Source organism: Pseudomonas fluorescens NCIMB 11764, assembly GCF_000293885.2.
Lineage (GTDB): Bacteria > Pseudomonadota > Gammaproteobacteria > Pseudomonadales > Pseudomonadaceae > Aquipseudomonas > Aquipseudomonas fluorescens_B.
On the sequence record NZ_CP010945.1, the window covers coordinates 6,933,841 to 6,990,606 of the forward strand.

At 60.2% G+C, this 56,766-nt stretch carries 57 protein-coding genes, 2 tRNA genes and 2 pseudogenes (1 of these 61 only partly in view); 38 read left to right on the forward strand and 23 right to left on the reverse strand.

Annotation, left to right across the window (positions count from 1 at the left end; translation table 11 throughout):
* Positions 1-8 carry the 3' portion of a malate dehydrogenase (quinone) gene (gene mqo, locus B723_RS31440; protein ID WP_017340728.1) on the forward strand. It extends 1,501 nt beyond the left edge of the window, so only the last 8 of its 1,509 coding nucleotides appear in the window; its start codon lies off the left edge, out of view; its stop codon occupies positions 6-8.
* Between the two features lie 207 nt (positions 9-215).
* On the opposite strand, the gene B723_RS31445 is transcribed toward mqo, so the two are convergent.
* Positions 216-503 carry a PA4642 family protein gene (locus B723_RS31445; protein WP_017340729.1) on the reverse strand — a complete coding sequence of 96 codons (288 nt, stop codon included), beginning with the start codon at positions 501-503 and terminating at the stop codon, positions 216-218.
* Positions 504-566: 63 nt separating this feature from the next.
* Entirely contained in the window at positions 567-1,052 is a 486-nt protein-coding gene (locus B723_RS31450) for a hypothetical protein (protein ID WP_017340730.1), read from the reverse strand.
* Between the two features lie 151 nt (positions 1,053-1,203).
* Here B723_RS31450 and dauA point away from each other — a divergent pair, with 151 nt between their 5' ends.
* Positions 1,204-2,925, forward strand: coding sequence for a C4-dicarboxylic acid transporter DauA (dauA, locus tag B723_RS31455; protein ID WP_017340731.1), 1,722 nt, complete (start codon positions 1,204-1,206; stop codon positions 2,923-2,925).
* 7 nt (positions 2,926-2,932) lie between these two features.
* Here dauA and B723_RS31460 read toward each other — a convergent pair whose 3' ends face one another.
* Positions 2,933-3,406: a WbuC family cupin fold metalloprotein gene (locus B723_RS31460; RefSeq protein ID WP_017340732.1), complete on the reverse strand. Its 474-nt coding sequence runs from the start codon at positions 3,404-3,406 to the stop codon at positions 2,933-2,935.
* A gap of 3 nt (positions 3,407-3,409) precedes the next feature.
* On the reverse strand, positions 3,410-3,967 hold the full coding sequence (locus B723_RS31465; protein ID WP_017340733.1) for a hypoxanthine-guanine phosphoribosyltransferase: 558 nt from the start codon (positions 3,965-3,967) through the stop codon (positions 3,410-3,412).
* Between the two features lie 164 nt (positions 3,968-4,131).
* Here B723_RS31465 and upp point away from each other — a divergent pair, with 164 nt between their 5' ends.
* Positions 4,132-4,770: a uracil phosphoribosyltransferase gene (upp, locus tag B723_RS31470; protein ID WP_017340734.1), complete on the forward strand. Its 639-nt coding sequence runs from the start codon at positions 4,132-4,134 to the stop codon at positions 4,768-4,770.
* Positions 4,771-4,772: 2 nt separating this feature from the next.
* Positions 4,773-6,047: a uracil-xanthine permease family protein gene (locus tag B723_RS31475; RefSeq protein WP_017340735.1), complete on the forward strand. Its 1,275-nt coding sequence runs from the start codon at positions 4,773-4,775 to the stop codon at positions 6,045-6,047.
* Positions 6,048-6,188: 141 nt separating this feature from the next.
* Here the strand turns inward: B723_RS31475 and hemH are convergent, their stop codons facing one another.
* Positions 6,189-7,214, reverse strand: a complete 1,026-nt coding sequence (gene hemH / locus B723_RS31480; RefSeq protein ID WP_017340736.1) for a ferrochelatase — start codon at positions 7,212-7,214, stop codon at positions 6,189-6,191.
* Between the two features lie 13 nt (positions 7,215-7,227).
* A complete protein-coding gene (locus B723_RS31485) occupies positions 7,228-8,130 on the reverse strand; it encodes a TIGR01777 family oxidoreductase (RefSeq protein ID WP_017340737.1) in 903 nt (300 codons plus the stop codon).
* Between the two features lie 196 nt (positions 8,131-8,326).
* Here B723_RS31485 and B723_RS31490 point away from each other — a divergent pair, with 196 nt between their 5' ends.
* The 12 genes from B723_RS31490 (at position 8,327) to B723_RS31545 (ending at position 18,475) form a co-directional block, all read left to right on the forward strand.
* Positions 8,327-9,313 (forward strand): NAD(P)/FAD-dependent oxidoreductase, encoded by a 987-nt coding sequence (locus B723_RS31490; protein WP_017340738.1) that lies wholly within the window; start codon positions 8,327-8,329, stop codon positions 9,311-9,313.
* Positions 9,310-9,525, forward strand: coding sequence for a TIGR02450 family Trp-rich protein (locus B723_RS31495; RefSeq protein WP_017340739.1), 216 nt, complete (start codon positions 9,310-9,312; stop codon positions 9,523-9,525). Before B723_RS31490 ends, B723_RS31495 begins: the two co-directional genes overlap by 4 nt.
* 216 nt (positions 9,526-9,741) lie before the next feature.
* Positions 9,742-10,701: a YbgA family protein gene (locus B723_RS31500; protein WP_017340740.1), complete on the forward strand. Its 960-nt coding sequence runs from the start codon at positions 9,742-9,744 to the stop codon at positions 10,699-10,701.
* A complete protein-coding gene (locus B723_RS31505) occupies positions 10,701-11,642 on the forward strand; it encodes a MerR family transcriptional regulator (RefSeq protein WP_017340741.1) in 942 nt (313 codons plus the stop codon). Before B723_RS31500 ends, B723_RS31505 begins: the two co-directional genes overlap by 1 nt.
* Before the next feature lie 21 nt (positions 11,643-11,663).
* Positions 11,664-13,109 (forward strand): deoxyribodipyrimidine photo-lyase, encoded by a 1,446-nt coding sequence (gene phrB, locus B723_RS31510; RefSeq protein ID WP_031319118.1) that lies wholly within the window; start codon positions 11,664-11,666, stop codon positions 13,107-13,109.
* Entirely contained in the window at positions 13,102-13,524 is a 423-nt protein-coding gene (locus B723_RS31515; RefSeq protein WP_017340743.1) for a nuclear transport factor 2 family protein, read from the forward strand. The genes phrB and B723_RS31515 overlap by 8 nt, the downstream gene beginning before the upstream one ends.
* Positions 13,521-14,303, forward strand: coding sequence for an SDR family NAD(P)-dependent oxidoreductase (locus B723_RS31520; RefSeq protein ID WP_017340744.1), 783 nt, complete (start codon positions 13,521-13,523; stop codon positions 14,301-14,303). The genes B723_RS31515 and B723_RS31520 overlap by 4 nt, the downstream gene beginning before the upstream one ends.
* The gene (locus B723_RS31525; protein WP_017340745.1) at positions 14,300-15,547 is read left to right on the forward strand and encodes an NAD(P)/FAD-dependent oxidoreductase; all 1,248 of its coding nucleotides are present in this window, start codon (positions 14,300-14,302) and stop codon (positions 15,545-15,547) included. The genes B723_RS31520 and B723_RS31525 overlap by 4 nt, the downstream gene beginning before the upstream one ends.
* Positions 15,544-16,359: a DUF1365 domain-containing protein gene (locus tag B723_RS31530; protein WP_017340746.1), complete on the forward strand. Its 816-nt coding sequence runs from the start codon at positions 15,544-15,546 to the stop codon at positions 16,357-16,359. The genes B723_RS31525 and B723_RS31530 overlap by 4 nt, the downstream gene beginning before the upstream one ends.
* A complete protein-coding gene (locus B723_RS31535; RefSeq protein WP_017340747.1) occupies positions 16,346-17,617 on the forward strand; it encodes an SAM-dependent methyltransferase in 1,272 nt (423 codons plus the stop codon). Before B723_RS31530 ends, B723_RS31535 begins: the two co-directional genes overlap by 14 nt.
* The gene (locus B723_RS31540) at positions 17,610-18,116 is read left to right on the forward strand and encodes a DUF2878 domain-containing protein (protein ID WP_017340748.1); all 507 of its coding nucleotides are present in this window, start codon (positions 17,610-17,612) and stop codon (positions 18,114-18,116) included. Before B723_RS31535 ends, B723_RS31540 begins: the two co-directional genes overlap by 8 nt.
* Positions 18,117-18,169: 53 nt before the next feature.
* Positions 18,170-18,475, forward strand: coding sequence for a YkgJ family cysteine cluster protein (locus tag B723_RS31545; RefSeq protein WP_017340749.1), 306 nt, complete (start codon positions 18,170-18,172; stop codon positions 18,473-18,475).
* 161 nt (positions 18,476-18,636) lie between these two features.
* Here B723_RS31545 and B723_RS31550 read toward each other — a convergent pair whose 3' ends face one another.
* The 6 genes from B723_RS31550 to hemA form a co-directional block, all read right to left on the reverse strand.
* On the reverse strand, positions 18,637-19,155 hold the full coding sequence (locus B723_RS31550) for an acyloxyacyl hydrolase (RefSeq protein WP_017340750.1): 519 nt from the start codon (positions 19,153-19,155) through the stop codon (positions 18,637-18,639).
* 113 nt (positions 19,156-19,268) lie between these two features.
* Positions 19,269-20,060: a glutamate racemase gene (murI, locus tag B723_RS31555; RefSeq protein ID WP_017340751.1), complete on the reverse strand. Its 792-nt coding sequence runs from the start codon at positions 20,058-20,060 to the stop codon at positions 19,269-19,271.
* The gene (locus tag B723_RS31560; RefSeq protein WP_017340752.1) at positions 20,053-20,808 is read right to left on the reverse strand and encodes a molybdopterin-synthase adenylyltransferase MoeB; all 756 of its coding nucleotides are present in this window, start codon (positions 20,806-20,808) and stop codon (positions 20,053-20,055) included. Before B723_RS31560 ends, murI begins: the two co-directional genes overlap by 8 nt.
* Positions 20,802-21,632, reverse strand: coding sequence for a peptide chain release factor N(5)-glutamine methyltransferase (gene prmC / locus B723_RS31565; protein WP_017340753.1), 831 nt, complete (start codon positions 21,630-21,632; stop codon positions 20,802-20,804). The genes B723_RS31560 and prmC overlap by 7 nt, the downstream gene beginning before the upstream one ends.
* Positions 21,629-22,708: a peptide chain release factor 1 gene (gene prfA, locus B723_RS31570; protein ID WP_017340754.1), complete on the reverse strand. Its 1,080-nt coding sequence runs from the start codon at positions 22,706-22,708 to the stop codon at positions 21,629-21,631. Before prfA ends, prmC begins: the two co-directional genes overlap by 4 nt.
* A complete protein-coding gene (gene hemA, locus B723_RS31575; protein WP_017340755.1) occupies positions 22,705-23,994 on the reverse strand; it encodes a glutamyl-tRNA reductase in 1,290 nt (429 codons plus the stop codon). Before hemA ends, prfA begins: the two co-directional genes overlap by 4 nt.
* A gap of 337 nt (positions 23,995-24,331) precedes the next feature.
* On the opposite strand from hemA, the gene B723_RS31580 reads away from it, so the two are divergent.
* From B723_RS31580 to ychF, 8 genes are all read left to right on the forward strand, one after another.
* Positions 24,332-26,056, forward strand: coding sequence for a tetratricopeptide repeat protein (locus B723_RS31580; RefSeq protein ID WP_017340756.1), 1,725 nt, complete (start codon positions 24,332-24,334; stop codon positions 26,054-26,056).
* A gap of 4 nt (positions 26,057-26,060) precedes the next feature.
* On the forward strand, positions 26,061-26,678 hold the full coding sequence (gene lolB, locus B723_RS31585) for a lipoprotein insertase outer membrane protein LolB (protein ID WP_017340757.1): 618 nt from the start codon (positions 26,061-26,063) through the stop codon (positions 26,676-26,678).
* Positions 26,679-26,680: 2 nt separating this feature from the next.
* Positions 26,681-27,532: a 4-(cytidine 5'-diphospho)-2-C-methyl-D-erythritol kinase gene (ispE, locus tag B723_RS31590; RefSeq protein WP_031319119.1), complete on the forward strand. Its 852-nt coding sequence runs from the start codon at positions 26,681-26,683 to the stop codon at positions 27,530-27,532.
* Positions 27,533-27,568: 36 nt separating this feature from the next.
* A tRNA-Gln gene (locus B723_RS31595) sits at positions 27,569-27,643 on the forward strand.
* A gap of 46 nt (positions 27,644-27,689) precedes the next feature.
* Positions 27,690-28,631 carry a ribose-phosphate pyrophosphokinase gene (locus B723_RS31600; RefSeq protein WP_003208392.1) on the forward strand — a complete coding sequence of 314 codons (942 nt, stop codon included), beginning with the start codon at positions 27,690-27,692 and terminating at the stop codon, positions 28,629-28,631.
* Between the two features lie 141 nt (positions 28,632-28,772).
* Positions 28,773-29,375, forward strand: a complete 603-nt coding sequence (locus B723_RS31605) for a 50S ribosomal protein L25/general stress protein Ctc (protein ID WP_017340759.1) — start codon at positions 28,773-28,775, stop codon at positions 29,373-29,375.
* 170 nt (positions 29,376-29,545) lie between these two features.
* Entirely contained in the window at positions 29,546-30,130 is a 585-nt protein-coding gene (pth, locus tag B723_RS31610; protein ID WP_008037207.1) for an aminoacyl-tRNA hydrolase, read from the forward strand.
* A 22-nt stretch (positions 30,131-30,152) separates the two neighbouring features.
* Entirely contained in the window at positions 30,153-31,253 is a 1,101-nt protein-coding gene (ychF, locus tag B723_RS31615) for a redox-regulated ATPase YchF (protein WP_017340760.1), read from the forward strand.
* 134 nt (positions 31,254-31,387) lie between these two features.
* On the opposite strand, the gene B723_RS31620 is transcribed toward ychF, so the two are convergent.
* The gene (locus B723_RS31620) at positions 31,388-32,605 is read right to left on the reverse strand and encodes an MFS transporter (protein ID WP_017340761.1); all 1,218 of its coding nucleotides are present in this window, start codon (positions 32,603-32,605) and stop codon (positions 31,388-31,390) included.
* An 846-nt stretch (positions 32,606-33,451) separates the two neighbouring features.
* Here B723_RS31620 and B723_RS34275 point away from each other — a divergent pair.
* From B723_RS34275 to B723_RS31630, 3 genes and pseudogenes are all read left to right on the forward strand, one after another.
* Positions 33,452-34,126 (forward strand): annotated as a pseudogene (locus B723_RS34275) (HAMP domain-containing protein); the annotation flags it as partial.
* 60 nt (positions 34,127-34,186) lie between these two features.
* Positions 34,187-34,987: a methyl-accepting chemotaxis protein gene (locus B723_RS34280; RefSeq protein WP_416740798.1), complete on the forward strand. Its 801-nt coding sequence runs from the start codon at positions 34,187-34,189 to the stop codon at positions 34,985-34,987.
* A 116-nt stretch (positions 34,988-35,103) separates the two neighbouring features.
* Positions 35,104-35,180, forward strand: a tRNA-Met gene (locus B723_RS31630).
* Between the two features lie 99 nt (positions 35,181-35,279).
* On the opposite strand, the gene B723_RS31635 is transcribed toward B723_RS31630, so the two are convergent.
* The gene (locus B723_RS31635; protein ID WP_017340763.1) at positions 35,280-36,389 is read right to left on the reverse strand and encodes a DUF2817 domain-containing protein; all 1,110 of its coding nucleotides are present in this window, start codon (positions 36,387-36,389) and stop codon (positions 35,280-35,282) included.
* A gap of 151 nt (positions 36,390-36,540) precedes the next feature.
* Between B723_RS31635 and ggt the strand changes: the two genes are divergently transcribed.
* The gene (gene ggt / locus B723_RS31640; protein ID WP_017340764.1) at positions 36,541-38,373 is read left to right on the forward strand and encodes a gamma-glutamyltransferase; all 1,833 of its coding nucleotides are present in this window, start codon (positions 36,541-36,543) and stop codon (positions 38,371-38,373) included.
* Between the two features lie 58 nt (positions 38,374-38,431).
* Here the strand turns inward: ggt and ddlA are convergent, their stop codons facing one another.
* Positions 38,432-39,526 (reverse strand): D-alanine--D-alanine ligase, encoded by a 1,095-nt coding sequence (gene ddlA / locus B723_RS31645; protein WP_017340765.1) that lies wholly within the window; start codon positions 39,524-39,526, stop codon positions 38,432-38,434.
* 10 nt (positions 39,527-39,536) lie between these two features.
* Positions 39,537-40,178, reverse strand: a complete 642-nt coding sequence (locus B723_RS31650) for a LysE family translocator (protein WP_017340766.1) — start codon at positions 40,176-40,178, stop codon at positions 39,537-39,539.
* Between the two features lie 154 nt (positions 40,179-40,332).
* Between B723_RS31650 and B723_RS31655 the strand changes: the two genes are divergently transcribed.
* Both B723_RS31655 and B723_RS31660 read left to right on the forward strand, forming a co-directional pair.
* The gene (locus B723_RS31655; RefSeq protein ID WP_031319120.1) at positions 40,333-41,142 is read left to right on the forward strand and encodes an AraC family transcriptional regulator; all 810 of its coding nucleotides are present in this window, start codon (positions 40,333-40,335) and stop codon (positions 41,140-41,142) included.
* Positions 41,143-41,218: 76 nt separating this feature from the next.
* Positions 41,219-41,587 carry a cupin domain-containing protein gene (locus tag B723_RS31660; protein WP_017340768.1) on the forward strand — a complete coding sequence of 123 codons (369 nt, stop codon included), beginning with the start codon at positions 41,219-41,221 and terminating at the stop codon, positions 41,585-41,587.
* A gap of 4 nt (positions 41,588-41,591) precedes the next feature.
* Here B723_RS31660 and B723_RS31665 read toward each other — a convergent pair whose 3' ends face one another.
* From B723_RS31665 to B723_RS31675, 4 genes and pseudogenes are all read right to left on the reverse strand, one after another.
* A complete protein-coding gene (locus B723_RS31665; protein ID WP_017340769.1) occupies positions 41,592-42,191 on the reverse strand; it encodes a flavin reductase family protein in 600 nt (199 codons plus the stop codon).
* Positions 42,192-42,346: 155 nt separating this feature from the next.
* Complete coding sequence (locus B723_RS34285) at positions 42,347-42,955, reverse strand: methyl-accepting chemotaxis protein (RefSeq protein WP_416740799.1); 609 nt, start codon at positions 42,953-42,955, stop codon at positions 42,347-42,349.
* Positions 42,941-43,699 (reverse strand): annotated as a pseudogene (locus tag B723_RS34290) (PAS domain-containing protein); the annotation flags it as partial. The gene B723_RS34285 and the pseudogene B723_RS34290, both read right to left, overlap by 15 nt.
* A gap of 93 nt (positions 43,700-43,792) precedes the next feature.
* Positions 43,793-45,106 carry an MFS transporter gene (locus tag B723_RS31675; protein ID WP_017340771.1) on the reverse strand — a complete coding sequence of 438 codons (1,314 nt, stop codon included), beginning with the start codon at positions 45,104-45,106 and terminating at the stop codon, positions 43,793-43,795.
* A 200-nt stretch (positions 45,107-45,306) separates the two neighbouring features.
* Between B723_RS31675 and B723_RS31680 the strand changes: the two genes are divergently transcribed.
* The 4 genes from B723_RS31680 (at position 45,307) to B723_RS31695 (ending at position 49,154) form a co-directional block, all read left to right on the forward strand.
* A complete protein-coding gene (locus B723_RS31680) occupies positions 45,307-46,725 on the forward strand; it encodes a short-chain fatty acid transporter (protein ID WP_008037184.1) in 1,419 nt (472 codons plus the stop codon).
* 154 nt (positions 46,726-46,879) lie between these two features.
* On the forward strand, positions 46,880-47,224 hold the full coding sequence (locus B723_RS34295) for a hypothetical protein (RefSeq protein WP_017340772.1): 345 nt from the start codon (positions 46,880-46,882) through the stop codon (positions 47,222-47,224).
* A 63-nt stretch (positions 47,225-47,287) separates the two neighbouring features.
* Positions 47,288-48,460 (forward strand): hypothetical protein, encoded by a 1,173-nt coding sequence (locus B723_RS31690; protein WP_017340773.1) that lies wholly within the window; start codon positions 47,288-47,290, stop codon positions 48,458-48,460.
* A 181-nt stretch (positions 48,461-48,641) separates the two neighbouring features.
* A complete protein-coding gene (locus B723_RS31695; RefSeq protein ID WP_017340774.1) occupies positions 48,642-49,154 on the forward strand; it encodes an SET domain containing protein in 513 nt (170 codons plus the stop codon).
* Positions 49,155-49,172: 18 nt separating this feature from the next.
* On the opposite strand, the gene can is transcribed toward B723_RS31695, so the two are convergent.
* Positions 49,173-49,817 carry a carbonate dehydratase gene (can, locus tag B723_RS31700; protein ID WP_017340775.1) on the reverse strand — a complete coding sequence of 215 codons (645 nt, stop codon included), beginning with the start codon at positions 49,815-49,817 and terminating at the stop codon, positions 49,173-49,175.
* A gap of 168 nt (positions 49,818-49,985) precedes the next feature.
* On the opposite strand from can, the gene B723_RS31705 reads away from it, so the two are divergent.
* Positions 49,986-50,390, forward strand: coding sequence for a hypothetical protein (locus B723_RS31705; RefSeq protein WP_017340777.1), 405 nt, complete (start codon positions 49,986-49,988; stop codon positions 50,388-50,390).
* Positions 50,391-50,530: 140 nt separating this feature from the next.
* Here B723_RS31705 and rimI read toward each other — a convergent pair whose 3' ends face one another.
* Together rimI and B723_RS31715 are read right to left on the reverse strand one after the other, a co-directional pair.
* Positions 50,531-50,983, reverse strand: coding sequence for a ribosomal protein S18-alanine N-acetyltransferase (rimI, locus tag B723_RS31710; RefSeq protein ID WP_017340778.1), 453 nt, complete (start codon positions 50,981-50,983; stop codon positions 50,531-50,533).
* The gene (locus B723_RS31715; RefSeq protein ID WP_031319121.1) at positions 50,976-51,716 is read right to left on the reverse strand and encodes a hypothetical protein; all 741 of its coding nucleotides are present in this window, start codon (positions 51,714-51,716) and stop codon (positions 50,976-50,978) included. The genes rimI and B723_RS31715 overlap by 8 nt, the downstream gene beginning before the upstream one ends.
* A 206-nt stretch (positions 51,717-51,922) precedes the next feature.
* On the opposite strand from B723_RS31715, the gene mksB reads away from it, so the two are divergent.
* The 3 genes from mksB to mksF are packed head-to-tail and all read left to right on the forward strand — an operon-like array spanning position 51,923 to position 56,728.
* Complete coding sequence (gene mksB / locus B723_RS31720) at positions 51,923-53,200, forward strand: Mks condensin complex protein MksB (RefSeq protein ID WP_017340780.1); 1,278 nt, start codon at positions 51,923-51,925, stop codon at positions 53,198-53,200.
* Entirely contained in the window at positions 53,190-53,891 is a 702-nt protein-coding gene (gene mksE, locus B723_RS31725; RefSeq protein ID WP_017340781.1) for an Mks condensin complex protein MksE, read from the forward strand. Before mksB ends, mksE begins: the two co-directional genes overlap by 11 nt.
* Complete coding sequence (mksF, locus tag B723_RS31730) at positions 53,888-56,728, forward strand: Mks condensin complex protein MksF (RefSeq protein WP_017340782.1); 2,841 nt, start codon at positions 53,888-53,890, stop codon at positions 56,726-56,728. Before mksE ends, mksF begins: the two co-directional genes overlap by 4 nt.
* The last annotated feature ends 38 nt before the right edge of the window (positions 56,729-56,766 follow it).

Sequence of the window (56,766 nt, forward strand, 5' to 3'; positions counted from 1 at the left end):
ACGCTTGATCGTCGCGCATAAAAAACGCCCCGTTCTCATTGAGAGCGGGGCGTTTTTTTATGGGCGGCAAAACAATCTTGTGGCGAGGGAGCTTGCTCCCGCCGGGCTGCGAAGCGGCCCCAAAATTCTGCCAACGGCGAAGATTTTGTGAGTGCTGCGCACTAAAGCGGGAGCAAGCTCCCTCGCCACAGGTATTCGGTTCGCTTCGGATACGATCAGCCGCGAGCCTTGTTGATCAGTTCGATGTACTCGGCCGCGTTGCGCTGATCCTTGATCAGGTCAACGAAGGTCTTGCCGTGTTCATCCTGGCCATCAACGTCGTAGCCGGCTTCGACGAAGAACGTCAGAAAACGCTCGAAGTCGTCAATGCGCAGGCCACGGTAGGCCTTGATCAGTTTGTGCAGGGACGGCGAAGTGGCGTCGACCGGTTCGAAATCGAGAAACAACTTGATCTGCTCGTCGCCGATCTCGTCACCAATCACTTGTTTCTTATCTTTACGCATTGCCGACTCCAGCTCGCAGACATTTCACGGGGCGGGCAGTTTACCCCTCACAGGGCGCCGGGCTCAACGCGGACGAACGGCCCCGGTGTGCAGGTCAGCCCAGACATGGCCATTGGCGTAGCTGAGGAACTGGCAATACACCGTGTCATTGCGCAACAGGTCGATCACCACGCGGTACTGCGCCATCGGATAAAACAGCGTCAGGGTCTTGCTTTTGTCGTCGTAGATCGGCTTTTTCAGGCTTTTGCTCTCGCCATCGAAGTTGACCAGTACCTGATTGATGGTCGCGCCCTTGTTCAAGGGTTTGCCCTTGAGGCGGATCAGCAACGGAGACGTCACCGGGATCGGTTGTTGGGTGGACTGGCGCTGACTGCCGACCACCACCGAATATTCGGTGACCTGCAGCAGTTGTTGCTGCTCGGGTTCGGCGTCACGCAGGGTCAGGTCGTCCGGAGGCAGAAACTGCGCATGCATCGGCGCCGGTGCGGCGGCCAGGGGCAGGCTGAGGGTCAGCAACAGGGCGGCGCAGCTGCGGATCAAAAGGCTCATGACGGGCTCCCAGGGCGAAGCGGAGCACTCTAGCATGAGGATCATCTGCGCGAATTAGCGATATGGGTCAATACTTCGCAGTACCAAGCTGGCCATGCTGGAAGAGCTTTCAGCCGTCGATCAATGGTGCACCGTCTACCGTGGAGTGCTCATGTCGTTCTCCGTTCCCCCGTTATTCGCCGCCTGGCGTCAGACCTGGCACGCCGGCTACACCCTCAAACGCTTACGCGGCGACATCAGTGCCGGAGTGACGGTAGGGATTATCGCCATCCCATTGGCCATGGCCCTGGCGATTGCCGTAGGTGTACCGCCCCAGCAAGGGTTGTATACGGTACTGATCGCCGCGCCCCTGATCGCTCTCACCGGCGGTTCGCGTTTCAATGTCAGTGGGCCGACCGCCGCGTTCGTGGTCATCCTGCTGCCCATCACCCAACAATATGGCCTGGGCGGCTTGCTGCTCTGCACCATGCTTGCCGGCGTCATCCTCATTGCCCTGGGACTGATTCGCGCCGGGCGGTTGATTCAGTACATTCCGTATCCTGTCACGCTGGGCTTTACCGCCGGGATCGGCATTGTCATTGCCACCCTGCAATTGAAGGATTTGCTGGGCCTGAACACCCCCAGCCAGGCAGAACACTACATCGAACAGCTGGGTGTACTGATTCTCGCGTTGCCCACCGCTCGGCTGGGGGACGGGATCATCGGTATCGCCTGCCTGGCCGTTCTGATTGTCTGGCCACGGTGGGTACCGAGGATCCCGGGGCATCTGGTGGCGCTGACCGTCGGCGCCCTCCTGGGGTTGGCGCTGGAACACGGCGGGTTGGCGGTGGCGACCTTGGGTGAGCGTTTCAGCTACATGGTCGAGGGCGTCAGCCATCCCGGCATTCCACCGTTCCTGCCGAGCTTCGATTGGCCGTGGAATCTACCCGGTCCCGACGGCCAGCCGCTGCACCTGTCCTACGACTTGATCCGTCAATTAATGGCGCCGGCGTTCGCCATTGCCATGCTCGGTGCCATCGAGTCCTTGTTGTGTGCGGTGGTGGCGGATGGCATGACCGGCAGCAAACACGACCCCAACGCCGAACTGCTGGGCCAGGGCCTGGGCAACCTGATCGCACCGTTGTTCGGCGGCATTACCGCCACGGCTGCGATCGCCCGAAGCGCCACCAATGTGCGCAGCGGAGCCTTTTCGCCATTGGCCGCCATTATTCACAGCGCGGTGGTACTGATGGCGATACTGGTGCTCGCACCGCTTTTCAGCTACCTGCCGATGGCTGCGCTGGCCGCATTGCTGGTCATGGTGGCGTGGAACATGAGCGAAGCCCGGCACGTGCTGCATACACTGCGCATCGCGCCCCGCAGCGATGTGCTGGTCTTGCTGACCTGCCTGAGCCTGACGGTGTTATTCGACATGGTAATGGCCGTCGGTGTCGGCCTGTTGCTGGCCGCCGGGTTGTTTATCAAGCGCATGAGCGATCTGACGGACACCGCCGAACTGCCACGCGCCTACCATCAAGCCTTGCAGGACATGCCGGCGCACGTTCGTTGCTACGCGATACGCGGGCCGTTGTTTTTCGGTGCGGCCGAAAAGGCCTTGGGAGTCCTGCGCAAATTCAGTCCGGAGGTCAAAGTGGTGATCGTCGAGATGAGCGCCGTGCCCATGCTGGACATGACGGCGCTGGCGGCCTTCGACAATATCCTCAGGGATTACCGCACGGACGGCATTGGCCTGATTCTGGTGGCAACCTCCCCGCGGGTGCGCCTGAAGCTCAGACGCGCGGGTATCCATCGGGAGCAGCGTCAGTTGGCCTACGTGAACAACCTGGAACAGGCTCGTCGCAAAAGCGAACGCTGGCTGGCCGGGGAAAACTGAGCGCGCTTCAGGCGAACTGCGCGCGCATCCACGCCTGATATTCAGCCACACCCGGCTCGCCTTCGCGCGGCGCCCAGTGAGCAAGCTCTCCCTCACCGACGGGACGATAAGGGCCGGCCTTGCACTCGAACATCAGGCTGTCGGCTTCCAGCACCACCAGGCCATGGAACACACCGGTTGGCAGGTCAACACCCACGCAATCGCCACCGGCCTGCAGAATCTGCTTGCGCACCACCACACCAGACTCATCGAAAATCAGCAGACCAAGCCGCCCTTTGAGGACCAACAAGGTTTCAGCCTTGTTCTCACACAGATGCCGATGAGGCGGAATGTACGTGGACGGCTGCAGACCCACCGCCATGCGATGGCAAGCGTCTTCCATCCGATGGAAGTTGTGATGCTGGCGCCCACGTGGATTTGCCGCAGCCTTCCCGGCCAATTCATTGAACAAGGATTGATCAAGAAAGCTCGGCGCGCTCATCGCTTACATCCCTTTAACGGCGAAAATTCCGTTGGCGTTACGCCAGTAGCCTTTGTAGTCCATGCCGTAACCGAAGATGTAACGGTCGATGCACGGCAGGCCGACGAAATCGGCTTTCAGGTCCGGGCGAGCCTTGCGGTCGTGGTCCTTGTCGATCAGCACGGCGGTGTGCACTTTGCGCGCGCCAGCGTGTTTGCAGAAGTCGATGATCGCGCCCAGGGTGTGACCTTCGTCGAGGATGTCGTCGATGATCAGCACGTCACGGTCAATGAACGACACTTCCGGCTTGGCTTTCCAGAACAGGTCGCCGCCGCTGGTTTCGTTGCGATAGCGGGTGGCGTGCAGGTAGGACGCTTCCAGCGGGAATTGCAAATGGGTGAGCAGCTTGCCGGCGAAAATCAGGCCGCCGTTCATCACACAGAACACCACCGGATTTGTTTCAGCCAGTTGTTCGTTGATGTGTGCACCGACGCGGGCGATGGCCGCCTCGACTTCAGCTTCGGTGTACAGGCAGTCAGCCTCTCGCATGATTTGACGGATATGCTCGAGATCAGCGGACATGGCGCTCTCCAGGGGGGACGGGATTCGGGAAAAGCGGGCAAAGGTACGCATCCCGCACGGCCAGATCAAGCGTTTGTGGACTAACGTACTCTATGTCTATAGGACAACACCCTCGGATAGATTAATCTAGGCCGGTTTTTTTGCCCGCCGCCGGAGCCTTTCCCATGCCCATCCTCGAGATCCGCCATCCGCTGATCCGTCATAAACTCGGCCTGATGCGCCGCGCAGACATCAGCACCAAGAATTTCCGTGAGCTCGCTCAGGAAGTCGGCGCCCTTTTGACCTATGAAGCCACCAAAGACCTGCCGCTGGAATCCTACGACATCGAAGGCTGGTGCGGCACTGTGTCGGTCGAGAAAATCGCCGGCAAGAAGATTACCGTGGTGCCGATCCTGCGTGCCGGTATCGGCATGCTCGAAGGTGTGCTCAGCCTGATTCCGGGGGCCAAGGTCAGCGCCGTGGGCGTGGCCCGCAACGAAGAGACGTTGCAGGCCCACACCTATCTGGAAAAACTGGTTCCCGAAATCAACGAACGCCTGGCCATGATCATCGACCCGATGCTCGCCACCGGCAGTTCCATGGTCGCCACCATCGACCTGCTGAAAAAGGCCGGTTGCCGCGACATCCGCGCCATGGTGCTGGTCGCCGCGCCGGAAGGCATTGCCGCCGTGGAGAAAGCTCACCCGGACGTGACCATCTACACCGCTTCCATTGACGAGAAACTGAACGAACACGGTTACATCATCCCAGGCCTGGGCGATGCCGGTGACAAGATCTTCGGCACCAAGCAGAAGGACGCGTGACCATGCAGCAAGAGTTCAACGATCCGCTCTGGCGCACGGTGCTGTCCGGCGCCCAGATGCTGTTCGTGGCGTTCGGCGCCCTGGTGTTGATGCCGCTGATTACCGGCCTCGATCCGAACGTAGCGCTGTTCACGGCGGGCCTGGGGACGATTCTGTTCCAGATCGTCACCGGGCGTCAGGTGCCAGTGTTCCTGGCTTCGAGCTTCGCCTTCATCACCCCGATCATTCTCGCCAAGGGCCAATTCGGCCTCGCGGCGACCATGGGCGGTGTAATGGCGGCCGGTTTCGTCTACACCTTCCTCGGCCTCGCCGTGAAGATCAAAGGCACCGGCTTCATCGACCGCTTGCTGCCACCGGTGGTGATTGGCCCGGTGATCATCTCCATCGGCCTGGCCATGGCGCCGATCGCCGCCAACATGGCGATGGGCAAGGCTGGCGACGGTAGCGAGCTGATCCACTACCAGACGGCCATGCTGATCTCGATGCCTGCGCTGCTGACGACGCTGATCGTCGCGGTGTTCGGCAAAGGCATTTTCCGCCTGGTGCCGATCATCTCCGGCGTGCTGGTCGGTTTTGCGATGGCGTTCTATTTCGGCGTGGTCGATACCGCGAAGATTGCCGCGGCACCGTGGTTCGCGATCCCCAACTTCACCGCGCCGGAATTCAACTGGCAGGCGATTCTGTTCATCGTTCCGGTGGCATTGGCCCCGGCCATCGAGCACATCGGCGGCGTGATCGCCGTGGGCAGCGTGACCGGTCGCGACTACCTGAAGAAGCCCGGCCTGCACCGCACCCTGCTCGGCGACGGCATTGCCACCACCGCCGCCGGTTTGTTCGGCGGTCCGCCCAACACCACCTACGCCGAAGTGACGGGCGCGGTGATGCTGACCAAGAACTACAACCCGAAAATCATGACCTGGGCGGCAATCTTTGCCATCAGCCTGGCGTTCATCGGCAAGTTCGGCGCACTGCTGCAAAGCATTCCGGTGCCGGTGATGGGCGGGATTCTGTGCCTGTTGTTCGGTTCGATTGCGGCGGTGGGGATGAACACGCTGATTCGCCACAAGATCGACCTGGGCGAAGCGCGCAACCTGGTGATCGTTTCGGTCACGCTGGTATTCGGGATTGGCGGCGTGCTGGTCGGCACCGGCACCGGTCCGGACGACTTCGGCCTCAAAGGCATCGCGCTGTGCGCGGTGGTGGCGATTGCGCTGAACCTGTTACTGCCGGGCAATGACAGCTGGAAGCACAAGAAGGCGGATGAGCCGCTGATCTAAGGCTGACACAACACCCTGTGGCGAGGGAGCTTGCTCCCGCTTGAGTGCGCGCAGCACTCACAAAATCTTCATGGATTGCGAGAATTTTGGGGCCGCTTCGCGACCCAGCGGGAGCAAGCTCCCTCGCCACAGTTTGTATTTCTACAGCGCCAACGGCGCTCTTTCGCACAAAGTTCTCAGCGCCTTGGCCCACTGCGGATCATCGTTGAGACACGGCACCAGCACCAACTCATCTCCCCCCGCTTCGCGGAACAGTTCATTCCCGCGATCACCGATTTCCTCAAGCGTCTCGATGCAATCGGCAACGAACGCCGGGCACATCACCAGCAACTTCTTCACGCCCATTCCCGCCAGCTCATCGAGGCGTGCTTCGGTATAGGGTTCGATCCATTTCGCCCGACCCAATCGCGACTGGAACGACACCGACCACTTGCCGTCCGGCAAGCCCAGCCGCTCGGCAAACTCGGAAGCAGTGCGTAGGCATTGGGCGCGGTAGCAGGTCGCCAAAACTTCTGGCGAAGCGTTCAGGCAGCAGTTATCGCTTTGGAAGCAATGGTGACCGGTAGGGTCTATTTTCTTCAGATGCCGCTCCGGCAAACCGTGGAAGCTCAGCAGCAGGTGATCGTAATCCTGCAGTAAATACGGCTTGGCGCTGGCCACCAACGCATCGAGGTATTCCGGCTGATCGTAGAACGGCTGGAGAATCGAAAACTGCACGTCGAGTTGCTTCTCCCGCACGACCCGCCGGGCTTCCTCGATCACCGTAGTGACGGTGCTGTCGGCGAACTGTGGATAAAGCGGCGCGAGGGTAATTTTCTTGTGCCCCTGGGCAGCGAGCTGAACCAGTTTCGTTTCAATCGACGGCTCGCCGTAACGCATGGCCAGTTCTACCGGACCGTGAGTCCACTCAGCGGTCATGGCCTGCTGCAATCGACGGCTGAGCACCACCAGCGGCGAGCCCTCCTCCCACCAGATCGAGGCATAGGCGTGGGCCGACTGCTCCGGGCGCTTGATCAGAATCAGCGACACCAGCAAACGTCGCACCGGCCATGGCAGGTCGATCACGTACGGGTCCATCAGAAATTGATTGAGGTAGCTGCGCACATCCGCCACAGAGGTGGAGGCAGGTGAACCCAGGTTGACCAGAAGCAACGCGTGATCGGTCATGCAACGTCCTATTTCAGAGGCGGCTGGACAAGTCGTCCAGGGCCGCGCGCAAATCAGTGAACTGGAATGTAAAACCCGCTTTCAACAAACGCGCCGGCACGGCTTTCTGGCCGCCCAGCAACAGCAATGACAATTCGCCCAAACACACCTTCAACGCCAGGGCCGGCATGGGCATGAATGCCGGGCGATGCAACACGGCGCCCAGCGTGCTGGCAAACTCACGATTGCGCACCGGTTTGGGCGCGCAGGCATTATAAGGACCGCTGGCGTCTTTCTGATGCAGAAGAAAATCAATCACGGCGATTTGATCCTTGATATGGATCCACGGCATCCACTGCCGACCATCGCCAAGAGGCCCGCCCAGTCCCAGTTTGAACGGCAACAACAGCCGCGACAAAAAGCCACCCTCGGCAGACAACACCAACCCCGTGCGAATCAGGATCACTCGGATGCCCAAGGCCTCGGCGCGCTGCGCGGTTTCCTCCCAGGCAATGCACAACTGGCTGGCGAAATCGTCGATGACGGGTGGAGATTCCTCAGTCAATTCCCGCTCGCCACCGTCGCCGTACCAGCCCACGGCGGAGCCTGAGATCAACACCTGCGGTTTCTGTTCGCGGGTGTCGAGCCAGGCCAGCAGGGTTTCGGTCAGGGTGATGCGACTGCTCCAGAGCAAGGCCTTGCGCTTGGTCGTCCAGGGCCGGTCGGCAATCGGAGCACCCGCCAGGTTGATAATCGCGTCCACGGGCTCTTGTCCGAGGTCTTCCAACCGCGCGACACCACGAACTTCTGCACCGCAGATTTTCGCGACTTTTTCAGGTGCCCGACTCCATACCGTCAGACGATGTCCCTGGCTCAGCCAGTGTCGGCAGAGTTGACTCCCTATCAAACCAGTACCGCCGGTCAGCAATATGTGCATGACTTCTTCCTCGCGTGGCGTTTTACCCTGATCACTAGTCTATTTTTATAAGCAGGGATCTTTGATATCGGGCAGGCTCTGTTGATAACAATAGGCCAAGCTGTCAGAACGAGAACGCTAAAAGTTATACCAAAAAACAATATTGTACAGGTTTCATCCACGGCGTAGTCTGTACAGAAAGGCAAACGAGGCCCCTATGACTGTACCTATCGCAATCATCGGCACCGGCATCGCCGGACTCTCAGCCGCCCAGGCGCTTACGGAGGCCGGGCATGTCGTTCAACTTTTCGATAAAAGCCGCGGCAGTGGCGGACGCATGTCGAGCAAACGCAGCGACGCGGGTGCCCTGGACATGGGCGCGCAATATTTCACTGCCCGCGATCGCCGCTTTGTCACGGAAGTCCAGCGCTGGCAAGCCAACGGCTGGGTCGCCGAGTGGACGCCACAGCTCTATACCTTCCACGGTGGCCAGCTCAATCTGTCGCCGGACGAACAGACGCGCTGGGTCGGCACGCCGCGCATGAGTGCCATCACCCGCGGCTTGCTCGGCGATTCGGAAGTACATTTCGCCTGTCGCATCACCGAGGTCTATCGGGGTGAGGAGCATTGGCATCTGCAGGACGCCGAGGGATTCACCCATGGCCCGTTCAGTCATGTCATCGTCGCCACGCCTGCGCCCCAGGCGACCGCATTGCTGGCCTCCGCGCCGAAGCTCGCCGGTGCCGCCGCCGGGGTAAAAATGGACCCCACCTGGGCGGTCGCGCTGGCCTTCGATACACCGCTGGACACCCCCATGGAAGGCTGCTTCGTGCAGGACAGCCCGCTCGACTGGCTGGCCCGCAACCGCAGCAAACCGGGGCGTGACAACACAATGGACACCTGGGTGCTGCACGCCACGAGTGCCTGGAGCCGGCAACATATCGACCTGCCCAAAGAGGCTGTGATCGAGCAATTGCATGGCGCGTTCGCCGAACTGCTCCACAGCGCGATGCCAGCGCCTACGTTCAGCCTCGCCCACCGCTGGCTCTACGCCCGCCCCGCCACCAGCCATGAATGGGGCACCCTGGCCGATGCCGATCTGGGGCTTTACGCGTGTGGCGACTGGTGCCTGTCCGGTCGTGTCGAGGGGGCATGGCTCAGTGGTCAGGAAGCCGCTCGCCGCCTGCACGAGCACCTGCAATGAACCGAATCAACCCGAGCAAGCTGCTGCTGTCGAAATGGACAGCAGCCCAGCCGCAAAACCGCGAAAAACATTTTCTGGTCACCGAGCTGTTCCGCGACGAGGAAGGCACGGTGCTGGACGTCGAATTGCAGGCGGTGCTGACCAAGCGCAGTGAGCGGCTCGACTGGCAAACGCTGAAAAACAGCGACACCTGGATCCTCGGCTGGAAATAGATCGCCTGTAGAAGCGAACTCGCAATGTCCGTCAATGCCTTCGCTTTAAACCTGACACGCTTCAGCAATCTCAGGTTCATGGTCATCAGCCTCGCTCCCACAGGGCTCCCGGAAAAACCTATACAAATAATTTGACTTGTACACCTTTGAATCTATGATGAAGGCATGTTGTACAGAAATTTAATTTTGTACAAGTCTTGGATTCGAGGTGCACCCATGCCCCACGCCAGCGCGAAACCGAAAATTGCTATCAGCGCCTGCCTGATGGGCGCCGAGGTGCGTTTCAACGGTGGGCACAAGGAATCGCGGCTGTGCAGCCGCACCCTCACTGAATATTTCGAATTCGTCCCGGTCTGTCCGGAGGTCGCGATCGGTCTCGGCATCCCTCGGCAACCCATACGACTGGTCGGCGACGCTGAACAACCTGAAGCCCTTGGCACTGTTGACCCTGAACTGAATGTCACCCGAGCGCTGGCCGATTACGGCGAGAAAATGGCCATTGAGCTGGACAATATCTGCGGCTACATCTTCATGCAGAAATCACCGTCATGCGGCCTGGATCGGGTCAAGGTCTACCACGCCAACGGCGCGCCCGTAGACGGCGGCGGCCGAGGCATCTATGCCCAGGCGTTCTGCGCGTTGCATCCGGACCTGCCGGTGGAAGAAGACGGTCGTCTCAATGACCCGGTGCTGCGGGAAAACTTCCTTACCCGAGTATTCGCCTACAGCGCCTGGCAAGAGCTGCTGCAAGCGGGCCTGACTCGCCGCGGACTGACGGAATTTCACTCGCGGTATAAATACCTGCTGATGGCCCACAATCCGGTGCAGTACAAAACCCTGGGCAATCTGCTGGGCAACATGGGCCAGATCGATCCGAAAGAACTCGGCCCACGCTATTTCAGCGAACTGATGGCGGCCTTGAAGAAGTGCGCCACGCGCCGCACCCACACCAATGTTCTGCAACACATCAGTGGTTACCTCAAACAGGTCATCAGCGCTGACGACAAACAGGAAGTGCAACACGTCATCGGCCAGTACCGCCACGGCATCGTGCCGCTGGTGGTGCCGCTGACGCTGCTCAAACATCACTTTCGCCGACATCCGGATCCGTACATTGCACAACAGGTTTACCTGCAACCGCACCCGGAAAACCTAAGCCTGCGAAACGCGATCTGATGAAAACTCCACTCGACACCAGTGCCCGCGAAGACCTCGGCGCCGACTTTAAAAAAGCCCTCGATGAAGGCTGGCTGCCGATTCGTGAAGTGGCCCGGCAGACCGGCGTCAACGCCATCACTTTGCGCGCCTGGGAACGACGTTACGGGCTGATCGTGCCGCAACGTACGCCCAAAGGGCATCGACTGTTCAGCGCCGAACACGTGCAACGCATCCTGACGATCCTCACCTGGCTCAATCGTGGCGTGGCCGTCAGCCAGGTCAAGCAACTGCTCGACTCCCCGCAAGCTTTTAGCGAGTCGGTCGAAAATGATTGGCAGGTGCTGTGCAACACGCTGCTGCAAGCGGTCACTTCGCTCAACGAACGCACCCTCGATGACACCGTCAACCAGGCGATCGCTTTGTACCCACCGCGGACCCTGTGCGAACAGTTGCTGATGCCGTTGCTAGCCGAGCTTGAACAACGCTGGCAGGGCCAGTTTGGCGCGCAGATGGAGCGTGTGTTTTTTTACTCCTGGTTACGCAGCAAATTCGGCGCGCGCATCTACCATAACAACCGTCAGTTGCGCAGCGCACCGCTGCTGTTGATCAATCACTCCGACCTGCCGCTGGAACCACATCTGTGGCTCACCGCGTGGCTGATCAGCAGTGCCGATTGCCCGGTGGAAGTGTTCGACTGGCCGCTGCCGGCGGGCGAGCTCGCACTGGCGGTCGATCACCTGCAAGCTCGCGGCGTACTGCTGTATTCCAGCAAAGCCATGAACCTTGCGCAGTTGCCGAAACTTTTCAACGGCGTCGGCGGCCCAAAAATGATTGCCGGACCAACGGTGTGCATCCACCACGCCGAGTTGTCCGTAAAAACGACAGAGATTGCAGAATTGTTCCTGGCCGAAGATCCGTTATCGGCGCATCAGGACCTGCTTCAGCGCGGGCTTATTTAAATGAATCGTACGGATACCACCCTGCAATTGATCTGGCTGCGCAGCGACTTGCGCCTGCATGACAACACCGCCCTGTCGGCCGCCGCATCCCGGGGCCCGAGCGTGGCGGTGTACTTGTTGAGCCCGGAACAATGGCGCGAGCATGACGATGCACCGTGCAAAGTGGATTTCTGGCTTCGCAACCTTCGCGAATTGAGCCGCGCACTCGGCGAGTTGAACATCCCGCTGCTCATCCGCATGGCCTCTCGCTGGGATGAAGCGCCGAAGGTTCTGCTCGATCTGTGCCAGCAGTTGAAGATCGACGCGGTGCACGTCAACGAGGAGTACGGCATTCACGAAAGCCGCCGCGATGCGGCGGTAGCCGACGCACTGAAAACCAAGGGTATCGACTTTTATAGCTACCTCGATCAGTTGCTGTTCAAGCCCGGCACCGTGCTGACCAAGACCGGCACGTACTTCCAGGTCTTCAGTCAGTTCCGCAAGGTTTGCTACGACCGTCTGCGCAGCTCGTTGCCGAGCCTGGTGAGCGCGCCAATGGCTCAATCGCGCCTGACCGTCGACAGTGATGAAATCCCTTCAAGCGTTGCAGGCTTCGCCACGCCCAGCGAAACCTTGCGCGCGCTGTGGCCCGCCGGTGAAGCCGAAGCCCGCCGCCGCCTCGACACCTTCGCCGATGCGCAGATCGACTACTACAAAAGTGAACGCGACTTCCCGGCCAAACCCGGCACCAGTCAGCTCTCGGCCTACCTCGCGGCCGGCGTCATTTCCCCGCGCCAGTGCTTGCATGCAGCCCTGCAAAGCAATCAGGGCGAGTTCGAAAGCGGCAAAGTCGGCGCCGTCACCTGGATCAACGAATTGCTGTGGCGCGAGTTCTACAAACACATTCTGGAGGGCTACCCACGCGTCTCCCGCCACCGCGCCTTCCGCCCGGAAACCGAAGCCCTGGCCTGGCGCGACGCCCCCGATGAACTGGCGGCCTGGCAAGAAGCGCGTACCGGCCTGCCGATCATCGACGCCGCAATGCGCCAACTGCTCGAAACCGGCTGGATGCACAACCGTTTGCGCATGGTCGTGGCGATGTTCCTCACCAAGAATCTGCTGATCGACTGGCGTGAAGGCGAACGTTTTTTCATGCGGCACCTGATCGATGGCGACCTCGCGGCGAACAACGGCGGCTGGCAGTGGAGTTCGTCCACCGGCACCGACTCCGCGCCCTACTTCCGGATTTTCAACCCGCTCAGCCAATCGGAAAAATTCGACAGCGAAGGCCTGTTCATCAAGCACTGGCTGCCGGAGCTGGCCGGGCTGAACAAGAAAGACGTGCACAACCCGGAAAACCTCGGCGGCCTGTTCGGGGTGGCAGGTTATCCGTCGCCAATCGTCAATCTGAGTACGAGCCGCGCTCGCGCGCTGACCGCGTTCAAAAACCTGCCATCGCGACAAAATGCCGGAGGTGGCTATGAGTGATTTTCTGCGGCGCTTCGCCCGGCAGTTTGGTGAACTCAACAAAGACAACCTGCAACGCCTGAATGAGTTGTATACCGCTGATGTGCATTTCACCGATCCGCTGCACGAAGTACAGGGCATCGGGCATTTGCGCAGCTATTTCAGTGAGCTCTACGCCAACGTCAGCGAGCTGCGTTTCGATTTTTACGGCTTCGACCAGACCGGCGAAGGCGAAGGTTATCTGCGCTGGGTCATGAGCTACCGCCATCCACGCCTGGCCGGCGGGGGCTTGATTCGGGTGGATGGCTGCTCGCACCTGCTCTGGAGTGACAAGGTCTATCGCCACCGGGATTACTTCGATGCCGGGGCTCTGCTTTACGAACATGTACCCGTATTGGGCCGGGCAATCGCCTGGTTGAAAAGGAGAATGGGATGAGCCTTACACCTCCACGACGATATTGGCTGACCGGGGCCAGCAGCGGCATTGGCGCCGCGCTGGCCGAGGAAATCCTGAAAACCGGCGCCCACCTGGCGGTCAGCTCACGCTCGCTGGCGCCGCTGAAAGTCTTGTCGCAACGCTATCCCGGGCAAGTGTTGGTGGTGGCGGGAGACCTGACCAACAGCCAGACCGTGCGCGAAATCGGCGAGCAAATTACGCATGACTGGGGCTCGCTGGATACGGTGATTCTCAATGCCGGCACCTGCGAATACGTCGACGTTCAGCAGTTCGACTCGTCGATCATCGAGCACGTGGTGCGCACCAATCTGCTGGCCAGCAGTTACTGCATCGAAGCGGCGCTGCCGCTGTTGCGCAAAGGCACCGCGCCGCACCTGGTGGGCGTCGCCAGTTCGGTGACCTACCTGCCGCTGCCACGGGCGGAGGCGTATGGCGCGTCGAAGGCCGGGCTGCGTTATCTGTTCGAATCGTTGCGCATTGACCTCGCGCCCGAAGGCATCGAAGTCACCGTGGTCAGCCCGGGGTTCGTCGACACACCGCTGACGGCGAAGAACGATTTCCCGATGCCGCTCAGTTGGCCGGTGGGCAAAGCGGCGCGGCACATCTTCGCCAAACTGAAAAACCGGCCACTGGAGATCGCGTTCCCGGCGCTGTTCATGGCGGCGCTCTGGCCGCTGTCGAAAATGCCCAACCGGGTGAAGCTCGCCATCGGCAAACGCATGGTGCGCAGCAGTCCGCCGATCAAGGACGTGCCGTGAACATCGCTATCATAGGCAGCGGCATCTCGGGGCTCACCTGCGCTTACCTGCTGAATCGAAGCCACGCGATCACCCTGTTCGAGGCCGGCGACCGGGTCGGCGGTCATACCCACACCGTGGACGTGAAGGTCGATGGCAAGGAGTATGCCGTGGACACCGGTTTCATTGTGTTCAACGACCGGACCTACCCGAATTTCATTCGCCTGCTGGGCCAGATCGGCGTCGGTTTCAAAGCGACAGAGATGAGTTTCTCGGTCACCGACCCGGACAGCGGCCTCGAGTACAACGGCAACAACCTCAACAGCCTGTTCGCCCAGCGCCGCAATCTGCTGTCGCCGAGGTTCTGGGGCATGCTGCGGGATATCCTGCGCTTCAACAAGCGCGCTCAGTCCGACCTGTCCGAGGGCCGGATCGCGGCCGACACCACGCTCGATGAATACCTCAAGGCCGGCGGTTACGGCGAACGGTTCATCCTGCATTACATCGTGCCGATGGGCGCGGCGATCTGGTCGATGCCGATGGCCCAGATGCTGAATTTCCCGGTGGAATTCTTTGTGCGGTTCTTCAAGAATCACGGTTTGCTGTCGGTCAACAATCGCCCGCAATGGCGGGTGATCGAGGGCGGTTCGAGTGCGTACATCGCACCGTTGACCGCGACCTTCAAGCAGAAGATCCGCCTCAACTGTCCCGTGATACGGGTCGAGCGCGATGCCGATGGTGTCGTGATCCACAGCAGCGCCGGCAGCGAACGCTTCGACAAAGTCGTGTTTGCCTGCCACAGCGATCAGGCGCTGAAACTGCTGGCCAAGCCGAGCGAAGCCGAACGGTCGATCCTCGGCGCCCTGCCCTATGCCGACAACGAAGTGGTGCTGCACACCGACACGCGCCTGCTGCCGTCGCGCAAACGCGCCTGGGCCAGTTGGAATTACCGCCTCGGCGGTGCCGGACATACGCTGGCCGCGGTCACCTACGACATGAACATTCTGCAAGGCATCCAGAGCGACACCACCTTCTGCGTCAGCCTCAACCAGAGCGCCGGCATCAGTCCGTCCATGGTGCTCGGCCGATTCACCTACGCCCATCCGCAGTACAGCCTGGCGGCAGTGGCCGCACAGGCACGCTGGGAAGAATTGAATGGCGCGCAACACAGTTTTTATTGCGGCGCCTACTGGGCCAACGGTTTCCATGAAGACGGCGTGGTCAGCGCGTTGCGCGTGGCCCGCTCGTTCGGGGAAGTGCTGTGAACAGCGCCCTCTACAGCGGCTGGATCGCCCATCGGCGGTTTGCCCCAAGGCGCCATGAATTCCGTTACCGGATCGGCCTGCTGTACCTCGATCTCGATGAACAGGACGTCGTGCTCGGGTTGTCACCGCTGGCGGGCAACCGCCGTTTCTCGCCGTTTTCGTTTCGCGAAAGCGACTACCTCAAAACCTGCACCGGCAACGGCATGCGCCTGATCGATGCCGTGCGCGAACAGGTCCGCCTGGCCATTGGTCATGCGCCACAAGGGTCGGTGTGCCTGTTGACCCAGCCTCGCAGTTGGGGCCTGGCGTTCAACCCGGTGAGTTTTTTTTATTGTTACGAAGCAGACGGCCAACTGGCGGCGATTCTTGCCGAAGTCACCAATACCCCGTGGCGCGAGCGTTATCACTATGTGCTGCCAGCCAGGACGCCGGAGGACCTGCGTGACTTCCATCAGCATTTCGCCGTGGCCAAGTCGTTTCATGTGTCGCCGTTTCTGCCACGCGATCTCGAACACCGCATGAGCTTCAGCCCCGTCGCGAAAAAGCTCGGCGTGCACATGGCCGACTGGCAGGGCGAGCTGAAGCTGTTCGACGCCACGCTCAACCTGAAACGCGAAGACTTGAGTCGCGCCAGCCTGCACCGTTACTTGCGGCGCTTTCCGTGGATGACCGCGAAAACCTGCCTGGCGATTTATTGGCAAGCCCTGCGCCTGCTGCTCAAACGCACGCCGATATTTGCTCATCAAGCTGCCAATGGCAGCTTTCAAACCGCCACCGTTCCGCCCAAGGATCGCCGCCATGAAATCCTCTAGTGTCTCGGCCAAGGCCACACCGCGACGCATCAACGGTCTGACCGAGATGTTGCTGCGTCGCGGTGTGCTGCGGCAACTGGCCCACCTCAAACATGGACAACTGGTGGTCGTCGAGGACGGCGAGCGTCTGGTCTTCGGCACCGCTGGCAGCCATTTGCTGGGGGAGATTCACATCCTCGATGCCGCAGCGTGGGGACTGGTGGCAAGCAACGGTTCGATCGGCGCGGGCGAGGCGTTTATCCACGGTTACTGGAGTTCGCCGGACCTCACGGCAGTGGTTCGCGTGTTCGTCAGCAACCTGGAAGTGCTGGATGCGCTGGAAGGCGGTCTGGCAAAACTCAGCCGGCCGTTCGTTCAAGGGTTGCACTGGCTCAACCGCAACACGCGCAAGGGCTCGCAGAAAAACATCGCCGCGCACTACGACCTCGGCAACGACCTGTTCGAACAGTTTCTCGACCCGACCATGATGTATTCGGCGGCACAATTCCTGAGTCCCGAGGACAGTCTGGAACAGGCTCAGTTGAACAAACTGCAACGGATCTGCCAGAAACTCGACCTCAAACCAAGCGATCACCTGCTGGAAATCGGCACCGGCTGGGGCAGCATGGCGCTGTACGCGGCACAGCATTACGGCTGCAAAGTCACCACCACCACGCTGTCCAGGGAGCAGTACGCCTTTACCGCGCAACGGATCGACGCCCTCGGGTTGCAAGATCAGGTCACGTTGTTGCTCAAGGATTACCGCGACCTCACCGGGCAGTACGACAAACTGGTGTCGATCGAGATGATCGAAGCCGTGGGCCATCGCTTTCTGCCGACCTATTTCAAGCAGTGCGCGCACTTGCTCAAAAGCAATGGCTTGATGCTGTTGCAGGCGATCACCATCCGCGAGCAGCGCTACGAGCAGGCCAAGGGCAGCGTCGATTTCATTCAGCGCTACATCTTCCCTGGCGGCGCCCTGCCCTGTGTGCAGAAAATGCTCGAGATCGTCAGCCGCGATACCGACATGAACTTGCTGCACATGGAGGATTTCGGCCTGCACTACGCACGAACCTTGCGCCTGTGGCATGAAAACTTTCGCCGCGCCCAAGGTCGCTTGAGCGAATTGGGCTATGACGATTATTTCCTGCGGCTGTGGGAGTTTTACCTGTGCTACTGCGAAGGGGGTTTCCTGGAGCGCACCATCGGCACTGCGCAGTTACTGCTGGCCAAACCTTCGGCGATCACCGAGCCGCTGCTTGGCCGCTTCGATGCTTGAACGCTTGGCCAACGCGGCGCTGTTCCAGCTCGGCTGGTTTGTCTGCGTGATCGGCGGCAACAGTTTGTGGTTGTTGGTGGCGCTGGGCGCTTTGGTGATTCATCTGCTGTGGATAAGTCGTTGGGTGGACGAAGGCCGGCTGATTCTCAGCGTGGTGTTGCTGGGCACGACCGTCGACAGTTCATTGCACTGGCTGGGGGTGTTCGAGTTCAACGAGATCGTGCCGCTGATTCCTCTATGGCTGATGCTGTTATGGGCGTTGCTGGCAACGACGTTGCGCCATTGCCTGCAATGGACCGCAACGCCCTGGTGGCTGGGCAGCCTGCTGGGCGCCGTGGGTGGACCGTTGTCGTATTACGCGGGAGGACAACTGGCCGGGGTGCAATTCCCTTATGGCCAAGTACCGACGCTGATCGGCATCGGACTACTCTGGGCACTGCTGTTTCCCACGTTGCATTTCATGGCCCAGCGGTTGGCGGCGTCCGACACCCATGGTTGAGCGTCCGTCAGGCCTTTCACACAGCGCCGACCGACTGACTTACACTGCGCGCCATGAAGACCATTCCCCACACACAAATCGCCGAAACGGCGGTCACCTGCTCGACCTGCGCAGCCTGCTGCTGCCAGCTCGAAGTGATGCTGATCACCGACACGGGTGTGCCCGAGCGTTTTATCGATACCGATGATTGGGGCGGGGAAGTCATGCTGCGTCTGGACGACGGCTGGTGTGCCGCGCTGGATCGCAACAGCATGATGTGCACGATCTACGAAAAACGCCCGCTGATCTGCCGGGAATTCGAAATGGGTGCACCGGAGTGCATCGATGAGCGCCAGGGGATTACTACGGCGTATCGGTGATCTGCATTAATGCCGTCACAGTCGCCAAAGCGAGACACAGAACCTGTGGCGAGGGAGCTTGCTCCCGCTGGACAGCGCAGCAGTCCCCTTTCTTATTGACAAGAAATGGGGCCGCTCTGCGCCCCAACGGGAGCAAGCTCCCTCGCCACAATTTTTAAACCTTACAACGGCATCGTGTAGTGCAGTGCGTAACTTTCTACGCCATCGTTCGGGCTGCTGAACCCTGCATTGGAATAGTGCGTCGCACGAATCCCGACTTCATGTCCGCCCGCAAAACGCAGGCCGAAGCCGAAACGGTCTTCGAACTGAAAGGCACTGCCCAGTTTGTTGTCTTCAAGTTCGGTATTCGAGAACAACGCCACGCCAACCCCGAGCTCTACATAAGGCTTGACGTTCTGACCGGCAAACTCATAAACAAGAACCGGCGAAAACGAAAGGCTGTTGTTGCTGGAAGTCTTGTCGCCCTCCCAATAGGTGTAGGCGCCGCTCCAGTACCCGGTCAATCGACCGACATCACTCTGCAACCAACTCGTGTCCCAATCGAATTGCATGCCCAGTCGATAGGTCATGGTCGAATCGCTGGTCTGGCCGACCCCGAACTCCACGCCTGCCGCCTGTGCGCTAACACTTTGCCCCATTAGTGCGGCCGCAATCGCGGCCAAGCAGAATAGTCGCTTCACTAGAAACATCCTTTTCCGAACGATTTCATAGGTTTTTTTTGTTGCTCACCGCTATAGAAGTCCGCGCTTAATCAGAAGTTCACCCCAATTATTCGTTCCCCCAGGATTTTTTTTCATCTCTTGAAGCTTTGCACAACGCCAGCGGTATTCCACAGGATCGGCAAGATATTCCTGAAATGCTCCGGATCGGCACTCGTCCAGAACTGCGCAGCACGTGCAGGTCCCTCGGCGAGCAATTCACGCTCAGCCAACAAGCGCTGAAGTTGCCGCGCTACAGCGGCGCCGGTATCAATCAAGCTGATATCTTCAGGGATCATCTGCTTTAGCAACGGTTTTAGAAAGGGATAATGCGTGCAGCCGAGAATTATCGTGTCGCAGCCGGCGGCGAGCAGCGGCCCTACATAGCTGGCCAGCAATTCACGCAGGGCAGGACTGTGCAAATCGCCGTTTTCAATCAACTCCACCAGCCCCGGACACGGCTGAGTGATCACCCGTACATCGGTGGCGAAGCGGTCGAGTAACGCGGCGAATTTGGCACTCTGCAAGGTGCCGGTGGTGGCGAGCACACCGACCACTCCGCTGCGGGTAGCCGCTGCAGCCGGCTTGACCGCGGGCTCCATGCCGACGATGGGCCAGTCTGGATAATCGCGCCGCAAATCCGCAACGCCGGCGACCGTTGCCGTGTTGCAGGCCAGCACCAAGGCCTTGGCGCCCTGCTGCTGAAAGAAATCGGCCATCACGCGGCAACGCTGCTGGATGAATTCCGGGGTTTTCTCGCCGTAGGGAATATTTCCGCAATCGGCGACGTACAGCAGGGTTTCGTTGGGCAGCAATCGCTGGATCTCGGCCAGCACCGACAGCCCACCGACACCGGAGTCGAACACGCCAATCGGCGCTTCACGCATGTGTCGACCCACAGACGCTGCAACCCGGATCACGCTTGACCCGCAGCTCGCGAAAACGCGAACCCAAGGCATCAATCAACAACAACCGTCCCACCAGCGGCTCGCCGAAACCCACCAGCAGTTTCATCGCTTCCAGCGCCTGGAGGCTGCCGACCAGCCCCACCAGCGGACCGACGACGCCGGCTTCACTGCACGTCAGTTCAGCTTCACTGCCGTGCCCGTATAGACAGTGGTAGCACGGACTTTCAGGTCGACGCGGGTCGAACACCGACAATTGCCCTTCGAGGCGAATCGCCGCGCCGCTGACCAACGGCTTGCCCGCGGCCACGCATGCGGCGTTGACCGCTTCGCGGGTGGAAAAATTGTCGGAGCAGTCCAGCACCAGATCCACGGCCGCAACGGCGGCGGCCAAAGAATCTTCGTCCAGCGCAGTGCGATGAGCGACTAACGTGATCTCGGGGTTGATTGCGCTCAGTCGGCGAATGGCCGAATCGACCTTGGTCTGACCGACGCTGTCGGTGTCGTGAACGATCTGGCGTTGCAGGTTGGTCAGGTCGACGGTGTCGAAGTCCGCCAGATGCAGTTCACCGACGCCAGCCGCGGCGAGGTAAAGCGCGACCGGTGAACCGAGACCGCCAAGACCGACGATCAACACGCGGCTTTCTTTCAGTCGCAACTGACCGTCGATATCGACGTGCTGCAACAGAATCTGCCGACTGTAGCGCAACAATTCCTGATCATTCAGCACGGCAGGCGCCCCAGGCTGATCCGTTGGTGGCCGCCCAGATCGGTGCGGCTGTGGACTTCTTCAAAACCGCGGGTCTGCAGCAGATCGCGTACGGCTTCGGCTTGATCATAACCGTGTTCGAGCATCAACCAGCCACCCGCGTCCAGGTGATCCGGTGCCTGGGCGACGATCAGACGCAAGTCGTCGAGCCCGTCGATACCCGCTACCAGCGCACTGGCCGGTTCGAAACGCACATCGCCTTCCACCAGATGCGGATCGGTTGAAGCAATGTAAGGTGGATTACTGATGATCAGCTGAAAACGCTGACCTTCCAGCGCGCCGAACCAATGGCTGTTCAGCACGGTGGCATTGTTGAGGTGCAGGCGCTGACGATTGCGCTCGGCCAGGGCCACGGCTTCGAGCACGCGATCCACGGCGGTGACGCTCCACGCCGGACGTTCACTGGCCAGGGCCAGGGCGATGGCGCCACTGCCGGTGCCGAGATCGAGGACCTTGGCGGGTGCCGCGGACAACAATTCAAGCGCGGCCTCCACCAGCAATTCGGTGTCGGGGCGCGGGATCAGCGTGTGCGGGGCGACTTCCAGATCGAGTTTCCAGAAACCTTGCTGGCCGAGAATGTACGCCACCGGCTCTCCGCCACGGCGGCGTTGCAGGTATTCGGCGAATTTCAGCGCAGCGTCGCTCGGAACGATGCGCTCCGGCCAGGTGTGCAGAAAACTGCGGGACTTGCCCAGCGCCGCCGCCAGCAGCAATTCGGCATCCAGACGCGCCGTCGGCGAGTCGGGCAAATCAGCGGCGCGCAACAGGCTGGCAATGATCGTCATTCGATGGCCGCCAGTTGGTCAGCCTGATATTCGGCCAGCAACGGCTCGATCACCGCATCGACACCGCCCGCGAGAATTTCATCGAGGGAATACAGCGTCAGGTTGACCCGGTGATCGGTGACCCGGCCCTGAGCAAAGTTATAGGTACGGATCCGCTCCGAGCGATCCCCCGAACCCACCAGCAATTTACGCTCGCTGGCGATGGCATTGGCGGCGGCGCTGGTCTGCTGGTCGTTGAGCTTGGCCGACAGCCAGGACATCGCCCGGGCGCGGTTTTTGTGCTGGGAACGTTCTTCCTGGCACTCGACGACGATACCGGACGGCAAGTGCGTGATGCGGATCGCCGAGTCGGTCTTGTTGACGTGCTGTCCACCGGCGCCAGAGGAACGATACGTGTCGACCCGCAAATCCGCCGGGTTGATCTCGATCGCTTCCTGTTCGTCCGGCTCGGGCAATACCGCCACGGTGCAGGCCGAGGTGTGGATGCGCCCCTGGGATTCAGTGGCCGGAACCCGTTGCACGCGGTGCACGCCGGATTCGAATTTCAGCTTGCCGTAGACGTTATCGCCTTCAACCCGGGCGATGACTTCTTTATAACCGCCGTGTTCGCCGATGTTCTCCGAGAGGATTTCCACCCGCCAGCCACGCCGCTCGGCGTAACGCGAATACATGCGGAACAGGTCGCCGGAGAAAATCGCCGCCTCGTCGCCGCCGGTGCCGGCACGGATTTCGAGGAACACGTTGCGCCCGTCGTTCGGGTCCTTGGGCAGCAAAAGCCGTTGCAGGCTGGCTTCGATCTCGATCAGTTGCTCCTTGGCTTCGCGAACTTCTTCCACGGCCATTTCGCGCATGTCCGGGTCGCTGTCCTTGAGCAGGGCCTGGGCGCCTTCGAGGTCGCTTTGCACCTTGAGCAACTGTTTATAGGTGTCGACGATCGGCTCGACCTCCGCGTACTCCTTGGAATAGGCGCGGAATTTGGTCTGATCGGAAATGACCTCGCCATCGCCAAGCAAGGCGGTCAATTCCTCGAAACGGTCCTGGAGGATGTCCAGCTTATTGAGCAGTGACGCTTTCATTGCGGTTTTTTATCCGAAAAGCTATCCGATGAGCCCTCACCGAGGGCAAAGAGTTCCTGGGCCATGGCCAGTGCGTCGAGGCGACCTTCGGCAGAGAGCTTTTTCAACTGCACGCTCGGTGCGTGCAGGAGTTTGTTGGTCAAGCCTCGCGCCAATTGCACCAGCACGTCTTCGGCGCTGCTGCCATTGGCCAGCATCCGCTGGGCCTTCTGCAATTCTTCGTCACGCAGGCGCTCGCTTTGTTGGCGATAGGCCTTGAGCACATCCACCGCCGCCAGTTCGCGCAGGCGGACCATGAAATCTTCAGCGCCGACCGACACCATCTCTTCCGCCGCTTGCGCAGCGCCCTGACGGCTCTTGAGGTTTTCGGCGACCACTTCGTGGAGATCGTCGACGCTATACAGATAAACGTCGTCCAGCTCGCCGACTTCAGGCTCGATATCGCGCGGTACGGCGATGTCCACCATGAAGATCGGCTTGTGCTTGCGCAGCTTCAAGGCACTTTCCACCGCGCCCTTGCCGAGGATCGGCAACTGGCTGGCGGTGGAGCTGATGACGATGTCGCTGCGCACCAGTTCAGCCGGAATGTCCGAAAGCAACACGGCATGCGCGCCAAACTGCTCGGCCAGAATGCTCGCGCGTTCCAGGGTGCGGTTGGCGACAACGATGCGTTTTACGCCAAGCTCATGCAAATGCCGGGCGACCAGGGTGATGGTCTCGCCGGCGCCGATCAGCAAGGCCTGGCTGCGTTGCAAGTCGCTGAAAATCTGTTTCGCCAGGCTGACCGCGGCAAACGCCACGGACACCGGGTTTTCGCCGATGGCGGTATCGGTGCGCACTTGCTTGGCGGCATTGAACGTCGCCTGAAACAGACGCCCGAGCAGCGGACCGATGGTGCCAGCCTCGCGGGCCACGGCGTAGCAGGATTTCATCTGGCCGAGAATCTGCGGTTCGCCCAACACCAGCGAATCGAGCCCGGAAGCAACCCGCATCATGTGACGAACTGCCGCATCATCTTCGTGCACATAAGCGCTAGCGCGCAGCTCGTCGAGGCTCAAATGGTGATAATCGGCCAGCCAGCGCAGCACGATGTCAGCCGAAAGGTGATCCTGTTCTATATAGAGTTCACTGCGATTGCAGGTGGAGAGGATCGCAGCTTCGCGGCTGTCGGTGAGTCGGCAGAGCTGCTGCAAGGCCTCAACCAGCTGCTCAGGGGTAAAGGCCACGCGCTCGCGGACGTCTACTGAAGCAGTCTTGTGGTTAATACCGAGTGCAAGGAAGGCCATTCAAGGTCGCTGATGGTGACGTGAAGCCGGCAATTGTCCTACTTCGACACAACGAGAACAACTACTCGATCTCTATTGCCCCGGTAGGCGATGCCCGGCTTTGCGAGCGGTTCTCGTTTACACGAAGCGTACACCGGCCCCTGGGGGCGCTGGCTTGCCGGCGATGGACTGAGACACACAGCCAGTTCCCTGTAAAAACTCGTCATCGTTAACGACCATCGCTGGCAAGCCAGCACCCACAGGACACGACGCAGAAGGGAAAATGCCCGGCCGGTTATGTTTGGCCGAAGGCTTGTGTCATGATGATCCGACCGCAGGTTAGTCGTCCTCTTCCTATATGAATAGATCTTCCGCGTTGCTCCTCGCTTTTGTCTTCCTCAGCGGCTGCCAGGCCATGGCACCCGTTTCGTCGGACGGTACGCCGCCGGTCGAAGACAGCACTCCGGCCCCTGAAAAGCCCAAGGTTTACAGCTCATTCAGTGAAGAAACCGTCTTCAGTCTGTTGAGCGCCGAACTGGCTGGCCAACGCAATCGTTTCGACATTGCGCTGGACAACTACGTGACCCAGGCCATCAATACCCAGGATCCGGGCATCTCCGAGCGGGCGTTTCGCATCGCCGAGTACCTGGGCGCCGACCAGGCCGCCCTGGATACCGCGCTGATCTGGGCGAAAAACGCCCCGGACGACCTCGAGGCGCAACGGGCCGCCGCCGTGCAACTGGCGCGCGCCGGGCGTTATGACGACTCCATGGTCTATATGGAGAAAGTCCTGCAAGGCAAGGGCGACACGCATTTCGACTTCCTTGCCCTGTCCGCGGCCGATACCGATCAGGAAACCCGCAACGGCCTGATGAAAAGCTTTGACCGCTTGCTGCAGCGTCATCCCCATAACAGCCAGCTGATTTTCGGCAAGGCCTTGTTGATGCAACAGGACGGCGACAGCAAAGGCTCGCTGGCCTTGCTGGAAGACAACCCGCCGGACGACGGTGAAATCGCCCCCATTCTGCTGCGCGCACGCTTGCTGCAAACCCTTGATCGCGGCGATGAAGCGTTGCCTCTTCTGCAAAAAAGCATCAAGAAATACCCGGACGACAAACGCCTGCGCCTGACTTACGCACGCATGCTGGTCGAACAGGACCGCATGGACGACGCCAAAGCCGAGTTCTCGAGCCTGGTTCAGCAGTACCCGGAAGACGATGAACTGCGATACTCCCTGGCGCTGGTGTGCCTGGAAGCCAAGGCCTGGGACGAGGCCAAGGGCTACCTCGAAGACCTGATCGCCCGGGAAAGCCATGTCGACTCGGCCCATCTGAACCTCGGTCGCATCGCTGAAGAGCGCAACGATCCCCAGGGTGCACTGATCGAATACGCCCAGGTCGGCCCGGGCAACGATTACCTGCCGGCGCAATTGCGTCAGGCCGATATCCTGATGAACAACGGCAAGACCGCCGAAGCACAAAGCCGTCTGGCGAGCGAGCGCGATGAGCAGCCCGACTACGCGATTCAGCTGTACCTGATCGAAGCCGAAACGCTGTCCGCCAACAAACAGCCGGAAAAGGCCTGGAGTGTTTTGCAAAAAGCCTTGCAGCAATACCCGGACGATCTGAATCTGTTGTACACCCGCGCCATGCAGGCGGAAAAACGCAATGACCTGGCGCAGATGGAAAAAGACCTGCGCCTTATCATCAAGCGTGACCCGGACAACGCCATGGCACTGAACGCCCTCGGCTACACCCTGTCCGACCGCACGACGCGTTACGCGGAAGCCAAGGCCCTGATCGAACAGGCACACCAGATCACCCCGGAAGACCCGGCGGTACTCGACAGCCTCGGCTGGGTGAATTTCCGTCTGGGCAATCTTGATGAAGCCGAGCGGTATCTGCGCCAGGCACTGGATCGCTTCCCCGATCAGGAAGTCGCGGCTCACCTGGGTGAAGTCCTGTGGGCCAACGGCAAGCAACGGGAAGCCAAGCAGATCTGGGGCAAATTCCTCAAGGCACAACCCGACAGCCCAATCCTGCGCGGCACCATCAAGCGCCTGACCGGATCAGAGACTCTTTAAGATTATGTTTTTGCGCCACTTCATCGTTTTCAGTTTTATCGCCCTGCTCGCCGGTTGCGCGGGCTTCGGTGCCCGCGAATCGGTTCAGGGCCAGGGCGACGCCAGTCTATGGCGCGTTCACAAAGAGCAACTGACCAGCCTCGACGGCTGGCAGATCAACGGCAAGATCGGCATCCGCGCGCCAAAGGACTCGGGGAGCGGCACGCTGTTCTGGTTGCAACGCCAGTCCTATTACGACATTCGCCTTTCGGGCCCCCTGGGTCGCGGCGCCGCACGCCTGACCGGGCACCCCGGAAAGGTTTCGCTGGAAGTCGCCAATCAGGGGCGCTACGAAGCGCCGACGCCGGAAGTGCTGCTTGAAGAACAGCTCGGCTGGAAGCTGCCGGTGTCGCACCTGGCCTGGTGGGTCCGCGGACTCCCGGCGCCGGACAGCAAAAGTCGCCTGACACTGGATGCCGACAGCCGCCTGGCCAATCTGGATCAGGATGGCTGGCAGGTCGAATACCTGAGTTATGCCGAGCAAAACGGCTTCTGGCTGCCCGAGCGGATCAAACTGCATGGCACCGACCTTGACGTCACGCTGGTGATCAAGGAATGGCAACCTCGCAAACTGGGGCAATGAACATGACGGCCCCACGCTTGACGCTGCCCTCCCCGGCCAAACTCAATTTGATGCTGCACATCCTCGGCCGCCGCGAAGACGGTTACCACGAGTTGCAGACGATTTTTCAGTTTCTCGACTACGGCGATGAAATCACCTTTGCTGTGCGCGACGACGGTGTGATCCGACTGCACACTGAATTCGACGGTGTGCCTCACGACAGCAATCTGATTGTTCGTGCCGCAAAAAAACTTCAGGAGCAATCCGGTTGTTCGCTCGGTATCGACATCTGGATCGAAAAAATTCTGCCCATGGGCGGTGGCATCGGTGGCGGCAGTTCAAATGCCGCGACGACTTTGCTCGGCCTGAATCATCTCTGGCAGCTGGGTTGGGATGAGGATCGGCTGGCCGCACTGGGCCTGACGCTGGGCGCCGACGTCCCGGTTTTCGTGCGTGGCCACGCGGCTTTCGCCGAGGGCGTGGGAGAGAAACTTACCCCTGTAGACCCCGAAGAACCGTGGTATCTCGTGCTTGTGCCGCAAGTATCTGTAAGTACAGCAGAAATTTTTTCAGATCCGTTGTTGACACGTAACTCTTCTCCCATTAAAGTGCGCCCCGTTCCCAAGGGAAACAGTCGAAATGACTGCTTACCGGTGGTAGCAAGGCGTTATCCAGATGTACGTAACGCATTGAATTTGTTAGGTAATTTTACCGAAGCAAAACTAACCGGAACTGGAAGTTGTGTGTTTGGGGGCTTCCCAAGCAAAGCTGAAGCTGATAAAGTCTCGGCCCTTCTTACAGAGACCCTTACAGGGTTTGTAGCAAAAGGAAGCAACGTTTCGATGTTGCATCGCAAGCTGCAAAGTCTGCTCTAAAGGAATCGAGTACTGGGTACTCGTTGCAACAGATACAGGGGCGTCGCCAAGCGGTAAGGCAGCAGGTTTTGATCCTGCCATGCGTTGGTTCGAATCCAGCCGCCCCTGCCATTTTCCTATACTCATCCAGGTTACCCTCAGCCTCTAGGTACTGCGCGTGTCCAAGATGATGGTCTTTACGGGGAACGCTAACCCCGATCTGGCTCGACGTGTCGTACGTCAGCTGCATATCCCTCTCGGTGACATCTCTGTCGGCAAGTTTTCCGACGGCGAAATTACAGCCGAGATCAATGAAAACGTCCGCGGTAAAGACGTCTTCATTATTCAGCCGACTTGCGCTCCGACCAACGATAACCTGATGGAACTGGTAGTGATGGCTGATGCCTTCCGCCGCTCCTCGGCTACTCGTATCACTGCTGTTATTCCTTACTTTGGTTATGCCCGTCAGGATCGCCGTCCGCGTTCCGCACGTGTGGCTATCAGCGCGAAAGTCGTCGCTGACATGCTTACCGTAGTCGGCATCGACCGTGTTCTCACGGTTGATCTGCATGCTGACCAGATCCAGGGTTTCTTCGATATTCCGGTAGATAACATCTACGGCTCCCCAGTATTGGTGGATGACATTGAAGATCAGCGCTTCGAAAACCTGATGATTGTGTCCCCGGACATTGGCGGCGTCGTGCGTGCACGTGCTGTTGCCAAATCCCTGGGCGTGGATCTCGGGATCATCGACAAACGCCGTGAGAAAGCCAATCACTCTGAAGTGATGCATATCATCGGTGATGTCGAAGGGCGTACCTGTATTCTGGTCGATGACATGGTCGATACCGCCGGCACTCTGTGCCACGCGGCAAAGGCTTTGAAAGAGCATGGCGCTGCCAAGGTTTTCGCCTACTGCACACACCCTGTGCTGTCCGGTCGGGCGATCGAAAACATTGAAAATTCCATGCTGGACGAACTGGTGGTGACCAACACCATCCCGTTGTCCGCTGCTGCTCAAGCCTGCTCGCGTATCCGTCAACTGGATATCGCGCCGGTAGTTGCCGAAGCGGTCCGCCGCATCAGCAACGAAGAATCGATCAGCGCGATGTTCCGTTAAGGGCCCTGCCCTTCTCGAACATCTCGTTGACGAAAAGCGCCCCGCCCCGGCATTCCTGTCGGGGCGGGGCTTTTTTGCCCATATCGCCTTTAGCGCTGGTCGCAAACGCTGGGGCGAATGTGGTTATTTTGGAGATACAACATGAACGAATTTACTCTGAATGCTGAAGTGCGTTCCGACCTGGGGAAAGGTGCGAGCCGCCGCCTGCGTCGTCTCGCAAGCCTGGTACCAGCTGTAGTTTACGGTGGCGAAAAAGCCCCTGAATCCATCAGCATGCTGGCTAAAGAAGTTGCCAAACTGCTCGAAAACGAAGCGGCTTACAGCCACATCATCGAGCTGAACGTTGGCGGCACCAAGCAAAACGTAATCATCAAGGCTCTGCAGCGTCACCCGGCCAAAGGCCACGTGATGCACGCTGACTTCGTACGCGTTGTAGCTGGCCAGAAACTGACCGCTATCGTGCCTGTACACTTTGTTGGTGAAGAAGCTCCGATCAAGAAAGGCGGCGAAGTTTCGCACGTTGTTGCCGAGATCGAAGTGAGCTGCCTGCCTAAGGACCTGCCTGAATTCATCGAAGTCGACCTGGCTAACGCCGAAATCGGCTCGATCATTCACCTGTCCGACCTCAAAGCCCCTAAAGGCGTTGAGTTTGTTGCTCTGGCACACGGCGATGACAAGGCTGTTGCCAACGTCCACGCTCCACGTGTTGCTCCAGAAGCTACCGAAGAAGGCGCAGCAGAGTAATTTACTCTGTGATGCCGGAGTGACCCGGTAACATCGCGGACTGGAACGTAGCGAGAAAGCGGGCGAGAACGCGGAGTTTACATAATGGTAAATGAGCACTTGTCGTCCACTTTCGCCGCACACCCAGGTTGCGGCGATGTTATCCACCACTCCAAGGAAGGGCCCCTATCGTGACTGCCATCAAACTGATCGTTGGCCTGGGAAATCCAGGCGCTGAATACGAACAGACCCGGCATAACGCAGGGGCCCTTTTTGTTGAGCGCATCGCGAACGCACAAGGCGTGAACCTTGTGGCGGATCGCAAATATTTCGGCCTGACCGGGCGCTATTCGCATCAGGGTCAGGATGTTCGTCTGCTGATCCCCACCACGTACATGAACCGCAGCGGCCAGGCCGTAGCGGCGCTTGCCGGCTTCTTTCGCATCAAGCCGGAAGAAATCCTCGTGGCGCATGACGAACTCGACCTGCCACCGGGCGTTGCCAAACTCAAACAGGGCGGCGGCCATGGCGGTCACAACGGGTTGCGCGACATCATCGCGCAATTGGGCAATCAGAATACCTTCTACCGCTTGCGGCTTGGCATTGGCCACCCGGGCGTAGCCAGTATGGTTTCAAATTTCGTCCTGGGTCGTGCGCCACGCGCCGAACAGGAAAAACTCGATGCCAGCATCGACTTTGCCCTCGGCGTGCTGCCGGATATCCTCGCCGGGGAATGGAACCGCGCGATGAAAAACCTGCACAGCCAGAAGGCCTGACTCTTATCCGAGGGGAAACACCATGGGATTCAATTGCGGCATCGTCGGCCTGCCTAACGTCGGCAAGTCCACCCTGTTCAACGCCCTGACCAAATCCGGGATCGCGGCCGAGAACTTCCCCTTCTGCACCATCGAGCCGAACACCGGTATCGTGCCGATGCCGGATCCACGACTGGAAGCCCTGGCGGCCATCGTCAATCCAAAGCGCATCCTGCCGACCACCATGGAATTCGTCGACATCGCGGGCCTCGTTGCCGGCGCCTCGAAAGGTGAAGGCCTGGGCAACAAATTCCTCGCCAACATCCGTGAAACCGATGCCATCGCCCACGTGGTCCGCTGCTTCGAAGACGAGAACGTGATTCACGTCTCCAACAGCGTCGACCCGAAACGCGACATCGAGATCATCGACCTGGAACTGATCTTTGCCGACCTCGACAGCTGCGAAAAGCAACTGCAGAAAGTCGCCCGTAACGCCAAGGGCGGGGACAAGGACGCCGTTGTCCAGAAGGGCCTGCTGGAGCAGTTGATCGCTCACTTCACCCTCGGCAAACCTGCGCGCACCTTGATGAAGAACATGGCAGCCGACGACAAGGCGGTGATCCGTGGCTTCCACCTGCTGACCACCAAGCCGGTCATGTACATCGCCAACGTCGCCGAAGACGGTTTCGAGAACAACCCGCTGCTGGACATCGTCAAAGCCATCGCCGAAGAAGAAGGCGCCATGGTGGTTCCGGTCTGCAACAAGATCGAAGCCGAAATCGCCGAGCTGGAAGACGGCGAAGAAAAAGACATGTTCCTCGAAGCCCTGGGCCTGGAAGAACCTGGCCTTAACCGCGTGATCCGCGCCGGCTACGAAATGCTGCACCTGCAGACCTACTTCACCGCCGGTGTCGAAGAAGTCCGCGCCTGGACCGTCCGCGTCGGTGCCACCGCACCGCAAGCCGCCGGCGTGATCCACACCGACTTCGAAAAAGGCTTCATCCGCGCCGAAGTCATCGCCTACGACGACTTCATCCAGTACAAGGGCGAAGCCGGCGCCAAAGAAGCCGGTAAATGGCGTCTGGAAGGCAAGGACTACATCGTGAAAGACGGCGACGTGATGCACTTCCGCTTCAACGTCTGAGTCATTCAGGACGGGACACCCGCCCAAGAAAAAGCCGCGTTTGATACGCGGCCTTTTTGCACCTGAAATAAATACCTGCCACACCATCAATCTTCTGAGCGAGCAGCTCGCTCCCTCAGGAGGATGCTGTCAGATCATGCCTTATTGGTTCTTGGCAGCAAGATTGCCAACACACCCAACAGCGGCAGGAACGAGCACAGGAAGTACACGTATTCGATACCGTGCACGTCCGCCAGGTGCCCCAGCAACGCCGCGCCAATCCCGCCGAAACCGAACATCAGCCCGAAGAACACCCCGGCGATCATCCCGACATTGCCCGGCACCAATTCCTGTGCATAAACCACAATGGCCGAGAATGCCGAAGCCAGGATGAAGCCGATCACCACGCTCAGAATGCTGGTCCAGAACAAGTCAACATGCGGCAGGATCAAGGTGAACGGCGCGACCCCAAGGATCGAAAACCAGATCACCGCCTTACGCCCGATCTTGTCGCCGATCGGTCCACCGAAGAACGTCCCCGCCGCCACCGCCCCCAGAAACAGGAATAAATGCAGCTGCGAACTGGCCACCGACAGGTCGAACTTCTCGATCAGGTAGAAGGTGAAGTAGCTGGTGAAGCTGGCCATGTAGAAGTACTTGGAGAACACCAGCAACCCGAGCACCACCAGCGCGCTGATAACCCGGCCCTTCGACAAGCCATGCGTCGCCGCCTGGCCTTGCTTGAGTTTGAACAGGCTCAGGTGATTGGCGTACCAGCGGCTGATCCGGTAAAGCACAAACAGCGCAAACACTGCGAACAAACCAAACCACGCCACATGGCCCTGACCGAACGGAATGATGATCGCCGCCGCCAGCAACGGGCCGAAAGCGGAGCCCGCGTTACCGCCCACCTGGAAAGTCGATTGCGCCAGGCCAAATCGCCCGCCCGACGCCAGCCGCGCCACGCGAGATGCTTCCGGGTGAAAGGTCGACGAGCCGATGCCGATCAACCCCGCCGCCAGCAGAATCAATGGAAAGGTGCCGACCACCGACATCATCAAAATACCGATCAATGTGCACACCGTCCCGGCCGGCAGCAGCCAGGGTTTGGGGTGGCGATCGGTGTGGTAACCGACCCACGGCTGCAATAGCGAAGCGGTCAGCTGGAAGGTCAGGGTGATCAGGCCGACCTGGGTAAAGGTCAGGCCATAGTTGGCCTTGAGCATCGGATAGATCGAAGGCAGCACCGACTGAATCAGGTCGTTGATCAAATGCGCCAGCGCCACGGCGCCGATGATGCGCATGACCAGAGGGCTGCTTTGTGAAGTCGCGGATGCCGGCGTCGCGCCGGTCTGGGCATTGCTGATAGCCATGGGAAATTCCGTACAACAGATGGGTGCACACGGGCAGGTGGGTCAATGTGCCATTTTTCAGTGCAGCAGCGCCATCCCCTTAGCCAGCTAACGAACTAAATTCAGACGGTAATAGCGCAACGCCATGGTCTGAATCTTGCCTTGTTTATTCCCTTCAACGCGGCGCCCTTACAAAGGGCACCGAGAATGGGAAGTTTCGCTACAGAGTCGGCCTACAGAGCTGGCGAGGGTGAACTTTCGAGGCCTTTAAAACGGGCACATGTCGCGGTCGCTACGACCTCGACGCACGCGATTGGTGCGTGGTGTCCAGGGGAGTTATGGGGCATGCAGGCTTTTTTATCTCCGGGGATCGGGTTGCTGGGGCGTTTTGGCTTCGCCCGCAAGTTTCAGCTGTTGTTTCTGCTGTTTATCCTGCCACTCGCAGGCAGCTTGCTGATGATCGGCCAGGACTATCGCGCCAAACTCAACCTGATTTCCGGCGAGCGTGCCGGGGTCCGGCAACTGCTCGCGCTGGATGCGCTGGATAACCTGCTCGCCGCCCAGCGTGACCGCGCCGCGCGCTGGCGTGCCACCGAGACCAATCGCCAGCCGACACCGGCCACTCTTGCTGCGATGGCTGCGTTCGATGCGGTTCAGCCAGCGGTCGCCCAAGCCACCACGGACCTTGGCAACGCGTTGCAAACCGAAGGCGCCGTGGGCGAAACCCTGGCCCGCTATCAAGCCCTGCAGACAGCCCTCGATGGGCTCGACTCGAAAAGCCTGAGCAGCGTCGGCTGGTGGCCGGATGGTTACGATCGTTTCACCAATGCCTTGAGCGCTCTGCAGGCCTTGCGTGAACAGATCGCCATGGACAATCGTCTGACGCTGGCACCATGGCTGGAAACCTACCTGCTGACGCAGATTTCCACGCAACACGCGCCGGACCTGATTGAGCGCGTAGGCCGTCTGGCCAGCGTCGGCCAGGCGTCGGTGGTGTCCGGTCAGTTCACCCTGCAAAGCCGTCTGCAATTGCGCGATCTGCGCAGCCGCATCGGCGACGCCCGTGAGCAGCTGGCGAAAACCGCCACGCTTCTGGAAGCACGTCTGCCCAGTGCCTTGCAGACTTGGGCCGGTCAATACCATGACAGCCTCAAACACCTCGATGCCGAGCTGAAAGTCCTTGATGACGGCGTATTTGGCGGCAGCATCAAACTCAAGCCCGAGGAGTTCGAACGCAGCCTGGACAGCCTGCTCACCGACCTCGCTTCGCTGCGCCAGCAGTCGTTGGTCTCGCTGGATCAGCGTCTGGATTACTACCACGGCTCGGCGATCCGCCAGTTCATTGTGGTGGCGGCGATTTTTGGTTGCCTGTTGCTGGCCGCGCTGTACCTGTTTATCTGCTTGCAGGCCTCGATCCGTCGCAGCGCCAGCGGCATCACGCTGCTGGCCGAAGCCTTGCGCGACGGCAATCTGAGCCTGCAGGTGCCGGTTGAAGGCCGCGACGAACTGGCGGCGATCAGCACCGCGCTCAACGTCGCCGTGGTGCAACTGCGCAACAGCCTGCTGGGGGTCGATCACGAAACCCTGCAGCTGAGTAATGCGGTGCGCACGCTCAACCATCATTCCAGCGGTGCGCTGGGCGAAGTCGAAGCCCAACAATTGCAGATCAGTCAGATCGCGGCGGCGGCAACGCAATTGGCCGCCACCTCCCAAGGCGTCGCCCAGAGTTGCGAACAGGCTTCCGGCAGCGCCCAGCACACCCAGCGCATTGCTGCCGACAGCAGCCGTGACAGCCAACGTACCACCGCGAGCATTCAACAGCTCAACCAGCGTTTGAACGAAACGGCGGCGGCACTCGGACGGGTCAGCGAACAAGGCCAGCAGATCCAGTTGGTGGTCGACACCATTCGCGGGGTTGCCGAGCAGACCAACCTGTTGGCGCTCAACGCCGCCATCGAAGCCGCTCGAGCGGGTGAACAGGGTCGAGGCTTTGCGGTGGTCGCCGATGAAGTGCGCAGCCTGTCGCAACGCACCCAATCGTCCACCGCGCAGATCGCCGGCACCGTCGACAGTTTGCGTAGCACGGTGAATGAAGCCGTAAGCCTGATGGAAGCCGCGTGCGGCCAGGCGCAATCCGATGCGCAGTCGGTCACAGGGTTGGGCGAGCGCCTCGGGGAAATTGCCCACGCGGTACAAGGCGTCACCGACACCCTGGCGCAAATTGCTACGGCGGTAGAAGAGCAAGCCAGCACCGCCGACGAAGTCAGCGGCAACATCCAGCAAGTCGATCAGGCGGCGGTACGCCTGCTCGAAGGCGCGCGGGCGGTGAACCTGGCTGCGGACACCTTGAGCCAAGGCAGCAAAGCGCTGAGTGCCAATACCGGGAGATTTCAGCTCGGTTGATGCCCTCCCCTGGCCCGATTTTGCGGGTCAGGTGGATAAGCGGTTGAAAGCGTAGAGAAATATTTTAGATTTACGCTTGACACATCATCATTACGAGCCAATAATGCGCGCCACTTGGCTACATAGCTCAGTTGGTTAGAGCATAGCATTCATAATGCTGGGGTCCGGGGTTCAAGTCCCTGTGTAGCCACCAAGTACTAAAAACGGCTTACCGAAAGGTAGGCCGTTTTTTTATGCCTCGAGAAAAGTGCTCCGAAATCACAGAGGTGACTTCAGGCAACAAGAGCAAGCCTCAGGATCGCACCAACGCCAACGCGGACAATGCCCGCTCCCATATCTGCCACGTACGCAACCAGACCATCGCCTGCCAGTCGTTGTCGGCAGGATAGAACTGCTCCAGCAGATTCAGTTTGATTTCCCGCCCGACCGCATCACTCGGATTGCCGTGCAGATGCAGCCAATGGTCGTCGCGCAAATGACGATGAACCTCGGCTCCCGGATAAGTCCCGCATTCGATCACGAAGGGCATCAATCGCACCTGCGGCAGCGCGTCGATCAGCGCCTGCGAGGTGTAGCCGGTGGCCGTGGCCGCCACACCGGTTTCGCTCAGCGTGTAGGCGCCGGTCAGCAGCGTGTAGAGCCACGGTCCATAGATCGACTGCGCCTCCGGCAACGCTGGATAGGCGGACTCGGTAATGGTCAACAACATCGGATGGCCGTATTCCCCGGCGCCGGTGTGCAAGTCGAAGCACATCGCAACATCGGCATGAGCGACATGTTTTTGAAGGATCTGGTGCAATGTGCGGTTCGACCAGCTCGGCGCTCGTCCGCCGTAAAACAGACCGTCGGGATGACTGTGCTGGCCGCCCTCGACAATCGACATCACCGCCGGCCAGCCGTGTTCCTGGATCTGCTGATCAAGCAGTGCATCGGCGCGATCACGCTCCGGGCCTGTCAGCTCGGTGCAGGCATAGATTTCATGCAGCGCGGCGTAGGCCTGATTGTCCGGCAGCGGATGTTCGAAGTTCAGGTGATTGCGATTAAGGTCGATGTTGTCTTCGTTGACCCGGCGCAGCCACGCCGTGCCCCACGGATTGATCAGATGAACAAACACCACCGCGACATCGGCCGGCAATGAACGCTTGCCCAACTCCTGCATCCACTTGATCTGACAGCCCGAGCCATAGAAGCCTTCGACCCCGTGAGTGCCACTCAGCGCTATCAGCAAGCGCTTGGCAGCCGGATCACCTAGCACCGCCACATCGGTGCTCAGAGACTCCCCGAACGGTCCTTTGAGCGGGTGCGGATACTCGGTCAATGTCGCGCCAGCCGCCTTCGCGGCTGCCAGAAACTGTTCACGCTGAGCGCCATAGCTCGGCTGTGCGGGGAAGTCGGTCTGCATGTCTGCCTCTTGTTGATCTTCTGACTCGTCTACTGCCCTTGACCCTACAGAAATTCCGTCAATGGATGAAGGACAAAAACGGCCATGGTTTGCGTCACTGGCTGTCGGCCGATAAAGTCCCCTGACCTTTCCCACGGACGGAGTGCCCCGCGTGTTTACAGCCATTCACTGGAATCGCTATCGCCTGCCAGCCCTTTCGCTGATTGTCGGCGCATTAACCCTCGCGGCGTGTAACGTTCCGCCCGCGTCGAAGTTGCCGATCGCACCGGAAGCCGCCTCGGGTTATCGCGCCGACCTGCAGACCCGGCACGCCTCGAAGCATATGGCTGCAGCGGCGAATCCGCTCGCCGCCGAAGCCGGGCGAGCAATGCTGCGTCAGGGCGGTTCGGCGATTGATGCCGCTATTGCGATGCAAGCGGTGTTGACGCTGGTCGAACCGCAATCCTCGGGTATCGGCGGTGGTGCGTTTATCGTGCTCTGGGACGGTAAAACCGTGCGCACTTACGACGGTCGAGAAACCGCGCCGGCCGGCGCCACCGAGAAGTTGTTCCTGCAAGCCGACGGCACACCGATGCCATTCACTCAGGCGCAGATTGGCGGTCGTTCCGTGGGCACCCCCGGTGTGTTGCGAGCGCTGGAACTGGCCCATCGGAAACACGGGCGCCTGCCATGGGCGCAGTTGTTCGAACCGGCGATAAAACTCGCGGAGCAAGGTTTTCCCATCTCGCCACGCCTGCATCAGCTGATTGCTTCGGATTCGTCCATGCAGCGCTCGCCAGACATGATGGCGTATTTCCGGAATACCGATGGCAGCCCGAAAGCCGTCGGCACCCTACTGAAAAACCCGGCGCTGGCCGCTGCGTTCAAACGCATCGCCAAGGAAGGTCCTGATGCGTTGTATAAAGGCCCTATCGCGCAGGAAATCGTCGCCAAGGTTCAGGGCCACGCCAACCCCGGCAGCCTGTCGCTGAACGACCTCGACGGCTACTCCGCCAAGGAACGCGCGCCGCTGTGCTCCGATTACAAACGCTGGCAGGTCTGTGGCATGCCTCCACCGTCGTCGGGCGGAATCGCCGTGGCGCAGATCCTCGGCACCTTGCAGGCGCTGGAAACCCGCGACCCGCGTTATGCCCTGGCGCCACTCAAACCAGTCAAAAACACCCGCTCCGCAGGCATCGAACCGGCCCCGGAAGCCGTGCACCTGATCTCCGAAGCCGAGCGTCTCGCCTATGCCGACCGCGCACTGTATGTCGCCGACAGCGATTTTGTGCCCGTCCCGGTCAAAGGCCTGGTGGACCCGACCTATCTGGCCAGCCGCGCCGCCCTCATCGGTGATCGCAGCATGGGCACGGCCAAGCCTGGCACGCCGCCGGGCATTCAGGTGGCCTACGCGCCGGACCGTTCGCCGCTGCGCATCTCCACCTCGCAAGTGGTGGCGGTCGATGACCTGGGCGGTGCGGTGTCGATGACCACCACGGTGGAATCTGCATTCGGCTCGCACCTGATGGTTCAAGGCTTTCTGCTCAACAACCAGATGACCGACTTCTCGTTCATCCCCGAAGAAAACGGGCAGAAAGTCGCCAACCGCGTCGAACCCGGCAAACGCCCACGCTCGTCCATGGCACCCACCCTGATCTTCGACCGCCAGAGCGGCGAATTCCTCGCCACCCTCGGCTCTCCTGGTGGCTCGCAGATCATTGAATACGTCGCCAAATCCACCGTCGGCCTGCTCGACTGGAACCTCGACCCGCAAACCGCCATCAACCTCCCCAACTTCGGCAGCCGCAACGGCCCGACCGAGCTGGAACAGGGGCAGTTCAGCGCGGAGCTGATTCAGGCGTTGAAGGACAAGGGGCATAGCGTGAGCGAGATCGACATGACCAGCGGCACTCAAGCGATTGTCCGGGTCAAGGATGCGCAGGGGAAAGCGTCGTTGGCGGGTGGGGCGGATCCACGACGCGAGGGGGAAGCGTTGGGGGATTGAGTCTTGCCATGGCAAGGAAAAGGCTTACCGGGAGGTAAGCCTTATAGTCCTGCGCAGCCTAGCGAGAAATCTTCAGCGCCTGCCGCGCCTGGTGTTTCTCCAGCGCCAGCTCGATCAGGCGGCTGACCAGTTCGCTGTAGGTCATGCCGGCGGCCTGCCACAGCTTGGGGTACATGCTGATGCGGGTGAAACCGGGGAGCGAGTTGATCTCGTTGATCAGCACTTCGCCGCTGTCGGTCAGGAACACATCGACCCGCGCCAGACCGGAACAGCCCAACACCTGAAACGCCTCGACGGCCAGGGCTCGAATGCGCTCGCTGGCTTCGCGGCTGATGTCGGCCGGGACCACCACTTCAGCGGCCTGTGCGTCGATGTACTTGCTGTCGTAGGAATAGAACCCGCTGCGCACGACGATTTCGCCGCAACCGCTGGCGATGGCGTCTTCGTTGCCGAGCACCGCGCATTCGATTTCGCGGCCGCTGACGGCCGACTCGACCAGCACTTTCTCATCGAAACCCAGGGCCAGTTCGACTGCTGCCGTGTACTCGGCTTCGTCGTTGACCTTGCTCACGCCCACCGACGAGCCCTGGTTCGCCGGTTTGACGAACAGCGGCAGGCCGAGCTTGCCCTGGACCTCGGCGAACCCGATGCGCCTCGCTGTGGCGCGGGTCAAGGTCACGAACGGCGTGACGGCCAACCCGGCATCACGCAGCAGGCGTTTGCTGATGTCCTTGTCCATGCACACCGCCGACCCGAGCACATCGGAGCCGACAAACGGCAGATCGGCCATGCGCAGCAACCCTTGCAGGCAACCGTCTTCACCCAGGGTGCCGTGGACGATCGGGAAGATCACGTCGACGTGGCCCAGCAGCTCCTGACTTGAGGTTTCCAGCAGTTGCTGACTGGCCTTGCCCGGCACCACGGCAAGTTCGCGGTTGGACTGGTTGAGGGCGATCAGCGCCGGGTTTTCCTGGTTGAGCAGGAAGTTCGACGGATCATTGAGGTGCCAGTGGCCCTGCTTGTCGATGCCGATCAGCACCGGTTCGAAGCGCGACCGGTCCAGCGCGTCGACGATGTTTTTCGCCGATTGCAGCGACACCTCGTGCTCCGCCGAACGGCCGCCAAAAATAATGCCTACCCGCAGTTTGCTCATTCAGGATTCCTCAACGATTGGCCACCAGATGCGCACCGAACAGCACGTAGCAACTGCCGGCAAAGCGATCCAGCCATTTACGCGAACGGTCGTAAGCCCCTGCCATCCGACGACTGGAAAACAGCAGCGCAACGCCGCTGTACCAACTGAAGGACAAGGTCGCCATGGTCAGCACGGCCAGCGCCAGTAACATCGGCGGCACGGACGCGGGCATGGCCGTCGCAAAGATGGTCGCGACGAACAAGGCGGATTTTGGGTTGGTCATGTTGCCCAGGAATCCTTGGCCATACACCGACAGTAGCGTGCGCCCCGCTCCGTCAATCGAACCGGACTTGCCCGCCACCACGGGCGGTTTACGCCTGAACTGCTTCAAGCCCAGATAGATCAGATAACAGCCACCGGCAATCTTGAAGCTCAGGTAGAGCGTCGGCGCGGCACTGAACAACGACTTGATGCCCAGCCCGCCCGCCAGCCCCCACAGCACTGTGCCAGTGGCCACGCCCAGTGCGGCCACCACCCCGTGCCGTTTGGATTGGCTGGCAGCCAGTTGCGCGATGTTGAAAAAATTCGGCCCCGGCGTCACCACGGCAACCGTCCACAACAGCGCCAGCGACAACAACGGAGCGGCATAGCTCAGGTGGGACATTTCCATGATGCGGGTCGCCTTCTTGGCTTCAGAGAATGTGTCACACAGTGCAACATTTGCCTTCGATTTTCTACTCGTGCGCGGGCTTACATCGGCCAGAAGACAGACAACCGCTCACTGGGTTAACGTGACCGGCATCGAGTTCCAGGCAACGATCAGCATGACCAGGCACCCACCGCACAATGACTGGTTCCACCGCGCGCCCGATGTGGCGGGGCTGCAGCGCTTCGAGGCGTTTTTTGCCGGACATGGCTACGACCTGCACCGTCATGACACTTACGCCATCGGTCACACCCTCGCCGGCGTGCAGCGCTTTCAGTACCGCGGCGGTTGGCGCCACAGCCTGCCCGGTGGGACGATCGTGCTGCACCCGGACGAAATCCACGATGGCGAAGCCGGGACCGAGCTCGGATTCCAGTACCGGATGATGTACATAGAACCGGCACTTATCCAGCAGATGCTCGGCGGTCAGCCACTGCCGTTCATCAAGAACGGTTTGTCGACCGATCCATGCCTGTTCGCCGCCACCGAGGTTCTGCTGCGCAGCCTCGATACCCCCCTCGAACCGCTGGAAGCGCAAGACGCACTGTTCGATCTGGCGCAAGCCTTGAACAGCGCTGGCGGAGTCACTGCCAGGCATGCAAGCTTCGACTACAGGGCTGCGGAACGCGCGCGGGAATACATGCACAGCGCACTGGATCGCACCGTGACGCTGGAAGAACTGGCGCACCACAGCGGCCGGGATCGCTGGAGCCTGTCGCGAGATTTTCGCCTGTTGTTCGGCACCAGCCCTTACCGTTACTTGACCATGCGCCGCCTCGACCTGGTTCGTTCGCTGCTGATTCAGGGCCAGTCGCTGGTCAGCGCCGCGCTGATCGCCGGCTTCACCGATCAAAGCCACATGACCCGCCAGTTCAGCAAAACCTACGGTTTGTCGCCAGCGCGCTGGATGAAAATGCACCGCCGCTGAGCCACGCACAATCGTACAAGAAGCACGCTGCTGCGGTGGCTATCGTGGTTTCACGATCAACCACGAGAGCTGCTCCATGAAAGCCTACGAAAGCCTGAATTTCGCTGCAAAAATCTCCCGGATCGACGCGCACTGGACACCGCGGGTCATCGCCGAAATGAACGACTACCAGTTCAAGGTGGTGAAGCTGCTGGGGGATTTCATCTGGCATGACCACCTTGATACCGACGAAGCCTTCATCGTTCTCGAAGGCCAGTTGCGCATCGATTTTCGCGATGGCCACGTGCTGGTGAATGCCGGCGAAATGTATGTGGTGCCCAAGGGGGTCGAGCACAAACCGTTCGCCGGGCAGGAGGTGAAACTCCTGCTGATCGAACCCCGGGGCGTGCTGAACACCGGCAGCAATGGCGGCGAGCGCACGGCTGAAAATGACGTTTGGGTGTGACGTCTTAGGGCTGTAGGGTTTTGCCGTCCACCGGATCACCGATTGTCAGGAAATGCCCGCCTGCCACGTGGTGCAAGGTGCGCAACGCATCGTACCCCTCGAAGTGCCAGCGACCATCGCTGAATACGCGGTCGTCCGCCTGAGCGGCAATCACTTCGGCCAGGAACAGATCGTACTGTTGGTGATTGCCGGGCTCCGGCAGCAGTCGGCATTCCAGCCAGGCCACGCAACCTTCGAGCATCGGCGCATCAATCAGTTCGCCGCCGAAGGTCTGCAAGCCATAGGTCTGGAATTTGTCCCGGCCCTGGCCCTGAGTCAGCTCCAGGCCGGACGTCGAGCCAACGGTTTGCACGATATCGGCCTGGGCGGCGCAGGGCACGTTCAGCACGAATGTGCCCGACGCTTCCAGCAGTTGCCGGGTCCAGGTGGACTTGTCCAGCACCACAGCAATTTTCGGCGGTTCGAAATCCAGGGGCATGGCCCAGGCCGCCGCCATGATGTTGCGCTGCCCGTCATGGGCCGCGCTGACCAGCACGGTCGGCCCATGATTGAGCAGGCGATAAGCCTTGGACAAGGGAACCGGGCGGCGGTGGGAAGCGCTCATGGCATCTGCTCCTGGGAAAAGAGCCGATTGTAGCGATTTCCCGAGATAGGGAGTTCGAGCAGTCGAAAAGATCGCAGCCTGCGGCAGCTCCTGCAGGGCGTACGCCATTCCAATGTAGGAGCAGCCGCAGGTTGCGATCTTTTAAAGGCTAACCATCAACTCGACAGCTGATTGGCGAACTGTCCGACCGCATTCACCACCTTCTGCGCGCCGTCCTGAATCTCGACAATGACCGTCCCCGCCTCTGCCGCCAGCGCCAGGCCTTGTTCGGCCTGGAGTTTGCCGTCGGTCATCAGGGACACGGCGTTACGCGCCATGTCCTGGTTCTGACGGACCACCAGGACAATTTCATCGGTGGCCTGGCTGGTGCGCGAAGCCAGTTGCCGGACCTCGTCCGCCACCACGGCAAAACCGCGGCCCTGTTCACCGGCCCGGGCGGCTTCGATGGCCGCGTTGAGCGCCAGCAGATTGGTCTGTTCGGCAATGCCACTGATGGTTTTGACGATGGTGCCGATCACCAGCGATTGCTCGTTCAAGGCCTCGATGCCTTCGCCGGCGGTTTGCATGTGCTTGGCCAGGTCGCGCATCACGTTCACCGCTTGCGTCACCACGGCGGTGCCGCGCTGGGCGCTTTGATCGGTATGCTGCGAGGTGCCATAGGCAATGTTCGCCGCTTCAGCGACGGCCAGTTCCTGATTGACCTGATCGGTAATCACCGTGGCGAACTTCACCACTTTGTAGAGCTTGTTGTTGGCGTCGACCACCGGGTTGTAGGACGCCTCCAGCCAGACCGTACGCCCGTGGCTATCCACGCGCTTGAAGCGGCCGGCGACATATTCGCCGGCATTCAGGCGTCGCCAGAAGTCCTGATACTCGGCGCTGTTGTATTCCTGCGCATCACAGAAGGTACGGTGATGTTTGCCCTTGATCTGCGCCAGGCTGTAACCCATGCCGTTGAGGAACCGTTCATTGGCTGTGAGCACGTTGCCCGCGAGGTCGAATTCGATCACCGCCGTCGAGCGCACCAACGCACCGATCAGGTTTTCGTGCTCACGGGAGGCCTCGATGGTGCGGGTCAGGTCACTGGAAAAAATCGAGAAATGCTTGATCCGCCCGTCCGAGGAACGCACCGGCTGCAGGATCGAGCGCAACCAGGCCTCCTGGCCATCGCCACGCAGCAGGCGCACCGCACCGGCGAAATGCTCGCCACGGGTCAGCGCAGCCTTGAAACGGTGGTGGAATTCATCGGACTTCACGTGGGGAGGCACAATGTCTTCGATCGGACGATCGATCAGGTCATGGCTCTTGTAGAGCATCTCGCTGAGAAAGTTCTGATTCACCGATTGAATTCGCCCATCGGGATCAAGGGTCAGGACCAGCATCTCGCTTTCCAGACTTTCCTTCACTTGCTGAAGGCTGGAGAGTTCTTCGCGAAGAGCCGACAACTCTTGCTTCAAGCGTTTGTTGAACATGGGAAAGCACCGATGGGCAGAGATAGAAAGCGGCATGCAGCCTAGCCATCGGCCTCGGGAATACTTTCTGAAGAGTGTTTCAGGCTTGTCCTACAAAAATAGTTGTCATATCCGCCGCGCCATTTTCGATCAGATGGCGCCCGCCGCCGGGCAACTGCCTGTTCTGGACATGCGCGCACCGAAATACAACGCGCTGCTCACGCCCACCGCGCCCATCACGGCGCAGAAAATCACGCAGATCCAAGGGCTCCACGGCATCAGGCCAATCAGCAACAGCGGTGTGATACTCGCCCACGCGGCGTAGGCAATGTTGTACGTGAAGGAAATCCCTGAAACGCGAATCCGCGCCGGAAACAGGCTGACCATGACCGACGGCACCGCACCGACCACGCCGCAACCGAGGCCGGCAATCGCGTACGCCAGACCGATCCAGTTGCTGCCAATGATCAGGCTGGTATAGAGCACGCCAATGCCCAGTGGCAGCAACAGGCTGTATAGCATCACGGTGCGCCAGGCGCCGATGCGGTCGACCAGCAACCCGGCGAGCACACAGCCGACGTTAAGGAACACGATGCCCAGCGCACTCAGGGCGAAGGTGTGGCTGGCGGTCATGCCGAAGGTTTTCTGCATCATGGTCGGGGTGATGACCACGAACACCACCACCGCCGAGGTCAGCACGCAGGTAAGAATCATCGCCGGTAAAATGGCCAGGCGATGCTCACGCAGAACCGTGCGCAATGGCAGTTCGACGGCGGCATCACGCTTGGCCTGCATCGCCATGAACACCGGGGTTTCGCTGAGCCAGCGGCGAAGCCAGACGCCTATCACGCCAAATACGCCACCCAGCAGGAACGGGTAACGCCATGCGTAATCGAGGATTTCCGCCGGGGTGAACGCCTGTGCCAGAAAGGTCGCCGTCAGCGCGCCGATCAAGTAACCAAAGGTCAGTCCCGCCTGCAGGAAACCGAGTGCATAACCACGGTGCGCGACCGGTGCGTGCTCGGCGACGAAGACCCAGGCACTCGGCACTTCACCGCCCACCGCCGCGCCTTGCAGAATGCGCAGGGCCAGCAGCAGCAGCGGCGCGAAATAGCCGATCTGGGCGTAGGTCGGCATGATGCCGATCAGCAGGCACGGCAGCGCCATCATCAGAATGCTCAGGCTGAAGACTTTCTTGCGCCCCAGCCGGTCAGCGAAATGCGCCATCAGGATCCCGCCCAACGGCCGCGCCAGATAACCGGTCACGAAAATCCCGAAACTTTGCAGCAGGCGCAGCCATTCGGGCATTTCCGGCGGAAAGAACAGCTGGCTGAGGGTCAGGGCGAAAAACACGAAAATGATGAAATCGTAGATTTCCAGCGCACCACCGAGGGCCGCGAGGCCGAGGGTCTTGTAGTCCGAGCGGCTGAACGGTGCCGGGCGCGAATCGTTATGGGCTGTCATCAAAAAAACTCTGGTGTAGGCAAAAAACCAAGGCGCCCATGGTCTACGCAAACGCGCCAGTGGACAACCCGTTAGACCAAAGTCTCAGCCAGGTAAAACTTCGTCACAAAACATGACCGTTTGATTTACTGTTGGCACCTGTCCAGACGGGCCTCTGCGGCCTGGAAGACCACAACAAACATAAAAATAGAGGTACTCCCGTGGCTGCTGATATCGAAGATACCCGCTCTGCCCGCTTTGCCCTGCGCTGTTCAAGTTTTGCCGAACGCTGGTTTCCCGATTCCTGGGTGTTCGCCGCGCTGGCGGTGATTATCGTCGCCGTCGCCACCCTGTTCATGGGCGCCAAGCCCACCGACGCGGCCATGGCGTTCGGTGACGGGTTCTGGAGCCTGATCCCGTTCACCATGCAAATGGCGTTCGTGGTGATCGGCGGCTATGTGGTCGCCAGCTCGCCGCCTGCCGTGAAGCTGATCGACCGTCTGGCGCGAATCCCGAAGAACGGTCGTTCCGCCGTGGCGTGGGTGGCGCTGATTTCCATGGTCGCGTCGCTGCTGAACTGGGGTTTGTCGCTGGTGTTCGGCGGCTTGCTGGTGCGCGCCCTCGCCCGCCGTGTCGATCTGAAAATGGATTACCGCGCGGCCGGCGCCGCAGCGTATTTGGGCCTTGGCGCCGTGTGGGCCTTGGGCCTGTCGTCGTCCGCTGCGCAATTGCAGGCCAACCCGGCCAGCCTGCCGCCGTCGATTCTGTCGATCACCGGGGTGATTCCTTTCACACAGACGATCTTTCTCTGGCAGTCCGGCGTGATGTTGCTGGCGCTGATCGTCATTTCGCTGATCATTGCCTACGCCACCGCACCCGGCCCGAACTCGGCCCGTGATGCCAAAGCCTGCGGCATCGATCCAAGCTTCAACCTGCCGCCACTGCAACCGCGCACTCGTCCCGGCGAATGGCTGGAACACAGCCCGTTGCTGACGATTCTGCTGGTGTTGCTGGCAGCCGGGTGGCTGTTCCACGAGTTCTCGACCAAACCGGCGATCAGCGCGATTTCCGGGCTGAACACCTACAACTTCCTGTTCATCATGCTCGGCGCCCTGCTGCACTGGCGCCCGCGCAGTTTCCTCGATGCGGTGTCCCGCGCGGTTCCGACCACCACCGGCGTACTGATCCAGTTCCCGTTGTACGGCTCGATCGCCGCGCTGATGACCACGGTCAAAGGCACTGACGCGCAAACCCTGGCTCACCACATCTCGACCTTTTTCGTACAAATTGCCTCCCACGACACTTACGCGCTGCTGATGGGCGTGTACTCGGCGATCCTCGGATTCTTCATTCCGTCGGGCGGCGGCAAGTGGATCATCGAAGCGCCGTACGTGATGCAAGTGGCCACCGACCTGAACTACCACCTGGGCTGGGCCGTGCAGATCTACAACGCCGCCGAAGCCCTGCCGAACCTGATCAACCCGTTCTACATGCTGCCATTGCTGGGCGTGCTGGGGTTGAAGGCGCGGGACTTGATCGGGTTTTCGTTCGTGCAACTGCTGGTGCACACGCCGCTGGTGCTGTTTCTGCTGTGGGCGTTGGGGACGACGCTGACGTATACGGCGCCGGTGATGCCGTAAACGGAGTTGATTGCACCTGTTGTGAGGCAGGTGCAATCAGCCTTGATCGGTGGGTAACACCTTCAGAAGTTCAAGCAAAGCGGCTTGGACTTTATTCCACACCACTAGTAGCCGTGAGCAATGCGATTGCGCATGGACGAGCCTGCTCAAGCACTTGCTGGCGAAACTTCACTGGAAGATCGCCGGGCGTCAGCAGATCTACACTACCCCCCAACAAATCCTCGAGTTCGACCTGAAGACCGCCAAGATCAAAAAGCGTGGCGCCTGGCAGTGCATCTACCAGCAAATCAAGGTCACTCCCCCTCTTTATCCGTTCCGAGCAGTGCTGAACCAAACACGCGAGGATTGGCTGTACGAAAGCGGCCTACAACCTCGCGAACGGCTGCTCGTTGCAGATCAAGAGCGGTGGAGGGCTTCATTTTTCACCTTTACCCAGTGCAGTATTGCGCCAGTCCAGCAGTGCTTGAGAGAGGTAGACACTGCGCCACTGGTAACCTGACCTGTCACATCCCACTGTACCCGCCTCCGCTTCAGAGGCCCACACGCTGAAAAGGATCTGAGCATGTTCAAACTCGCAGGACTCACTCTCGCCGCCCTCACCCTGAGTGCCGCCGCCCATGCGGACGCCGATCTGAAGCTGGGCAGCACCGAGCGCGTCACCCGGCTGTTTGCTTACCCCAACAACTGCAACGTGATCTGCTTTCGCAACTGGACGCTGGAGCAAACCGTCGAGCATTACCTGACGCAAAGCGTGCAGCGCGATGGTTACAGTGATGCGAAGGTGCAGGTCAAAACCGATAACGATCAACTCTATGCCGCGATCACCGGGGTGCCCCGGGGCTATGAAAAGCCGTTGGCGGCGCTGCTCGATGCAGGCGACCTGGCCTACACCGGCGCCAGCAAGCTGAATGCCGACGGCAAATGGGCTTACAGCTGGTATTTGTTCCTGCCGCTGGGCATGGCGCTGGAGAACCGCAGAAGCGTCGAGTTGCTGCACTTCCCGCCGGATTACTCTCTGACCCAGGCGCAGGATTACCTGAAATCGGCCACCACTGATCGGTGGGCCACGTTGCTGACGGTCAACGGGATCGCTGCCGATCAGACGCCGGCATTCCAGACCATCATCGACATCGCCCCGATTGCCGCGCCCTCCAACGCCGGCAAGGATCTGGAAGGCGTCTACGACTACTTCAAGGACTACCAGACCACCATGGTCAAGGAAGTCAGCCAGAACGCCAGCGGTACCACGCTGCCGATGGTCGCGTTCGGTGCGCCGGTACGCAACTGGATCAAGCAGCAATATGGGCCGACCGTAAACGTGCTGGGCCTGGCAACCATCAGTCCGAAGGACGGGGTAAAAGTGCCGGTGCTGGGTTCCAACCACCCGAGCTACATCTGGTACGCCGCCGACCCGGACAGCTATTCCGGTAAGGATGCCCAGGCCCAGGCCGACGCGGCGGGCCTGAAAGTCATGGGCCAGGATTTGAGTGCCGCGTGCTGGCAGGCCGCCATGGGCCGAGACCCGGACAGCAATCCAGACATTGAACTGAGAAGTTGCACCCAGACCTGGCAGGTGGCCCAGGCCGATAAGACCTGCGAGCTGTTCTACACCTCGATCCGCAACCTGACGCCAGGACAAGCCACGGCCAAATGCTCGACGGCGCCGATCAAGACTCAGCTCAAACAGCTCAAGGTCCCGGCGCCTGCGACCGCGGTACCTGCTCCACATTTGTAAAATGCTGAACCACGTTCCTGCGTGAGCCTTGGCTGACGTGGGAACGCGCGTTTTTCCTCTGTCAGTTATGACAGTAGACCGGTTGTTTCTTTTGCGAGAGTCTTGGGAGGTCCCCATGCGCTGCAGGGCTGACAGGATGTCAGCTGACGGAAGTCGCAGCGCCCCGCCGACAAGGATTGTTATGAAAGCCCACGCTGAACAAGCATTACCCCCACCGCCGTCCAAAGGCATCTACCCGTTTGTTGAGCTGCCGTTGAGCCTTGGATTCCCCTCCCTGGAAGATTTTCAGATCGTCTATAGCCCTCAGGCAAAGGCAAAAGCCGTCTGCGCTCTGCGGGAGTTTCCACGCCTGAGTCGAATCTGCCGGGTTTCCGGACATCTATTGCCGTATCGCTGTCGACATACCCGGCAAATGGCGCCGGGCATCCACGTGTACGACCCACGGTTCTGTGGATTGCTCAGCCACGCCTGCGACCCCAACACCTTTCTCGACATGAGCGAGCTATGGTTATGGGCGCTGAAAGACATCAGGAAAGGCGATCGGCTGACGATTGATTTAGCCATGACCGAAGACAAGCTGCAGCGGCAATTCGCCTGCCGCTGCGCCTGTCCTTGCTGCCGAGGCTGGATCACTGGCTACGACGAAACACCGAATGTCGATGGCCAGTCGTTCTTCCAGCATTGGCGTCGGTGAAGCCTTTGCTGATGTTATTTACAGCGGCTCGAACGGACGCAGGCGGTACTGTGGCGGCAACTGCTCGAAACCACTGATGGTTGCGTTCAGGCTCTTCCACCGACCGTCCTTGATGCCATAGATGCAGCCGTGAATCGACAGTTTCTGCCCGCGGTGCCAGGCATTTTGAACAATGCTGGTGTGCCCGACGTTGGCCACTTGCTGGATCACGTTGAGTTCGCAGAGGCGATCAACCTGCTCCTCCTCGGTAGGCAGTTTGGAGAGTTCTTCACGCTTTTCGTAATAAAGATCACGAATAGAACGCAGCCAGCCGTCGATCAAGCCAAATTGGCGATCCTGCATCGAGGCGCGCACACCCCCGCAGCCATAATGGCCGGTAACAAGGATGTGTTTGACCTTGAGCACGTCAACCGCGTACTGAATTACCGACAGGCAATTGAGGTCGGTGTGCAGCACCACGTTGGCTACGTTGCGGTGGACGAACAGGTCGCCGGGCAGCATGCCGACAATCTCGTTCGCCGGCACGCGGGCGTCGGAGCAGCCGATCCAGAGGAACTCCGGTGTTTGCTGACGGGCCAGTTTGGCGAAGAAGTCAGGATCTTCTTTAGTGATCGCGTCAGCCCAGCGCTCGTTGTTATCAATCAGATCTTGTAATTCGTTCATGCAATGAAGCCTCGATAATGATGCGCAGCTTTGACAGACAACCGTCCGTCGGGGTCACGCGCGAGATGCAGATTGCCGCTGATGCATATTACCTGAACGCCATGGCGGTTGAATTCTGAGGAACCCAGTGGGTCCACCGTAGTAAGGCCCACAGTATGAGGAATTGCCATGACTGATTCACGACGTCCGTTCGATGCGGTGCAACCCGAGCCCATCGACGACAACGAAGACCGCATGGGCTCGATGCATGAGCTGGATTTCGATGAGGAAGAACCTAGTGCCAAAATCGGCGATGAACTGCCGGAAAACGAGCGCGAGCAACTCATGCCGCGCGAGCGCGTGCGCGAAGCCGGCATGACTGGCGCCTCGACCGCCGACCATGAGTCTACCGATGATGACATGAGCCCGGAAACACTGATCCGTGAAGACGGTGCGCGAGATGCCCATGAGGCGGGTGAAGGAGGCCAGGCCGATTGGGATTTGAGCGTTGTCGATGAAGATGACATCGGCGGGGGTAATGGTCTGGATGAGGAGGAATTGGCGAAGCGGGAACCGATGGATGGGAATCGGTGAGTCTGTAATTCTTTGACTCTGTGGCGAGGGAGCTTGCTCCCTTTCGGTTGCGAAGCAGTCGCATAGATTATGACCTGCTCACGATCAGGCCCGCTTCGCGGCCCAGCGGGAGCAAGCTCCCTCGCCACAATGGTTATGCGTCAGTCAACCAGGGTGCAGGCCATGACCACCGCGTCTTCGCGCCCGCCCACCGCCGGATAATAATCCCGACGCCGGCCAATCTCGTTAAACCCATACCGCTCATACAGCCGAAACGCCGGCCGATTGCTGTCGCGCACTTCCAGAAAACATTCCCGCGCCTCAGCCTTGCAGGCAATCGCCATCAGGTGCTCCAGCAGCGTCAAACCCAGCCCACGCCCCTGACTTTCCGGTTTGACGGTGATGTTCAGCAGGTGCGCTTCATCAAGAATGATCTGCACCACGCCGTGCCCGACCTGTTGCGAACCTTCAAACATAAGCCAGATCTGGTACTTGCCCAGCCCATCGAGAAAAATCCCGCGGGTCCACGGATGGCTGTACGCCGCGTATTCGATTTTCAGCACAGCGTCCAGGTCCGCCTCGGTCATCGGGCGAAACGATACAGCGTCACTCATTCGATTCTTTCCAGCGCGCCATCAGCCGACGCATGGCTTGCCAGACATCAGCCTTACGCTGTGGCTCTTCCATTAATAATTCCAGACCCGGCAGGGCCCAGACCGTACCCAGGCCGTCGACCTGGAGTTCACGGTTGAAGGATTCGGCATTTGCCTCTGCGGCGAAACGTACCGCCGGCAGGCCGATCAGCCACACACAGACGCAGGGTGCGTCTTCCAGGCGGGCCGAGAGAAAACCTTGCACAAAATCACGAGCGGCTTCCGGGCCTTGATCCATCGTACCTCGGGCCAGCAGCGGCCAGCGCACCGGTTCGCCGACGATCTGCGGGCTGTCCGGCAGACCGGCGGCGCGCAGCATGTCCTTGAGCAGCAGATACGCGGGGTCGCGGGTCTGGAAGGTTTCGCCTGTGGGTAACTCCACCAGCAGCAGGCAGCGACCGGCGCGCAACAATTGCAGGGCGAATCGCGGCGGTGGCACGACGGGCGCCTTGACCGCGACCGGTGCCTCCTCTTCTTCAACCTTGGCGTTGTCACGCGTGCTGGCCAACGATGGCCGCGGCACCTCTATTTTTACCCGTTCGGCCGGTTTGACCACCGGTTCCGCGGGCGCATCGACCACTGGCGCCAGCGCCACCGGTGCGACGACCAATGGCTCGGGCATCTCCAGTAGCTCTGGCCGCGAAGGCGCGGCAAAGGGCAATTCGGTGCGCGGCAGCCAGTTGACCACCTGCATGGCGGTCAAATAAGCGCGACGACGGGACTCGATTAGCAAAGGTCGGCCACTTGTGGATAACTAAAGTGCGCTGATTCTACCGCCCTTCGCTCAAGATCGCCCGCGCTGTTGGTCGATAGACTTCACCGACAGTCTTTCCACCTAATCGCATCGCCCCCGATGCAGTACAATCGCGGCTTTTAATCGCCAACCAGCCGGCCATTCCGATGATCGAACCCAAGCGCGTCTTGCGCGCCCTCGCTGAACACTGGGCACTTCTGGAGCCACTGTGCGAGCACTTCGACCAAGGCACACTGAGCCTCAACGAACTGCGCACGCAATTGGCCGCCCAGCAACTCGACAGTACGCCGCAGGACATCACCAGTCTGCTGGACGTGTGGATCCGCCTCGACATTCTGGTTCCCGTGGCGAAAAGCCCGAACCGTTTCGAGCTCAACGCGCAAATCCACGACTTCCTCGCTTACCTGCGCCGAGAGCACCGTCTGGGCCTGTGCCTGGAAATCGAAGCCTATTTGCGCCACCTCGAACGCCTGGCCGGTTACATCCAGGACGCCTTCGACATCCGCGACGGCCACGACCTGGCGCGCCAGTTGCGCCTGCTCGACATGCGCGTACGGGATGTATTGAAGAAACTCGCCAACGACGAACAGGCCCTGGTGGCCGTGGCCGAGCGCGCCAAGACCAGCGACCGGCAGATTCCCCTGCGTCAGCGTTACGCTGAAGTACTGGCGACCTGGGACGAATACGTCGAACCGATGATTCAGTTGGTGAACGCTGACGGCGCCTTCGAGCAAGGCGTGCGCAAGGTCGAAAATGTCCTGCTGAAGATGCTCACCGAGCAGCAACGCCTCGGCCACCTGGTCGATGACGACATGCTGCTGCGCACCCACGCGCGCATCCTCGAGATGCAGACCAGCGCCCAATTGACCTTGCGTCATGCCCGCGAACTGCTGCTGCCGCTGCGCGAAGAAGCCCGTCGTCACAACGCCGTGACCCGTGGCGCGGCACTGGCCTTGTCGGCCATTCGTCGCAAAGGCATCGATGCGGTGCCGCAAGCGGCAATGCCGATGTTCACTCGGCCGCAAAGCACCTTCCTCGGCAGCGCCAGTCAGGTCGAAGCCTACGTTTACGCATTGGCCCGTTTCGAGCCGAAGCCAGCACGCTTCCCCAAGGCCCACAAGACCCAGAAAGGCGAAGCACCGCGTGCGCCACGCACCGTTCGGGAAATGCTCGAACGCTGCGAAGATGCCCTGCCGATGCCGGACCTGATGACCTGGTTGCTGGAGCAGGAGCCGGACGGCGCCACCGACGAACTGCTTTATTGGTTCTCTCGCCTGTCACGGGAAAAACGTTTCAAACGCGAGCGTCTGGAACGCCGCGATTACCACACTCACGAGCACCAGGTCAACCTGCGCTCCTTCGCCCTGCTCTCGGCCCGCGATACCGCCGCCGAGGATTCTGCGAGCATCCCACATGCATCTTGATCTATCCGAACTGTCCCAGCTGGCGCCGATCTTTCGCGAGCTGTTCAAGGGCTACCACGTCAGCCGCCGCGATCCGGAGCTGTACGCACAACTGTCGAACTTCCAGGATCAGTACCGCACGCTGTTCAAGGCGTTGGGTTTTGAACTGGTCTGCGATACGAGGGGTTTCTACTACTTCGTGCCGGACCTCGCCGCCGCTGCGGTGAACAAGACTGCACAACGTCTGGCGCTGTTCACCTTCATCCTCGTCGAGCATCTGGCCGATCAGGGCCGTGACCCGATTGCCGTGCTCGACGGTGGCAGCCTCGGTCGCGACGAACTGCCGTCGTTGCTGGAAAAGTACCGCGACCTGTTCATTCAGGCTGAAGTGCAGACTGTCGAAGAACTCGAAGAAAAAATCATGCGCCGCATGACGCAGCTCGGTTTCGCCGGCGAAGAAAACGGCGTTTACCGTTTCCTGCCGCCGATGCACCGTTTCCTCGATGTTTGCCTGTCGGTCCAGCAGGACCGTGACCTGGCCGCCAGCCTGCACAGCGTATTGCCGCTGCCGGTTCCGGTGCTGATCGACGACGACAGCGACGAAAAACTGTTGCAGACCGATGATCCGCTGGACCTCAGCGATTTCGCTGAAGAAAGCGAAGAAGACGCCATGGCCCGTGCCATTGCCGAAGAACAGGAGACCGACGCATGAGCAAGGAACGCTACGGCATCCGCCGCTTTGCCCTTTTGAACACCGCCGGTTACAGCCTCGGCCTGTTCCCGCTGGAAGAACCGCTGTCGGTCTACGGCGCGAACAACCTCGGTAAATCCGCCTCGATCAACGCGCTGCAATTCCCGATTCTGGCGCGCATGTCGGACATGAGTTTCGGCAAGTACAGCCTGGAACAATCCCGGCGCTTCTACTTCGCCTCGGACACCAGTTACATCCTCGTTGAAGTCTCGCTGCCCCACGGTCCGCACGTGATCGGTGTGGTCGGTCGCGGCCCGGGCGGTGGTTTCGGCCATCAGTTCTTTGCCTACGCCGGCAAACTGGATCTGGCGCATTACCAGAAAAACGACACCTGCCTGCGTCAGAAAGAGCTGTTTACCAACCTTGAACGCGAGGGCCTGAAGGCCTACGAACTCAAGCCGGATGAACTGCGTCGCTTGCTGGTCGGCGGCCACACGTCGATCCCGCTGGATTTGACCCTGATCCCGCTGCGCTCCACCAGCGAACAGAGCCTGAAGACCTTCCGCGCTCTGTTCATCAACCTGCTGCACATGCGCGAAATCACCGCTGCCAAGCTCAAGCAGCTGTTCCTCGATGCCTTCGAACACAGCCTGCGTTCCGGCAGCGTCGATTACATCGCCGCGTGCGAAGAAGCGTTCCGCGATGTACGACGCATGGAGCAGGACTACAACTCCCTGGTCACTGCTGGTCCTTTGGTTGAAGCCCTCGCGGCAGGCGTGACCCAGCGCAATATCCTGCGCGGCAAACTGCACCGGATCTCGCCGCTGCTCGATTCGTTGCTCGGCACCTGGTCGGACTACGCCAGTGCGCGCAAGGAAGAGCTGACGATTCAGGCCGAGCATTACCGTAACGAGCAGGACGCACTGCAAAACGATCAGCGTGGCGGCACTCAGGAGCTGATGCGCCTGGAGCGGGAAATCACCGGCATCCAGCGCTGGCTCGGCGAACTCTCGGCGCTGAAGAATCGCTTCGCGCTGGTCGATGACGTGAAAGTGCTGGAACAGCAGTTGCTCGCGGCCAAGGACGCTCACGATGAACTGGCCGGCGCATTGGCGCAGTCGCGGCAATTCTCTGCCGAAGACCTGGAAGAACGTCTGCGGGATCTGGAAAAACGCCTGAAGTCGGTCAAGCAGCAACTCGATCATGCCGACAACAACAGCTACGCCCGCCTGCGCGAAGAGTTCTCGCAACAGGATGTCGAGCGCCTGATGCGCCTGTTCAACAGCGCATTGTTCAGCCTGCCGCTGGGCGAGCACGGCATCGCGCTGGACGAAGACGGTCAGTGGGTCAAATCCATGGAGCTGATCCTCGACGGTTTCAAAGGCGAACGCTTCGAAGTGCCGGGCCTGTCCATCGACCTCTCGCACATCGAACCTCCGGCGTTGCAGGCGCTGGCTGACCGTGCAGCATTGCGCGATCAGAAAGAGCGTCTGGACAAAGAACTCAAGCAACTGAAAACCCAGCAAGCCGTGGCCGCCGACCGCGCCGCGAGCAAGACCCAGACCGAAGCGCTGTACCAGCGAGTGCTGGACGCGCAAAAAGCCCTGGAAGATTTCCGTCGCGCGCAAACCCTGAGCGCCGAAGAAGGCGACAAGCTTGAGCAACTGGCACAGATGGAAGCGGCACAGGACGAGTTGAAGCGTTCCAGCGACGCCTTCACCGAACGCGTCCAGCAACTGTCGGCCAAGCTGCAACTGGTCGGCCGACAGATCGGCGACATGGAAGCCAAGCAGCGCACCCTCGACGACGCCCTGCGCCGCCGCCAACTGTTGCCGGCAGACCTGCCGTTCGGCACGCCGTTCATGGACCCGATCGACGATTCCATGGACAACCTGCTGCCGCTGCTCAACGACTATCAGGACAGCTGGCAGGGTTTGCTACGCAGCGATGGCCAGATCGACGCGCTATACGCTCAGGTGCGCCTCAAGGGCGTGGCCAAGTTCGACAGCGAAGACGATATGGAGCGTCGCCTGCAACTGCTGATCAACGCCTATGCGCATCGCACGGACGAAGCCCTGACCCTCGGCAAGGCACGTCGCGCGGCGGTCACCGACATCGCCCGGACCCTGCGCAATATCCGCAGCGACTACGACAGCCTCGAGCATCAACTGGCGCTGTTCAACCGCGAGATCAACAAGCGTCAGGTCTCCAACCTGCAGAGCTTCCGTATCGTCCTCGCGCCGAACAAGGAAGCGTTGAAGCACATCGACCAGATCATCCACAGCGCCGGCCAGTACGAAGAAGGCGAAACCCTCTCCGTGTTCGACCTGAGCCAGAGCGCCGATCAGGACAACAAGAACGAAGAAGCCAAGGAATACCTGGCGCGCCTGGTGGCCGCGAACCACAACCAGCTCGGTCTCAAGGACTTGTTCGAACTGGCGTTCGAGATCACCAAGGTCAACGGTCAGCCGGTGATTCATACCGACATCGATGGCGCCGCGTCCAACGGCACCACGATGACCATCAAGGCGTTGACCAACATGTACTTGTTGCTGCACTTGATGGACCGCGACCAGGCCGGCCGCGTGCGCCTGCCGTACTACCTCGACGAGGCAGCGGACATCGACGAGAAGAACCAGGCAGCGCTGCTGGAAACCAGTCTGCAACTGGGCTTCGTGCCGATTCTGGCGAGCGTGAAACCTCAGGTCTGTGCCAGTGTTGCGATTGACCTGGAAGGCGGGAGCGGGCCGAACGGCATCTACATTGATGAGGCGGACTGGAAGTACATTCGTCGTCACGATGAGGTGAAGGCTGCCGTTAACGTTGAAGCAGACGAGCCGGAGCTGGATGCGGTCTGATTTGGGTTAATTGAAGTCAATAAAAAGGCCGCGATCCA

Coding starts and splice junctions, on each gene's coding strand:
- B723_RS31445 (WP_017340729.1), bottom strand. CDS start 503: ATGCGTAAAGATAAGAAACAAGTGATTGGTGACGAGATCGGCGACGAG.
- B723_RS31450 (WP_017340730.1), bottom strand. CDS start 1,052: ATGAGCCTTTTGATCCGCAGCTGCGCCGCCCTGTTGCTGACCCTCAGC.
- dauA (WP_017340731.1), top strand. CDS start 1,204: ATGTCGTTCTCCGTTCCCCCGTTATTCGCCGCCTGGCGTCAGACCTGG.
- B723_RS31460 (WP_017340732.1), bottom strand. CDS start 3,406: ATGAGCGCGCCGAGCTTTCTTGATCAATCCTTGTTCAATGAATTGGCC.
- B723_RS31465 (WP_017340733.1), bottom strand. CDS start 3,967: ATGTCCGCTGATCTCGAGCATATCCGTCAAATCATGCGAGAGGCTGAC.
- upp (WP_017340734.1), top strand. CDS start 4,132: ATGCCCATCCTCGAGATCCGCCATCCGCTGATCCGTCATAAACTCGGC.
- B723_RS31475 (WP_017340735.1), top strand. CDS start 4,773: ATGCAGCAAGAGTTCAACGATCCGCTCTGGCGCACGGTGCTGTCCGGC.
- hemH (WP_017340736.1), bottom strand. CDS start 7,214: ATGACCGATCACGCGTTGCTTCTGGTCAACCTGGGTTCACCTGCCTCC.
- B723_RS31485 (WP_017340737.1), bottom strand. CDS start 8,130: ATGCACATATTGCTGACCGGCGGTACTGGTTTGATAGGGAGTCAACTC.
- B723_RS31490 (WP_017340738.1), top strand. CDS start 8,327: ATGACTGTACCTATCGCAATCATCGGCACCGGCATCGCCGGACTCTCA.
- B723_RS31495 (WP_017340739.1), top strand. CDS start 9,310: ATGAACCGAATCAACCCGAGCAAGCTGCTGCTGTCGAAATGGACAGCA.
- B723_RS31500 (WP_017340740.1), top strand. CDS start 9,742: ATGCCCCACGCCAGCGCGAAACCGAAAATTGCTATCAGCGCCTGCCTG.
- B723_RS31505 (WP_017340741.1), top strand. CDS start 10,701: ATGAAAACTCCACTCGACACCAGTGCCCGCGAAGACCTCGGCGCCGAC.
- B723_RS31515 (WP_017340743.1), top strand. CDS start 13,102: ATGAGTGATTTTCTGCGGCGCTTCGCCCGGCAGTTTGGTGAACTCAAC.
- B723_RS31520 (WP_017340744.1), top strand. CDS start 13,521: ATGAGCCTTACACCTCCACGACGATATTGGCTGACCGGGGCCAGCAGC.
- B723_RS31535 (WP_017340747.1), top strand. CDS start 16,346: ATGAAATCCTCTAGTGTCTCGGCCAAGGCCACACCGCGACGCATCAAC.
- B723_RS31540 (WP_017340748.1), top strand. CDS start 17,610: ATGCTTGAACGCTTGGCCAACGCGGCGCTGTTCCAGCTCGGCTGGTTT.
- B723_RS31545 (WP_017340749.1), top strand. CDS start 18,170: ATGAAGACCATTCCCCACACACAAATCGCCGAAACGGCGGTCACCTGC.
- murI (WP_017340751.1), bottom strand. CDS start 20,060: ATGCGTGAAGCGCCGATTGGCGTGTTCGACTCCGGTGTCGGTGGGCTG.
- prmC (WP_017340753.1), bottom strand. CDS start 21,632: ATGACGATCATTGCCAGCCTGTTGCGCGCCGCTGATTTGCCCGACTCG.
- prfA (WP_017340754.1), bottom strand. CDS start 22,708: ATGAAAGCGTCACTGCTCAATAAGCTGGACATCCTCCAGGACCGTTTC.
- hemA (WP_017340755.1), bottom strand. CDS start 23,994: ATGGCCTTCCTTGCACTCGGTATTAACCACAAGACTGCTTCAGTAGAC.
- B723_RS31580 (WP_017340756.1), top strand. CDS start 24,332: ATGAATAGATCTTCCGCGTTGCTCCTCGCTTTTGTCTTCCTCAGCGGC.
- lolB (WP_017340757.1), top strand. CDS start 26,061: ATGTTTTTGCGCCACTTCATCGTTTTCAGTTTTATCGCCCTGCTCGCC.
- ispE (WP_031319119.1), top strand. CDS start 26,681: ATGACGGCCCCACGCTTGACGCTGCCCTCCCCGGCCAAACTCAATTTG.
- B723_RS31605 (WP_017340759.1), top strand. CDS start 28,773: ATGAACGAATTTACTCTGAATGCTGAAGTGCGTTCCGACCTGGGGAAA.
- ychF (WP_017340760.1), top strand. CDS start 30,153: ATGGGATTCAATTGCGGCATCGTCGGCCTGCCTAACGTCGGCAAGTCC.
- B723_RS31620 (WP_017340761.1), bottom strand. CDS start 32,605: ATGGCTATCAGCAATGCCCAGACCGGCGCGACGCCGGCATCCGCGACT.
- B723_RS31635 (WP_017340763.1), bottom strand. CDS start 36,389: ATGCAGACCGACTTCCCCGCACAGCCGAGCTATGGCGCTCAGCGTGAA.
- ddlA (WP_017340765.1), bottom strand. CDS start 39,526: ATGAGCAAACTGCGGGTAGGCATTATTTTTGGCGGCCGTTCGGCGGAG.
- B723_RS31650 (WP_017340766.1), bottom strand. CDS start 40,178: ATGGAAATGTCCCACCTGAGCTATGCCGCTCCGTTGTTGTCGCTGGCG.
- B723_RS31655 (WP_031319120.1), top strand. CDS start 40,333: ATGACCAGGCACCCACCGCACAATGACTGGTTCCACCGCGCGCCCGAT.
- B723_RS31660 (WP_017340768.1), top strand. CDS start 41,219: ATGAAAGCCTACGAAAGCCTGAATTTCGCTGCAAAAATCTCCCGGATC.
- B723_RS31665 (WP_017340769.1), bottom strand. CDS start 42,191: ATGAGCGCTTCCCACCGCCGCCCGGTTCCCTTGTCCAAGGCTTATCGC.
- B723_RS31675 (WP_017340771.1), bottom strand. CDS start 45,106: ATGACAGCCCATAACGATTCGCGCCCGGCACCGTTCAGCCGCTCGGAC.
- B723_RS31690 (WP_017340773.1), top strand. CDS start 47,288: ATGTTCAAACTCGCAGGACTCACTCTCGCCGCCCTCACCCTGAGTGCC.
- B723_RS31695 (WP_017340774.1), top strand. CDS start 48,642: ATGAAAGCCCACGCTGAACAAGCATTACCCCCACCGCCGTCCAAAGGC.
- can (WP_017340775.1), bottom strand. CDS start 49,817: ATGAACGAATTACAAGATCTGATTGATAACAACGAGCGCTGGGCTGAC.
- B723_RS31705 (WP_017340777.1), top strand. CDS start 49,986: ATGACTGATTCACGACGTCCGTTCGATGCGGTGCAACCCGAGCCCATC.
- rimI (WP_017340778.1), bottom strand. CDS start 50,983: ATGAGTGACGCTGTATCGTTTCGCCCGATGACCGAGGCGGACCTGGAC.
- B723_RS31715 (WP_031319121.1), bottom strand. CDS start 51,716: ATGCAGGTGGTCAACTGGCTGCCGCGCACCGAATTGCCCTTTGCCGCG.
- mksB (WP_017340780.1), top strand. CDS start 51,923: ATGATCGAACCCAAGCGCGTCTTGCGCGCCCTCGCTGAACACTGGGCA.
- mksE (WP_017340781.1), top strand. CDS start 53,190: ATGCATCTTGATCTATCCGAACTGTCCCAGCTGGCGCCGATCTTTCGC.
- mksF (WP_017340782.1), top strand. CDS start 53,888: ATGAGCAAGGAACGCTACGGCATCCGCCGCTTTGCCCTTTTGAACACC.